Here is a 57,243-nt window from a genome sequence, read left to right on the forward strand (position 1 = left end):
CGCACCGACGCGGAGGACGGCATGGTCCTGCTGAAGAACAGCGGCGTGCTGCCGTTGAAGGCCGGCGCGAAGAAGATCGTCGTCATCGGCGCGCATGCGGATGTGGGCGTGCTGGCCGGCGGCGGTTCGTCGCTGGTGTATCCGGTGGGCGGCAGCGCCGTCACCGGCATCGGGCCGGCCACCTGGCCCGGTCCTGTGGTCTACCATCCGTCGTCGCCGTTGAAGGCGATCCAGGCGCGCGCGCCTGGCGCCAGCGTGGTCTATCACGACGGCGTGGACGCTGCCGCCGCTGCGCGTGCGGCGGCCGATGCGGACGTGGTGCTGCTGTTCGCGCAGCAGTGGGTGGGCGAATCGGTGGATGCCGTCTCGCTGTCGCTGCCGGACAATCAGGACGCGCTGATCGCCGCCGTGGCCAAGGCCAACCCGAAGACGGTGGTGGTGCTGGAGACCGGCGGCCCCGTGCTGATGCCGTGGCTGGGGCAGACCTCCGCCGTGCTGCAGGCGTGGTACGCCGGCACCAGCGGCGGCGAGGCCATCGCCCGCGTGCTGTTCGGCGAGGTCAATCCGTCGGGCCGCCTGCCGGTGACCTTCCCGCTATCGGCAAGCCAGCTGCCACGGCCGGTGCTCGATGGCGATCCGAAGGACGAGAGCAAGCGCTTCGACGTGAACTATCACGAAGGCGCGGCGGTCGGCTACAAGTGGTTCGACCTGAAAGGACTGAAGCCGCTGTTCCCGTTCGGCCACGGCCTGTCGTACACGCAGTTCGCCTACTCCGGCCTGACCGCGAGCCAGAAGGACGGCAAGCTGCAACTGCGCTTCAAGGTGACCAACACCGGCGCGGTGAAGGGCAAGGACGTGCCGCAGCTGTACGTGGCGCCGCAAGGCGCGAAGTGGGAGGCGCCAAAGCGCCTGGCCGGCTGGGACAAGGTCGAACTGGCGCCGGGTGAAACCAAGGAAGTCAGCGTGAGCGTCGATCCGCGTCTGCTGGCGATGTTCGACAGCCGCTCCAAGACCTGGCGTATCGCCAAGGGCGGCTACAAGGTGCTGCTGGCGCATGACGCAGCGGATACCGGAGCGGCCAGCATTACCGTGCAACTGCCGCAACGCGTACTGGATATCGCCGGCAAGGCCGGCAAATAAACCAACCATAAAAAGAGCGAAATGATGAGACAACTATATAAATTCTGCGCGGCCGCCCTGATGTTAAGCGCCTGCGGTATTGTTAGCGCTAACGACGTTCACGGAGGCGGCGGCAAGGCCGATTTCGTTAGCGTCAAGAAGACGCACTTCAGCCGAAAGGGCCAGGCGTACTACATCGTCGGCGCGAACTTCTGGTACGGCGGCTACCTCGGCGCGGCGAGCGGCGTCGGCGAACGCGCGCGCCTGCTGAAGGAGTTGGACAATATGCGCGCGCTGGGCATCAACAACCTGCGCGTGCTGGCGGTATCCGAAAAGACCGAGATGAAGAGCGCCGTTCGCCCCGCCACGACAGCGGCGCCGGGCCAGTACGACGAGGAGCTGCTGGCCGGACTGGACTTCCTGCTGGCCGAAGTAGCCAAGCGCGATATGACGGTGGTGCTCTACCTGAACAACTTCTGGCAATGGTCCGGCGGCATGACACAGTACCTGAACTGGTTCGAGGGCACGCCGGCGCTGGACCCGAACGTCACCCATGAATACGACGATTTCATGAAGAAGACCGCCGGCTTCTATCGCAACGCCGCCGCGCAGGCCGAGTACCGCAACGTGATCGCGAAGATCGTCAAGCGCGTCAACACCATCACCGGGAAGCCGTACTCCGAGGATGCCAGCATCATGTCGTGGCAGCTGGCCAACGAGCCGCGTCCGGGCGACGGCGCCGCCACGCCTGAGGAAAAGGCGGTCTACGTCAAGTGGGTGGACGAGGTGGCGGGCTACATCCATAGCCTGGATGGGAACCACATGGTCAGCAGCGGCAGCGAGGGCCTGGCCGGCTCCGCGCAGGATGCGCAGCTCTACCAGGACGCCCACCGCACCCACAACATCGACTACCTGACCTATCACCTGTGGCCGAAGAACTGGGGCTGGTTCGATTCGAACAACCCGACCGGCAGCTGGGACGGCGCCATCGCCAAGAGCCGCGACTATCTGAACTCGCACATTGAGCTGGCGAAGAAGTTGAACAAACCTATCGTGTTGGAGGAGTTTGGCCTGGACCGCGACGGACCATCGTTCAGCGTCAAGGCCACCACCAAGATCCGCGACCGCTTCTACCGCGAGGTGTTCGACATCATCTACCGGCGCGCCAGCAAGGGTGACCCGATCGCCGGCTTCAACTTCTGGGCCTGGGGCGGCGCCGGCCGCGCCGCCAATGCGGACTACTGGTGGAAACCGGGGAATGACTTCGTCGGCGATCCGCCGCAGGAAGAGCAGGGCCTGTACTCGGTGTTCGATTCCGACGTCAGCTCGCTGTTGCTGATCAAGGAATACGCCGACCGCCTGCACACCATCAAACACTGAGGAGTGGCCCCATGAAGCGCTTGTTGATCTTGTTGGCGATGGTTGTCTGCGCAAACGCCAGCGCACAGAAGTTCGAAGGGTTGGGCGCCACGCCGCAAATGGGCTGGAATAGCTGGAACACCTTCGCCTGCAATATCAACGAGCAGCTGATACGCGACACCGCCGACGCGATGGTCAAGCTGGGCCTGAAGGATGCGGGCTACGAGTATGTCAACATCGACGATTGCTGGCACGGCACGCGCGACAAGGACGGCGTGATTCGTCCCAACGCAGAGCGCTTCCCGTCGGGGATCAAGGCGCTGGCGGATTATGTTCACAGCAAGGGGCTCAAGCTGGGCATCTATTCGGACGTGGGCGCGACCACCTGCGGCGGCCATCCCGGCAGCCGTGGTCACGAATACCAGGACGCGATCACCTACGCATCGTGGGGCATAGACTACGTCAAATACGACTGGTGCGACAGCAAGGGCCTGAGCGCCATCGGCGCCTACACCACCATGCGCGACGCGATCCGCAGCGCTGGCCGGCCGATGTTGTTCAGCATGTGCGAATGGGGCGAAAGCAAACCGTGGGAATGGGCGGCGGACGTCGGCCACTCCTGGCGCACCACCGGCGATATCTATCCGTGCTGGGATTGCGAGTTCAATCACGGCTCGTGGTCGCAGTTCGGCGTGCTGCGGATACTCGACAAGCAGGCCGGCCTGCGCAAGTTCGCGGGACCGGGACACTGGAACGACATGGACATGCTCGAAGTGGGCAACGGCATGAGCGAGGACGAGGACCGCGCGCACTTCGCCATCTGGGCCATGATGGCGTCGCCGCTGATCATGGGGAACGATCTGCGCAGCATGCCGGAGGCAACGCGCCGCATTCTGGTCAACAAGGATGCGATCGCGATCAGCCAGGATAAGCTGGGCGTGCAGGCATTGAAGTTCATGGACGGCGCCCAGCTGGAATACTGGGCCAAGCCGTTGGCCGGCGGCGACTGGGCGGTGATGGTGCTGAATCGCGGCGAGCAGGCTGCCGTGATCAGCTACGACTGGAAGAAGCACGTCGTCGGCGATGACCTGAGTAAGCGCGAGGCGGACTTCAAGAAGACCGTCTACAACTGGACCGAAGTCTGGAGCGGGAAATCCGGCGACACAAGCAGGAAGCTCGAAAGCAAACTCGCGCCGCACAGCGTGCTGCTTTTGCGCCTGAAGGTGCGAGGGTAAGCTGTCATTGACGCCGCTGGCATGGCCCGGCGCGCAGACGGATGGCGACGCGGAGTTCCCGTCCGCCAGTTCCGCTAGTGCGTGCCCTCATGCGGCGGCCAGCACGGTCCCCAGCCAGGGCGCCAGCAATGCCATCAGGATGCCGCTGAAGATCATGGTCAGGCTGGCGACTGCGCCTTCCTGCGGGCCGATCTGGCGCGCGGTGGTCAGCCCGAAGCCATGCGCCGCCGCCCCGAATGGCGCTCCGCGCGCGATGCGCATCCGCAGCGGCATCAGGCCAAGCAGCGCCTGTCCCAGCAAAATGCCGAACAAGCCGGTGATGATGACGAATATCCCCGTCAGCTGGGCGGAGCCGCCCAAGTGCCGCGTCGCCTCCAGCGCGAACGGCGTGGACACAGACCGCGCCAGCAGGCTTTGCGCCATGCTGCCGTGCAGGCCAAGCAGGCGGTCCAGCAGCAGCGTGCTGCCCACCGAAGCGGCGATGCCCGCGCAGCTGCCCAGGCCCAGCGCCAGCCAGTGCTGCTTGACCAGATCGCGATACTGGTAGATCGGCAGCGCGAAGGCCACCGTCGCAGGGCCCAGCAGCCAAGGCAGCCAGCGCGTATCGCCGAAGTATTGCGAGAATGGTGTGGACGACAGCTCCACCACGGCGATCAGGATGGCGGATGTGGTGATGGCCGGTGTGAGCCAGAAGTAGCGGTAGCGCCGGTACAAGGCCTGGTTAGCGTAGAACAGGCCGAGCGTCAGCAGCAGGAACAGCAGGGGCTTCATGCCGGTGCCCCTTTGCGCTGTACGCGTAAACGCCGCAGGCGGCGGCCTCGATCCAGCCGGCACACCCATTCGACCGTGAACGCGGTAGCCAGCAGCACGGCGATGAAACCCAGGCCGATCGCTGCGAACAGGCGCAGGCCTTCGCTCTTCAGCAGGCCGGTGAACTGCACCACCGACACCACCAGCGGAATAAAGAACAGCAGCATATTCGACAGCAGCCAGTCCGCGCCGTGTTCGACGGCGGCCGGGCGCACAACGCCGCTCAGCAGCAGCGCGACCATCGCCAGCAGGCCGACGATGCCTCCGGAGAAGGGCAGCCCTAGCCAGGATGCCGCGCGGTCGGCGCCATACCAGGCAGCGATCAGCAGCAGCACTTGCGCGACGGTGGAAAAGAGACGTTTCATGAGTCCATTCTAGGCGCGGCCGATGAAAAGATAAAATGAATTAAGATTATGAAAATCATTCGAATATGGAATAGTTGATGGATATCCGTTCGCTGCGCTATTTTGTCGCCGTGGTCGAGCAGCAGAGCTTCAGCCGCGCCGCCGAGCTGCTGCACGTGACCCAGCCCACCGTCAGCAAGATGGTGCAGCAGCTGGAGCAGTCGCTGAACCTGGTGCTGCTGGAGCGCGTCGGCAAGCGCTTCACGCTGACCGATGCCGGCGGCGTGGTGCTGCAGCGCGGCCGCGCGCTGCTGGCGATGCACGAGGAGATGGGCGTCGAGCTGGCGGACCTGCAGCAGCTGCGGCGCGGCGATTTGCGGCTGGGCGTCACGCAGCACGCGCACGCGCTGCTGGCGCCACTGCTGGCGGCCTACCACCGGCGCCACCCGGACATCGAACTCAAACTGTTCGAAGGCGGCTCGCAGTCGATCGAACGGGATCTGCGCAACTGCACGCTGGAGATGGGCACCATGCTCGATTACCCGGCCAACGCCGGCATCTGGCAGGAGTTCGAAGGCTCGCAGCTGGTCTGTTCGCCCTTATGCCTGCTGGCGCCCGCCGATTCGGCCTGGCATGGCCGGCGCCGCGTGGCGCTGCGCGAACTGGCCGACAGCGCCTTTATCTTCTACGGCGAATCGTTCGCGCTGAACGACATCGTGGAAGACGCCTGCCGCGGAGCAGGATTCAAGCCGCGCATCAGCGGGCGTAGCGGAGAGTGGGAGTTCGTGGCGTCGCTGGTGCGGCTGGGCGTGGGGATTGCGCTGCTGCCCAAGGTGTTCTGCGACACGCTGCCGCGCGCGCAGTTCACGGTGGTGAGGCTGGAGGAACCAGCGCTCGACTGGAAGCTGATGCTGGCCTGGCGGCGCGGCGGACATCTTTCGTTCGCCGCGCGCGCCTGGCTGGATCTGGTCCGAAGTAAGGCTTAGAAGTTCCCGCCGACGCGGACACCGAACATGCGCGGCTCGACGAAGGTGGCCCTCATGAAGCCGCCGTAGGTCGAATCGCCGCTGGTCTTCGCGTGGCTGTCCGAGATATTGCGGACATAGAGCTCCGCGTGCCATTTGTCGTCCGGCGCCTCCAGCCGCACCGACGCATCGCCCATCGCATAGGCCTTCTGGTTGCGGCCGATGTGCGCGAAGTCCGAATTGAGCAGGTCGAAGTAAGCCTTGTCGCGCCAGTTCACCTTCACGTATGGGATCACCTTGTAGCCATTCTCCAGGCCGAACTCCTGCGAGAAGTTGACGTTGAACTGATACTTCGGCGTGTTTGGCAGGTGGTTGCCCTCGATGTTGGCGAGGCGGCGGCCCAGCAGCGTCTTGTCGGAACCGTTGTAGACGGCGGGGCAGGCCGGCAGGCCGAGTTCCGTCCTCACGTCGCACTGGTAGTCGTCGCTGTACGAGTTGAAGTTGTGAACCGAGGTGTTGATGTACGCGAAACCGCCGCCGATACGGCCGCCGCGCCATGGCTTGTAATCCCACTCCAGTTCCAGGCCGGGGATGTTCACCTTGCCGACGTTGATGGTGCGCCAGGTTTCATACACATCGCACTTCGGCTGGTCGGCCGGGCAGGGCAGGCCGTTGTCCGGAATGATCTGGTTGACGAAGTAGGTGCCGGTCAGCTGCATGCCCTTGTACTTCATGAAGAAGGCGGTGGCCGAAAGGCTCAGCGTATTGTCCAGGAACTTGCCCTTGAAGCCCAGCTCATAGTTGGTCACGGTCTCGGGATCGTAAGGCAGGAAGGTGACCACGCCCGGCTTGCCGTCCGCGCACTTGTGGTAGTTGCAGCTGTCGGTCTTGTCGGCGAAGCCGCCGGCCTTGTAGCCGGTCGATACCGAGGCGTAGACCATCTTGTTGTTGTCCAGCTGTTTCTGCAGGCCGAGGCGCCATGTGACTTTTTTCCAGTCCTGCTTATGGTCGTTGGAGGTCGGCGCGCCGTACAGGTGATAGGCCGCCACGCTGCCGCCCATGCCCGGCGTGAGGTCGGTGCCGTCGTGGACGTGGAAGCCCGGCGTGCCTGGCGTGCCTTGGGAATACAGGCCGTTGTAATAGGCGGGATCGCCGATCCAGTTGGCGCCATAGACTTCGCCGCCCTTATCCTGTTTGCTGTCAAGGCTATAGCGGGCGCCGACGGTGGCGGTCCAGGTGGGGATGAACTTCCAGTCAGCCTGCGCGAATGCGGCCTTCGCATCGACCTGGCGGTTGGGCTGGTGATACAACACGCTGCCTACGTCGCCGTACGGCTTCTGGATGGTGTTGGTGATCTCGTAGTCGATGTTGTTCCGCTCATGCATCCAGAACAAGCCGCCCACGTATTGCAGGTTGCCCAGCTGCTGCTTCAGCTGCGCCTCGTGCACGGTCGACAGGTAGCGCGAATCGAGCGTGCGATGGAAGGAGTCGGTCAACGGCCAGGTGCCCCAGTTACCGCCGGCCATATTCGGATACTGGCCGTTGATCTGGAACGGCGCGGCGTTCTGCAGGCCCTTGTCGTCGTCGGTGATTTCGTTGCGGCGCTGGTCGGCCACCTGGAAGGTGTAGTCGAAGTTGGTGTGGTCGTTGATGTTCCAGTTGACGCCCGTGCGCAGCGTGCGGATCTTCATATCGACGTGGCCCGGCACGTTGACGTTGATGTCCCACTTGCCCTGGCTAGTGCAGGCGTAGCGCGTGCCGGCGCCGGCATCGCAGTCGCGGAAGGCGGCGCCGCCGGCGCTGGAGTCCTGGAACTCCTCATACGATGCCTTAGCGGTGACGTCCTTGTTCACTTTCAGCAGAGCGGAGAGGCGGCCGGCCCACTCGTTCTGGTTGGTGTAGTACTCGCTCGGGCCGACCGGGTGGTTGAAGCGCTGGTCCACGTCCGGCTTGCCGTTCGGGACCCAGCCCAGCGCCGGGGCGTTGGCTTCGCTCACGTCGCGGGACTGGTTGGCGTAGCCGCCGCGCTTAACCTTCATGAACGTGGCGCGCAGTGCCAGCGCGTCGTTGACGACGACGTTCTGCACCAGCGACAGCTGCTTCTTGTTGTAGTTGCCGAGGTCCAGATCGGCCTTGCCGTAGTTGCCGGTCCAATCGGGTTTGGCGGGGATGACGTTGATGCTGCCACCGGTGGAGTTACGGCCGAACAGCGTGCCTTGCGGGCCGCGCAGCACTTCAACCTGATCGAGGTCGAACATCAGCGCCTGCGCGCCCTGCGGCCGTGGCGAGTACATGCCGTCGACGTGGAAGCCGACCGCCGGGTCGCCGGTCTCAGTGAAGTTGGTCGAGGTGATGCCGCGGATGGTGATCTGCACCGCCGAATCGAGGCCGGTGTTTTCGATGACGACGTTGGGCATTTCGCCGCTCAAGTCGCGCAGGCTGGTGGCGCCTTTGCGGGTCAGCTGGTCCTGGCTCAGCGCAGTGACGGCGAGCGGGGTGCGCAGCAGCGAAGTCGAGTACCGGGTCGCGGTCACTTTGACTTCGGGTATCTGGTCGGGGTTGGTGATCACCGGCGCCGTGGCTGCGGCGGTGGAAGCCGCGTCGCCGGCGGCGCCGTTGTTAGCGCTATCATTTTGCGCATTTGCTACGATGGTCATGAAGCCGCAAGCGCTGGCCACGGCCAGACTCATGAGAGTCCTTCTCGTTGGTTCAAGCATTTCATCTCCTTGTTGTCATTCATTATGGGCGCTGGTAGCCGCGCCTTATGGTCAGTGGATCGCCATGGCCCGAGGCGGCCGCGCTCGGAATGTGGCAATCTGACAATTCAGTATTGCACTCCAAAAAGTTGACGGTCAAACGAAACGAAAATAGGCGCGGCAGTTTATTTACCTTTACTAAACATGCGGTGCGGCGCGCGATCTGCCGTCTCGCAACAACAACAATCCGGCCTTTTTGTTAAGTTTTGTAAGTTTTCCTTGCGAATCCTTGCAGAACGCTGCCGCCGCTCTCCCTCATTTCCCCCGTCGCGTCCCTTTGGCGGTAAGGAAACGTAACGCCGTGTTCCCGTTGCGGAAATTAATGCCAATGAATTCAATGGCTTAGGTTATTCGTTCCCTCCAGCAACTCACTCGTCTGTCACAGAAAAGCCGATGCTAGAATAAATTCATCGTTGTAAATAAAGCCATGCAAAGGATTCAAATATGCAAGTACGCCGGATTGTTCGCCACGCTCTGTTGATCGCCATGTTTTCCGCCCAGGCCGCGCAGGCCGGCACCTTGGTGATCGAAAGTTGGCGCGTCGACGACAAGACGTTGTGGGAAAAAGTGCTGCTGCCGGCCTTCGAAAAAAACAATCCGGGCATCGAGGTCAAGTTCGCGCCGACCGCGCCGACCGAATACGACTCCAGCCTGGCCGCGCGCCTGGCCGGCGGCACTGCGGGCGACCTGATAGCGTGCCGGCCGTTCGATGTGTCGCTGTCACTGTACAAGAAGGGCCACCTGGATAAGCTGGACGGCAAGCCGGGTATGCAGAACTTTCCGGCCACGTCCACCGTGGCCTGGCAGACCGACGACGGCAAGGACACCTTCTGCATGCCGGTGGCCTCGGTGATCCACGGCTTTTTGTACAACAAGAAGATATTCAAGAAGCTGAACCTGCAGCCGCCCAAGACGGTGGATGAATTCTTCGCCGTGCTGGAGGCGCTGAAAAAGGGCGGCGTGTCGCCGCTGGCGCTGGGCACCGCCGACCAGTGGGAATCGAGCCAAATGGTTTATACCAATATCGGCCCCAATTTCTGGCGTGGCGAGGAAGGGCGCAAGGCGCTCATCGCCGGCAAAGCCAAGCTGACCGACGCGCCGTTCGTCGAAGCGCTGCAGTTCGAGCAGCGGATGGGCACTTATCTGGGCAAGGGCGCCAGCGCACAAACCTATGGCGACAGCCAGAACCAGTTCGCGCTGGGGCGCGCGGCGATCTACCCGACCGGCTCGTGGGACATCTCGTACTTCGGCCAGACGCCCGGCCTGGAGCTGGGCGCGTTCGCGCCGCCGGTGCGCAAGGCGGGCGACCCGTGCTTCATCTCCGACCACATGGACATCGGCATCGGCATCAACAAGAAGTCCCGCAACAAGGAGGACGCCTACAAGTTCCTTGCCTGGGTGGGCTCGCAGGAATTCGCGGATATCTACACCAACCGCGTGACCGGCTTCTTCTCGCTGTCGAACCATCTGATCTCGGTGCGCGATCCGGTGGCCAAGCAGATGGCGGAGTGGCGCGGCAGCTGCGCCTCCACCATCCGCTTCAACGCGCAGGTGCTCAATCGCGGACAGCCCAGCATGGAGAGCGAGCTTTGGAACGTCAACGCCCAGGTATTGAACGGCAAGCTGGCGCCCAAGGACGCGGCGGTCAAGCTTCAAAACGGTTTTGCAAAGTGGTACAAGCCACAGCAAAAGTAGTATCACACCAATCCCTCCCCCTGATTGTGTGATTCCTTTGGCCGGCGCCGGGCGCGGCGCCGGCTCTTTTTTTGCCCGAATTCTGGAGGCTTACTTGAAACATGCGGTTAATACGGTGCGGCCCTGGCAGTTGCTGATGTTCCTGGCGCCGGCGGTGATCGTCTACTCCCTGTTTAGCGCGCTGCCGCTGGTGCAGACGCTGGCGCAGGGCTTCTTCAGCGCCGACGACAGCGGCAAGGCCACCTTCGCCGGCCTGGAGAACTTCCGCACCATCCTGCTCGATCCCGACTGGTCGGCGGGCTTCTGGAATGCGATGGCCAACAACGCCAAATTCTTCTGCATTCACATGCTGCTGCAGAACCCCATCGGCCTGCTGCTGGCGACGCTGTTTAGTTTGAAGGGCCTGCGCGGCGCCCGAACCTACCGCACGCTGATCTTTTTGCCGACGTTGCTGTCGGTGGTGATCATCGGCTTTATCTGGCAGCTGATCCTGTCGCCGCTGTGGGGCGTGGGCGAAAAGCTGATGGGCTTTGCCGGCCTGGCCGAGTGGTTCGCGCCGTGGATGGGGCAGGAGGAAACCGCCCTGGCCACGCTGTCGATGATCTCCGTGTGGCAGTACATCGGCATGCCGATGATGCTGATCTACGCCGCGCTGCTGGCGGTGCCGGAGGAAATCGTGGAGGCGGCCCATGTGGAAGGCGCCAGCGCGCTGCGCATCTTCTGGCAGATCAAGCTGCCGTTGATCTATCCGACGCTGGGCCTCGTGACGATACTGACCTTCGTCGCCAACTTCAACGCCTTTGACCTGATCTACTCGATCAAGGGCGCGCTGGCCGGGCCGAATTATTCGACCGATATTCTGGGCACGCTGTTCTACCGCACCTTCTTCGGCTATCAGGCGCAGGTGGGCAACGCCTATCTCGGTTCCGCCGTCGCCACGCTGATGTTCCTGGTGATACTGGCCGGCGTGGGTATTTATTTTGTCGGTGTCCAGCGCAGGCTGACCCGCTTTGCACTGTGAGGGCCGCGCCATGACCGCTATCGCCATGAACCCGACCGCGCCGCTGGCCAGCCGCTTCGACCTGGGGCGCCTGATGGTGCACGCCACGCTGATCGCTTACACCGTGCTGGCGCTGTTCCCGATCGCGCTGATTCTGATTAACTCGGTCAAGACCCGCGCCGCCATCTTCGACGATCCGCTGGCGCTGCCGACGATGGAATCGCTGACCTTCATCGGCTTCCAGAAGGTCCTGGCCAGTACCAACTTCCTGCTCTATTTCGGCAACAGCCTTTACGTGACGCTGGCGGCGCTGCTGTGCATCGTGCTGTTCGGCGCCATGGCCGCGTGGGCGCTGTCGGAGTACAGCTTCATGGGCAACCGGGTGCTGACGCTGTTCCTGGCCCTCGGCATCATGATCCCGATCCGTCTCGGCACGGTGTCGATACTTGAGCTGATGGTCAAGCTGGACCTGGTCAACACGCTGTCGGCGCTGATCCTGGTGTACACGGCGCAGGGCCTGCCGCTGGCGATCATGATCCTGTCCGAGTTCATGCGCCAGGTGCCGTCGGAGCTGAAGGACGCGGCGCGCTGCGACGGCGTCGGCGAGGTGCGCATCTTCTTCCAGGTGATCCTGCCGCTGATACGGCCGGCGATTGCGACGGTGGCGGTGTTCACCATGATCCCGGCCTGGAACGACCTGTGGTTCCCGTTGATCCTGGCGCCGTCCGACCGCACCAAGACCGTCACGCTGGGCGTGCAGCAGTTCATCGGCCAGTACGTCACCGACTGGAATTCCGTGCTGGCGGCGCTGTCGCTGGCGGTGATCCCGATGCTGATTTTGTACGCGGTCTTTTCGCGTCAATTGATCCGTGGCCTGACGGCCGGCGCGGTCAAGTAATCCAACAACAGAAAGAGGAATGTAATGGCAAGTGTCAGCCTGAAGCAGCTGCGTAAATCCTACGACGGCAAGACCGATGTCCTGGCCGGCATCGACCTGGATATCGCACACGGCGAGTTCGTGGTGCTGGTCGGCCCTTCCGGCTGCGGCAAATCGACGCTGCTGCGGATGTTGTGCGGCCTGGAGAGCATCACCGGCGGCAGCATGTCCATCGGCGACGAGGTGGTCAACCACCTGCCGCCGGCGGAACGCGGCATCGCCATGGTGTTCCAGAGCTACGCGCTGTATCCGCACATGACGGTGTACCAGAACATGGCCTTCGGCCTGAAGGTGGCGGGGCAGGGCAAGGCGGCGATCAAGGAACGCATCACCCGCGCCGCCGCCACGCTGAAGATCGAACACCTGCTGGAGCGCCTGCCGCGCGAGCTGTCCGGCGGCCAGCGGCAGCGGGTGGCCATCGGCCGCGCCATCGTGCGCGAACCGCGCCTGTTCCTGTTCGACGAGCCGCTGTCCAATCTGGACGCCGCGCTGCGCGTGCAGACTCGCCTGGAGATCGCCAAGTTGCACCGGCAGCTGGACGCCACCATCGTCTACGTCACGCACGACCAGGTCGAGGCGATGACGCTGGGCGACAAGATCGTCGTCATGCACGAAGGGCAGATCCAGCAGGCCGGCACGCCGCTGGACCTGTACCAGCAGCCGCGCAACCTGTTCGTGGCCAGCTTTATCGGTTCGCCGAAGATGAATCTGATGGCCGGCACCGTCGCCGAGGCGGGAACCGGCGGCGTGCTGGTGCTGCTGCCAAGCGGCGAGGCGGTTCGCGCCTACGTCGACGGCAGCGGCCTGCGCACCGGCATGAAGGTCACGCTCGGCCTGCGCGCCGAGCATATCAACGAATCGCGCGCCGGTTCGGAAGTTTTCAAAGGCGAGGTCAGTGTGGTCGAACACCTGGGTGAAGCCAATTACATCTACGTCAGTCGTGAAGGTGCAGAAGACGTGGTGATACGCGGAGACGGCGAACGTCACGTCGAGATCGGACAGCCCATCGTCTTCTCGGCCGACAGCACCGCCTTCCACGTGTTTGACGAAGGGGGACAGGCGCTGCGGCGGCTGCGTCCGGGGAATATGGTGTCGGCGGCGCGCAGCATCATGCGCAGCGTTTGATATCGATGCGGTTCACATTTTTCAAACAAGGAGAATTGAATGACTAAGCCGGTATTTAAGAAAAAACTACTACCTAACCTGATCGCGCTGGCGCTGAGCGGCGGCCTCGCGCCGCATCTGTACGCGGCAGATCCGGCTACGGCCGAAGCGGCACAGTCCAGCGACGTTGTACCGGCTGGCGAAACCGCAACCGTCGAGGTGCGCGGCATCCGCGAACGTCTCAAGCGCAACCTGGCCGAGAAGCGCGACTCGGGCAACGTGATCGACACCGTCACCGCCGAGGAAGTGGGCAAGTTCCCGGACAAGAACGTGGCTGATTCGCTGCAGCGCGTGCCGGGCATCTCCGTGGACCGCACGTGGGGCGAGGGCCGCGACATCTTCGTGCGCGGCACCGATAAGAACCTGAACCTGACGCAGTTGAACGGCCAGGCCGTGGCCTCCGGCTACTGGTGGAAGAACGATTCGCAGAGCCGTGGCTTCAACTACGACATCCTCGCGTCGGAACTTGTGGGCAGCATCGACGTGTACAAAAGCCCGTCGGCGGACCTGGACGAGGGCAGCATCGGCGGCCTGGTGATCGTCAAGACCCGCAAGCCGTTCCAACTGAAGCCGCTGGTGGCGCAGGTGTCGGTCGAGGAGACCCACAGCAAGCTGCCGAAGAAAACCGATCCGCAGGTTTCCGGCCTTCTGAGCTGGACCAACGAGCAGAAGACCTTCGGAGCGCTGGTCGCCATCAGCCGCCAGCAGCGCACCATGCGCCGCGACGGCCTGGAAAACTTCACCGACTCCACAAAGTACAACATCGTCGACCAGAACGGCGTCGTCACGCCGGGCGCGTATGCGTCGTGGGGCGGCGGCTCGGCCATCTTCCGCCAGGACCGCAAGCGCACCACCGGCGACATCACACTGCAGGCCCGCCCGAACGCCAACACCGACCTCTCGCTGAACTACATGAACTCGGATATGAGCATGGACAACAGCAACCAGAACTACCTGTGGGAAGCGGGCGGCCTGGCGGATGCGAAGGGCAATATCGCCGTCACCAATCCGAAATTCATCACCACCTCCGACGGCACCAAGGCGCTGGTGGGCGGCACGGTCGGCCCGACGGGCGGCGTGTCGTTCGAGCCTATCTTCCGCCAGTCCTACGTCAAATCGGAAGTGCTGGACCTGGAAGGCACCTACGACGCCGACAACTGGAAATTCCACGGCCAGGCCGGCACCACCAAGGGTTCGGGTGGCAGCGACCATGACCGCAACTTCTGGTTCGTCGGGAACACGCGCACCACCTTCAACATCGCGCCGGACACCTATGAGGTCAAGTACCAGGACATCAACCCGCTCGACCCGAGCAAGTTGACGCTGCAAAGTTCGCGCGACTGGATCCGTCGCATGGAGACCAAGGAGAACTACGCGCAGGGCGACCTGACGCTGGACCTGAACAACGGCTTCCTTAAGTCGGTCAAGGTCGGCGCCAAGTTCCGCGACACCACAGTGCAGAACCACCGCATCATCGGCACCGACGGTCCTGGCAATCCTGGCTGGCAGTCGTTCTCGCTGGCCGACCTGTCGACCGGCGCGTCGCCGCTGTTGAGCCAAAAGGCCGCCAATCCCGGCTCGCTGACGCAGTATGCATGGGTGGACGACGGCCTGGCCTACTCCAAGGGCTTCCCGATGTACGACAAGGGCATGGTCTACGCGGAGGCGAAGGGCGAGTACTACAAGATCAAGGAAAAGATCTACGCCACCTACGCTCGGGCGGACTTCGCCACGGGCGCATGGCGCGGCGACTTCGGCGCCCGCATCGTCAAGACCGACCAGACCTCCGAGGCCTACCAGGACTTGACCGGCTCGGGCAACTACACGCTGGCCAACGTCAGCCGCAGCTACACCGATGTGCTGCCCAACCTGAATGCGGTCTACACCGTCAACAAGGACTTGCTGGTGCGCGGCGCCGTGGCGCGTGTGATGGCGCGTAACACCTACAGCGATTTGAGCGCCAGCACGGAAGTCAGCGGCACCACCAACGCCGCCACCTCCGGCAATCCGCTGCTCAAGCCTTACCACGCGAACCAGGCGGAGATCGGCGCGGAGTGGTACTACGCCGACGCGTCGCTGCTGTCGGCCACGCTGTTTGCGAAGAAGCTCGACACCTTCATCTACACGCAGACGACGCAGGAAAACGTGGCGGGCGTGATGCGTCCGGTCAGCCGTCCGTACAACGCCAACAACGGCGAAACGGTCAACGGCCTGGAACTGCAATGGCAGCAGGCGTTCAGCAGCGGCTTCGGCGCCATCGTCAACTACACCTACACGGACGCCAAGACCGGCGCCAACGCGGGCGGCGTGAAGCTCAACGTGGTGGGCAACTCGCGCAACCAGGCCAACATCACCGGCTTCTTCGAGAAGAACGGCTACAGCGCGCGGCTGTCGTACAACTACCGTTCCAAGGCCTATGGCGCGCTGGATGAAGGCGGCCAGGATGTGACCAGCGCCTACGGCCAGTGGGATGCGTCGGCCAGCTGGGATATCACGCCGAAGATCAGCCTTTACCTCACGGCGGTGAACATCACCAATGAAGTCATCCGCACCAACACCACTGATGGTTTGCCGGTGGGCGTGTATGAAAACGGCGCGCGCTACAGCGTTGGCTTGAAAGCCAAGTTCTGAAAAAGCTGGGCGTAGTGCCGTGCAGATGGCGGGACCAATAACGATTTGATCGGGAGAGCAATGATGTCGCATCACAGTACCAAGAAAAAGTTAATGAGTCTCGCCATCGGCAGCGCTTGCGCTGTCATGGCCGGCGCGGTCTGCGCCCAGCAGCAGGAAGCCGATGCTTCGGCCATCGCCACCAAGGACCAGGTGGCGGAGGTCAAGGTGACGGCGACGCGCCACTCCACGTCGCTGCTCAAGACGCCGGTGGCGGTGACGGCGGTAACGCAGGAGGCCTTGAGCCGCGACGGCATCACCGACGTGCGCGGCCTCAGTGGCCAGATACCCAACCTGCAACTGGGTACCTCGAATGATGGCAGCGGCGGCGTGCAGATCGCCATCCGTGGCGTGAGCAGTTCCGACTTCACGGAGATCGGCAACCCGGCCGTCGGCCTGCACGTGGCGGGCCTGTATCAGCCGCGCCCACAGGCCGCGCTGGCGCTGATGTTCGATCTGGACCAGGTCGAGGTGCTGCGCGGTCCACAGGGTACGCTGTTCGGTCGTAATTCGACCGGCGGCAGCATCAACATCATTCCGGCCAAGCCGGAATTCGGCAGCAGCTACGGCACCGTCGAAGCGGACGTCGGCAATTACCGTGGACGCCAGATATCGGCGGTGCAGAACATCCCGGTCAGCGACAATTTCGCGATGCGCGTCACGGCCATGAAGATCAAGCGCGACGGCTACATCAACCAGCAGCAGGACTTCTATGCCGCGAACTTCCCGGCGCTGGGCATCATGCCCTCGCGCGACGCGGCGGGCAACATCATTCCCGACGTCGACCAACGCTTCAACAAGAAGGTCGGCGCCGACAAGTACTACACCAACAAGGACGAATACGCCGCGCGTTTGCAGGCTCGCTGGAAGATCCGGCCGGACCTGGACTGGCGCCTGACCTACGAGAAGTACCAGAACAACGGCGCCGGCGATTTGCCGATCAAGGATTGCGAACAGGCGGCCGGCACGCCGTACGCCTGCACCGGCGGCCAGTGGGATGTGAAGGTCAACGTGCCGGGCGTGATGGACATGACCATCGATACCGTGCGCAGCGGCCTGGTTTGGGATCTGAATCCATCCACCACCATTGAATACAACGCCTCCTGGTCGAGCCAGAAGCGGCGCGAGCTCCAGGACAGCGACAGCGGCTACCAGCCTATCGAAAGCGAACTGGCCACGCGCCCCGGCACGTCGCCGTTCAACGACTACGCCACCTACACGACGGCGTCGAAATATGTCTCCACGGTCCACGAGCTGCAACTGCGCGGCAAGTACGACCGCCTGCGTTACGTGGCGGGCCTGTTCTGGATGCACGAGAAGAACAGCATCGACTACGCGCAGGACTACCTGGGCGCGTCGTGGGGCACTTACGGCTTCCCGGCCGAATCCTACTTCTATCACCAGGCCGACCGCCAGTCCGATTCCAAGGCCATCTTCGCGCAGGCCGACTGGGAGTTCGCGCCGACCTGGAACCTGACCGTGGGCGGCCGCATGACGCGCGACACCCGCAAGGATGTCGGCGGCCAGTATTGGGACACCGCGTTCTCGGACGATCCGGCGATCTACTTCAAGGGGCTGTTCAACCCAGGCACGCCGGGTACGCCGGGATTCACGCCGTTCAACAGCTCGCATCTGAAGCCCGGCATGGGCGGCTACTACGGTGCGGGAGGCTTCGATTCGTCTATCCATCCGGTGATCAGCGACGATTCGGACGCATGGAAGAAGTTCACCTGGCGCCTGGGCCTGAGCCGCCAGTTGACGCCGCGCGACCTGGTCTACACTTCTCTGTCGACCGGCTACAAGGCAGGTGGCTTCAGCGACAAGGAAGACATCTGCCGCACCGGCTTGAACGGCAACTGCGCCGGCTTGACGCCGGGGCCGCACTACACCAACATGCCGTGGAATCCTGAGACGCTGACCAACTTCGAGGTGGGCTACAAGGGCCGGCTGCTGAACAACAAGCTGACTTTCTCGGCCACCGCGTTCTACAGCCGCTACAAGGATATGCAGCTGACCGGCGGCGTCACCGTCGGCAAGATCATTCCGAAGATACCGTGCACCGCCACCAATCCGTACTGCGACAGCGTGGTCATTTACGGCACGCAGAATGCGGCGCAGGCGAATATCTCCGGCCTGGAGATCGAGGGCGAATACAAGCCGTGGCCAGGTTCGCACATCGGCTACTCGTACTCGCACCTGAAGGCGGTCATCAAATCCTACCCGACCTACAGCGAGGACAGCTCGATCAGCTGTAACATCCGCGACAAGTACGGCGCACCGCCATGCGTGGCGTATGCAGGCACCGACCCTCTGTTCGCCGGCAAATTCCCGCTGAATATCGCGGGCAACCGCCTGCCTTACGCGCCGGCCAACACGCTGAACCTGAACGCCTCGCAGGACTTCGAAATCGGCGAGTACACGCTCACGCCGTGGATCTCGGCGCGCTGGCAGGACAAGATGTACTTCTCGCTGCGGAATCTGGATAATCCACACATCTCCGACGCGCAGAAGGCTTACACGACGGTCGATGCGGCGCTCAAGCTGGTTTCGCCGAGCGGCAAATGGCATCTGGAGGCGTATGTGAAAAACTGGGGACAGACCCTGGCCAAGAACTACGCAAGCGTGGTCGATCCCGGCTACGTGACGGCGTCATACAATGATCCGCGCGTCTACGGCATCCGCTTCGGCGCCACCTGGTAAATAAAAAGGAATCGAATGCGTAAGCAGATCAAGTTCAGTGGTTTCGTTTTGGCCTCGTGGTTGATGGCGTCGATGGCCGGCGGCGCGGTCGCGCAGGGGGCGCCCGAAGCCAAGCCGGTGGCCGGGCAGGGCGCGTTGACTGGAGTCGTCAACGGCGCGCAGATACGCCTGCGCTGGGAGTTGGTGCGCAATGTGTTCACGCCCGAAGCGCCGGGCGGCGGCACGCATGCGCGCCTGATCCTCACCAATCTTGGCCAGCAACCCTTGCCGCCCAAGGGCTGGACGCTGTACTTCAACGTCATGGACGGCGTTGCGACGGGACCGCTGGACGGCAACCTGCTGCTGGAGCAGGTCGCCGGCAATCTGTTCCGCATTCGACCTGCGCCCGGCTTTGCCGGCGTGCCGGCAGGGCAGACGCTGAATATCGCCTACTATCATCCGGACCTCGTGATCAAACTGGCCAAGGCGCCGATCGGGCTTTACCTTGTGTATGACGCCGCGCCGGACGTCGGCCAGGCCATCGCGGACTACGAACTCCTTCCGGTCACGCGCCCGGAGCAGCTGGACAAGGGAAGCAGTGGCGCCAAGCCGGTCGTCACGGTGCAGGACACGTATCGTCGCAACGCCAACGCCGACTGGATGCCGGCAACCGCGCTGCCGCCGGTGTTCCCGACGCCGCAGCATCTACAGGCGGGCAGCGGCAGGCTGCGACTGGCCGCGCTGCCGTCCATCGTTGCTCCCGCCACGCTGAAAACCGAAGCCGCGTTTGCACGTTCGCTGTTCCCGGCCAACTTGCCAGCGGGCGGCGCCGGCGCGGCCGCGCTGCGCCTGAGCGTGGCCCCGGTGCCCGGTTCCACCTCGCCGGAAGCCTACACGCTGACGATCAAGGCCGGCAGCGGCATCGACATCGTCGGCAACAGCGCCGCCGGCGTGGCGTATGGCCTGCAATCGCTGCGCGACCTGCTGCCGCTGCCGGGCGCCGCCAGCATCGACCTGCCGGAGCTGACCATCACCGACGCACCGCGCTTCGAGTATCGCGGCTTCCAGCTGGACGTGGGCCGCAACTTTCACACCAAGCAGACCGTGTTCAAGCTGCTGGACCTGATGGCGCGCTACAAGCTCAATAAATTCCACTTCCACCTGACCGAAGACGAGGGCTGGCGCCTGGAGATCGCCGGCCTGCCTGAACTGACCAGCATCGGCGCGGTGCGCGGCCACAGCGCCAAGCCTGGCGTGCGCCTGCAACCTGCCTACGGCTCCGGCCCCGATCCGGCCGACGCCAGCGGCAGCGGCTACTACACCCGCGCCGACTACATCGAGATCCTGCGCTACGCCGCCGCACGCCACATCGAAGTGATCCCCGAGATCGAGATGCCGGGCCACGCCCGCGCCGCCGTCAAGGCGATGGAAGCGCACTACTTCCGCCTGAAGGCCGCGGGCAAGGCGGATGCCGCCAAATACCTGCTCAACGACCTGGCCGACAAATCGGTCTACAAGTCCGCGCAGCTGTACACCGACCATGTGATCAACCCTGGCCTGGAGTCCAGCTTCACCTTTATCGACCACGTCATCGGCGAGGTCGCGGCGATGTACAAGGAGGCCGGCGTCGCGCTGCACACCATCCATGTCGGCGGCGATGAGCTGCCCGCTGGCGCATGGGAACAATCGCCAGCCAGCCGCGCGGTCATGCAGAAGAAAAAGCTGGAGAGCACCGCTGAACTGTGGGACTACTTCTATGACCGCGTCGACGCCATCCTGCGCAAGCGCGGGCTGTACGCCTCCGGCTGGGAAGAGCTGGCGGCGCGCGGCACCAAGCTGAATGGGGAACACAAGCTGATACCGAATCCGCACTTCACGCAGCGCGGCTTCAGCGCCTACGTCTGGAACAACACCGAGGGCGCCGAGGACTTCGCCTACCGCCTGGCCAACGCCGGCTACGACATCGTGCTGGCCCCGGTGACCAAGATGTACATGGACATGGCCTACAACGCCAATCCCGACGAACCGGGCGTGAACTGGGGCGACTACGTGGAACTCGACACGGTCTACGACTTCATCCCGCTGGACTACCTGAAGAACGCCAATCCGCCGCTGGTCGGCAAGGACCGGCTGACCGACTACGGCAAGCGCCGCATACGCGGTCTGGAGGCGACGCTGTTCACCGAAACCGTGCGCACGCCCGAGCGCATCGACTACCTCGTCATGCCACGCCTGCTGGCGATGGCCGAGCGCTCCTGGGCGCCGGATCCCGCCTGGGCCACCGAGACCGACGCCGCCAAGGCCGCCGCGCTGCACCGCGCCGCGTGGTCCGGCTTCGTCAACACGTTGAGCCAGCGCGTGCTGCCGCGCCTCGACCTGGAACACGCCGGCGTCGACTACCGCATCGCGCCGCCGGGATTGATGCTGGACGGTGGCAAGGTGCTGGTCAACCACGTCCTGCCGGGCATCGCCATGCGCTACACCAGCGACGGCAGCGAGCCGAATACCAATAGCAAACCAGTGGGCGGGCCGATATCGGACAAGGGCCAGATCAAAGTGGCGGCTTTCGACCGCAACGGCAGGATGGGCAAGGTGTCGCGCATCGACAACCCTTGAACGGACGGCGCGCACGCCGGGCATACCAATTAGTCCCGGCGGCTATCTTCTCCGTTATAATCGTGGCACTGTTAAGTTCGGGATAACGAGTGATAGCGTCGATAGAAAAAGTGGCCTTGCCGAGGTTCGACTGGTTACGCTTTCGTTCGACCGCCCGCCGCGTGCCGCCGGCGCGGGCTTGGTCCTTCGGCCTGCTGGCCGCGGCTTGCGCCTTCAACTGCGGCGCGCTGAGCATCGCCCATGCCGCGCAACAGCAGCCTGGTCCCGCCAGCGCCAGCGCGCCCGCCGCCTCCCTCAACACGCTGCAGGTGCTGCACTGGTGGACGTCCAGCAGCGAGCGCAAGGCCGCCAACGCGCTGGCCGCGCGCATGGCCGACGAAGGCCTCGAATGGAAGGACGCCGCCATCCCCGGCGGCGCCGGCCTGGGCGCCGGCAAGGTGCTCAAGAGCCGCGTGCTGGCCGGCGATGCGCCGGAAGTCACGCAGATCATCGGCGTCTCCGTCGCCGAATGGGCGGAACTGGGCCTGCTGCTGGAGATCGACAACGTCGCCAGCGCCGGCAACTGGAACGGCTTCCTGTTCCCCACCATCCAGACGCTGATCCAGCGCCGCAAGCACGTCGTGGCCGCGCCGCTGGGCATCCACCGCGTCAACACCCTGTACTACAACCGCGCGCTGTTCGCCCAACTCAAACTGTCGCCGCCGCAGACCTGGGACGAGTTCCAGAGCACTGCGCTCAAGTTCAAGGCCGCCGGCATCATGCCGCTGGCGCAGAGCAGCGAATCGTGGCAGGTGGCCGCGCTGTTCGAAAACCTGGTGCTGGCCGAGAGCGGCCCGGAGTTCTACCGCGACCTGTTCGTGCGCCGCAATCCCGCCGCCGCCGCCGACCGCCGCACCGCCGAGGCGCTGGAGCGGCTGCGCGTCGTCAAGGGCTGGATCAGCGGCCAGCTGGACGAACGTCCGTGGCCGGAAGTGGTGCGCCAGTTCGCGCGGCGCGAGGCGGCCATGATGATCATGGGCGACTGGGCCAAGCCGGAGCTGGCCGAACGCGGCATGGCACTGGACGAGGACTACGCCTGCGGCACCGCGCCCGGCACCGCCAAGTACCACCTGTACAGCGTCGACACGCTGACCATGTTCGCCGGCGACTACCGCCACATGCAATCGCAGGAGAAGATGGCGCGGCTGCTGGTGTCGCCGCAGGTGCAGGCGGAATACAACACGCTCAAGGGTGCGGTGCCGGTGCGGCGCGACGCCGACCTGTCGAAAATGGACAGCTGCGCGCGCGCCTCGTGGTCCACCTTCGCGCAGGGTGCGGCGGTGCAGGCTCCCAGCCTGGTCCACCGCATGGCCACCGATGAAGCAAGCCGCGACGCCATCATCGCCGAAATCCACCGTTATTTTCTAGACGACAGGGCCACGCCCGCCGAGGCGCAACGCCGCCTGGGCGCGTTGTTCCGACTGTTTAACCTCAGAAGCCAAGGAGCACCCGGTGCGCAAGATACTGATCGTAGACGATGACCAAAAGACCCGCGTCCTGCTCAAGACCTACCTGGAGAAAAACCAGTACGAGGTGATCCTGTCGCACAACGGCGAGAGCTTCCTGGCCGAGCTGCACGCGCACTCCGAGCAGCTGTCGCTGGTGATCCTGGACGTGATGCTGCCCGATACCGACGGCTTCGCGCTGTGCAAGCAGGTGCGCCAGCGCTCGAACGTCCCCATCATCATGCTCACGGCCAGCTCCGACGAGACCGACCGCATCGTCGGCCTGGAACTGGGCGCGGACGACTACATCGCCAAGCCATACAGCCCGCGCGAGCTGCTGGCCCGCATCAAGGCCATCCTGCGCCGCACCGCGCTGGAGACGCCGTCGGCGCGCTATTACCGCTTCGTCGGATTCACGCTGGACCTGATGGAGCGCAAAGTGCTCGACAACGCCGGCGCCGTGGTCGCGCTGACGGGGCTGGACTTCCAGCTGCTGAAATATTTTGTCGAACATCCGGGCGTGATCCTGGACCGCAGCGTACTGTGCGAGGAAACCCGCGGCCGCGACGCCGGCCCGCTGGACCGCTCGCTGGACGTGCAGATCAGCCGCCTGCGCCTGCGCCTCAACGACGATGGCAAGCAGCCCGCCTTGATCAAGACCGTGCGCGGCGCCGGCTATGTGTTCTCGGCGGATGTCAGCGTCTCGCATGCGTAAGTCTGCGCTGGAGCGACTGCGCAGGATCTGGCCGCAGTCGCTGCTTGGACGCCTGATGCTGGTGATGGCGGCCGGCCTGCTGGTGACGCAGCTGGCGGCCAGCGTGATCTGGGCCAGCCAGCTGCGCGCCAAGGCGCAGGTGGAGGCGCAGTCGGCGTCGCAGTACATGGCGCATGGCGCGTCCGGCGCGATCCGCTTCTTTCGCAGCCTGCCGCCGAACTACCGCCTGCTGCTGATCCAGCAGTTGCGCGAGATGGGCGGCACGCGCTTCTTCGTCAACCTCAATCACGCCTACGTGCCGGTCCAGCAGATCGCCGAGCATCCGCTGGCCAGCAGCGTACTGGCGACGGTGGGCGCCACCTTGAAGTCCGACCTGCCGCATTCGCCCAGCTTCCACCTGGCCTTCGCCTGGCCGGACCAGCTGGTGGTGTCGGAGGACGGCGTCCACCTGGGCGACCTGCCGGACGCCTGGGTCCAGCACATCCTGCTGCTGCAGCCGGACCCCGCGCCGATACTGGTGATCCAGACCGAGATCGAACCGGGCAACTGGCTGTACATGGCGGCGCTGATGCCCAACCCGTACTTCTTGAGCAGTAACGATCCGCTGGCGTGGGACCGGCTGTCGCTGCAAGGGCTGTCGCTGGCCGTGGTGCTGCTGCTTTGCCTGTTGGTGGTGCGCTGGATCACGCGCCCGCTGGCCGCCTTGTCTGACGCCGCCGCTGCATTCGGCCAGGGACAGGACGACCGCGCGCCGCCGCTGCCGGAGACGGGCAGCCGTGAATTCATCAACACCGCGCGCGCCTTCAGCGCCATGCGCGAGCGCATCCAGCGCTACATCGAGGACCGCGAGCGCCTGTTCATCTCCATCTCGCACGACCTGCGTACGCCGATCACGAGGCTCAAGCTGCGCTCCGAACTGCTGGACGACGAAGCGCTGCGCAACGAGTTCGAGGAAGACCTCGATGAACTGGACATGATGGTTAAAGGCGCGCTGCAATGCGTGAAGGACAGCGACATCCACGAGAACCCGGCCGAGGTCAAGCTCGACGCGCTGCTCGGGCGGCTGGTGCGCAGCGCGCGGCTGGGCGGGCACGAGGTGGGGTATCGCGACAGCGGCATCACGGTGCGCGCCAAGCCGCTGGCCTTGAAGCGCGCCATCGGCAACCTGCTGGACAACGCCCTGTACTACGGCGACCGCGCCGAGATCAGCGTCACCAGCGAACCGGGCGCGGTGGCGATCGCCGTGCGCGACCACGGCCCCGGCGTGCCGGACGACGCTTTCGCCAGCCTGTTCGATCCCTACGTGCGGCTGGCCCACGGCCGCGAGCAGAACGACGCCGGCATGGGCCTGGGGCTGGGCATCGCCCGCAGCGTGATCGAGGCGCACGGCGGCCAGCTGGTGCTGGAGAACCATCCCGAGGGCGGCCTCAATGCCACCATCCGTTTGCCGGCCTGAGCGGAAATGCGACAGCCGCGCAATACATTTTGTAAGCCTCTGTGAAGTTTTGTTGCAGCGGCGATGCCGGCGCCGGGCAGGGCGCATCCGCGAGCGTAAGGAACTGTAAGCGGCGGCCACGCTTAACCAATGAAATCAAAGGCTTATCCCTGTTCGCCTGTGGCTGGCGAAGATGATAACGTTTGCAACAGCTAAACAAACACCGAAAGTCCACGATCAATGAAAACACAGCATCAACGTTCGCAAGCCATCGACGTGCTGCGCGGCCTGACGGTCGCGCTGATGATCATGGTGAACATGCCGGGCACGCCGGCCACCACCTACGCGCCTTTCCTGCACGCCGAATGGCACGGGCTGACGCTGACCGACCTGGTGTTCCCGACCTTTATGTTCGTGGTCGGCACGGCGCTCAGCTTCACGTTGGAGAAGTACGAGGGCATGGGCGAAGCGGCAGTGCTGAAGAAGATATTCACCCGTACCGCGCTGATCTTCCTGTGCGGCTTCCTGATGTACTGGTATCCGTTCTTCAGTACCGAGGGTGGATCGCTGACTGTATTGCCGCTGTCCGGCACCCGTATCTTTGGTGTACTGCAACGGATCGCGCTGGGCTATTGCGCCGGATCGCTGATCCTGCATTACTGGAAGGAGAAGGGCGCCATCGTGTTCGCCGTGGTGGCGCTGTTCGGCTACTGGGCCCTGATGTACTGGTTCGGCGACTACACGCTGGCCGGCAACGCGCAGCGCAAGCTGGATCTGCTGGTGTTGGGCGAGGCGCATATGTACCACGGCGAGGGCATCGCCTTCGACCCGGAAGGGATATTGAGCACGCTGCCGTCCATCGTCAACGTGCTGGCCGGGTACTTTGCCGGCCGCCTGGTGCGCCGCCTGGGCGCAAGCTACGAGACCATCGCCAAGCTGACCATGTCGGCCGCCGTGCTGGCTGTACTGGCACTGTGCTGGAGCAGTGTATTCCCGCTGAATAAAAAACTGTGGACCAGTTCCTACACGCTGATCACCATCGCCATCGACCTGTTCACGCTGTCGCTGCTGCTGTACGTGATCGACATGCTGGGCAGGCGTGGTTGGACCTACTTCTTCGAAGTCTTCGGCCGCAACACGCTGTTCATCTACTTGTTCAGCGAAGTGGTGGCGAGCACCTTCTTCCTGTTCAAGATCGGCGACCTCAATGTATTCGATTGGGTCTACCTCAACCTGTTCCGGCCGTGGGCCGGCGCCTACAACGGCACGCTGCTGTGGGCGCTGGTCTACATGCTGGGCTGCTGGTCGGTCGGCTATGTGCTGGACCGGAAAAAGATTTATATCAAACTCTGATTGGAGAAATACGCAATGAAAAAACTGTTGATAGCCACTTGTGTCGCCGCGACTCTGGCGGGCTGCGGCGGCTCCGCCCCCGCCGACCAGGAATCGTCACGCGCCATGGCGCGCATGGCCAACCTGACGGCGGCGCGCAGCGGCACGTCGTCCGGCACCTCGGTCGATGCCGGCAGCGAGCGCGTAGTGCAGGGCGGCGCTCCCGCCAGCAAGGCGCTGGCCAACGGCAAGATGGTGCTGGCCTACTATTCGGGCTACAGCAACAACTACAACTCGCTGACCAAGTTCTACGCCAACGTCAACGCGGTGTCCATCGACTTCTGGAACATGGCCAGCGACGGCACGGTGATCGGCAACGGCGACCCGACCCCGACCAACGCCATCACCTTCCTCAAGTCCAAGGGCATCGCGATCTACGGCTGCATCTCCAACGTCTCGCCCACCGCGCCCGATGGCTGGGACCCTGAGCTGTCGCACGCCGTCACCGGCGCCAAGCGCGCGGCCTCGGTGGCCAACTTGGTTGGCTTCGCCAAGGCCAACGGCTTCGCCGGCATCAATATCGACTTCGAAGAGGTGGACCAGGCCGACCGCAAGAACATGAGCGACTTCGCCGCCGCACTGGCGACCGCCCTGCACGCGCAGGGCATGAAGCTGATCATGACCGTGCCGGCCTTCTCCTTCACCGATGAAAACAACAGCCACAACCTGGCCTTCGACCTGCAGGCGCTGGGGCAGGCGGCCGACTACGTCCAGGTGATGACCTACGACGAAACCATCCCGTCGTGGGCGTCCGGCCCGGTGGCGGGCTCCGACTGGATGGAGAACGCGCTCGACTACGCCACCAGCAAGGTGCCGGCGTCCAAGGTGTTGAACGGCATCCCGGCCTACGGCTACGACTGGATCGCCGATGGCGACGGCAGCCAGCTGTTCTGGCGCAACGTGCCTGCGTTGTTGAGCAAGTACCACGTCACGCCCAAGTACGACAACAACGCCAACGCCATCAGCTTCAACTACACGGCCGGCGGCAGGAAGCACACGGTGTGGAACGAGAACGCCAGGAGCGTGACCCTGAAGACCAGCCTGGTGGGCGCCTACGGCCTGGCCGGCACCTCGATCTACGCCTTCGGCATGGAGGATGCCAGCTTCTGGAGCGCCGTCAACGCCGGCCTGAACCAGTAATCCTCCCCCGCGCGCAGCGGCGCCCGCCGCTGCGCCTTCCGGGCCTGTTCCCGGTTTTCTGTCGCCCAGTCCCCCATTTGTGCAGTTCGTCGCAATCCGCATGAGCGTTTGATAAGTGATGGCTATAGTGATCACATACCGAAACGCATTCAAGGAGAGCAAAAATGAACATCGCCAAAAACATGGAAGCCATCTTCGTCACCGCCGCCGTGCTGCTGGGCGCATCCGCCTACGCCAGCGCCGCCGCTGAAGCGAGCGTGGCCCTGCAACCGGCCCTCCAGGTGGCCGCCGCCCAGGCTCCGATGCAAGTTGTAGTGATCAAGGCCAAGCGCCTGACCGCAGTGGAAAAAGCCAGCCTGTCGTAATTTGACAATTGGTCGTACTGCAAAGATTGCTAGAAAGCTCAGTGCGCTGCTACATTAGCCGTTCGCGCACCCGGCCCAACAACAGAGGAACCCCACAATGAACAAGCTTTTCCAATTTGGCCTGCTGTTTGCCGCCTTCTGTGCGCTGTTTGGCCGCGCCATGGCGGCCGACGACAGTACCGAGAAGCGCGTCGTGACGCTTGACGCCCGCGTGGTGCGCGTCAAGCTCGACGGCGTGATCGACCTGAAGCTGCGGCAAGGCCCGACGCCGTCGCTGACGATCTACGCGGACAAGCGCACCATGGACAAGCTGATGACCTCGACCGCCGGCGACACGCTGCACCTGGAGACGGAAGGGCGCTCTATCAAGCTGGGCCGCTCGACCGCGCGCGCCGAGCTGGTGCTGCCGATGTTGCGCGAGGTGGTGTCCGAGGGCGTCGGCTCGACCGAGATCAGCGGCTTCAGCGGCGACGAGCTGGAGTTGACGATGGACGGCGCCGGCAGCATGAAAGTGGTCTGTGACTACAAAAGCCTGAAGGCCAACCTGGGCGGCGTCGGCAGCATGCATCTGTGGGTCAGCGAAAACGAGAGCGTGGAACTGGATCTGCGCGGCGCCGGCTACATCACGCTGGGCGGCCACAGCAAATCGCTGAAGGCGACCCTGGGTGGGCTGGGCGGACTGAACGCGCAGCAGTTCCAGGCGGACTCCGTCACCGTTGATTTGAGCGGCCTGGGCAACGCCACCGTCAACGCCAAGACCAACGCGACACTGAACTTGAGCGGCCTGGGATCGGTCACTGTCTATGGCAAGCCCCTGAACCGCAACGTCAGCGTTGACGGCCTGGGCAAGGTAAGTTGGAAGTAAAACAAACACACCTACGAGACATGAAAAAATTCATACTAGCGATCGGACTCGCACTGGCCCTGCAGCAGGCCGCGTATGCCGGATTCGCCGAAGGCGCCACCGCCTACAACAACAAGAACTACGCGGCCGCCTTGAAGGAGATCGCGCCGCTGGCCAGGGCCGGCAACGCGGACGCCCAGCACCTGCTGGGCTTGATGTATTACATGGGCCGCGGCGTCACGCAGGATTACAAGCAGGCGCTGGAGTGGCACCGCAAGGCCGCGCTGCAGGGCAAGGCCGACGCGCAGTACGTGGTCGGCGCCATGTACTACACCGGCAACGCGGTGATCCAGGACCACAAGCAGGCGGTCAGCTGGTTCCGCAAGGCGGCAGAGCAGGGCCATCCGGACGCGCAGCAGGCGCTGGGGCTGATGTACCGCTATCACATGGCCGGCATGCCGCAGGATAATGTGATCGCCTACATGCTGTGGAACCTGGCGGCGGCCAACGGCTCGATGAACGCGGCCGAGCAGCGCTCGGCCGTGGTCAAGAACATGACGCCGGAGCAGATCGAGGAAGGCCAGGCCTTGTCGGCCGCCTGGAAACCGAACACGCCGCTGCCCAGGCAGTCGCGCACCGGCGGCGGCTAAAGCGCGGCTGTCGTACAATCGCCCTTTCTTCACGAGAGGGCGAGCCATGCGCGCGATTGAAATCACCCATCCCGGCCCCGCCGATGTCCTGAAACTGTGCGAACGGCCGATGCCGGTCGTCAAGGGCGGCGAGGTGCTGATCAAAGTCCACGCGGCCGGCGTCAACCGTCCGGACGTGTTCCAGCGCATGGGCAACTATGCGCCGCCGCCGGGCGCCTCCGACCTGCCGGGCCTGGAAGTGGCCGGCGAGATCGTCGACGGCGACCTCGACTACACCACCTTCGATATCGGCGACAAGGTCTGCGCGCTGGTGCAGGGCGGCGGCTACGCCGAATACGTGGTGGCGCCGCTGGAGCAGGTGCTGCCCGTCCCCAAGGGCTGGAGCATGCTGGAGGCGGCCACCATCCCCGAGAACTACTTCACCGTCTGGAGCAATGTGTTCGACCGCGCCCACCTGGCCGCCGGCGAGACGCTGCTGGTGCAGGGCGGCAGCTCGGGCATCGGGGTGACGGCGATCCAGCTGGCCAGCGCGCTGGGCCACCGGGTGTTCGCCACCGCCGGCAGCGACGACAAGGTGGCGGCCTGCGTGCAGCTGGGCGCCGAGCGCGGCATCAACTACAAGACCGAGGATTTCGCCGTCGTCGTCAAATCGCTGACCAACGACCGCGGCGCCGACGTCATCCTCGACATGGTGGGCGGCGACTACCTGCCGCGCGAAATCGCTTGCCTGGCCGATGACGGCCGCATCGCGCTGATCGCCACGCTGGGCGGCGGCAAGGCCACGGTCGACCTGGGGCAGGTGCTGCGCCGCCGGCTGACCATCACCGGTTCCACGCTGCGGCCCCGTTCGGCCGCCTTCAAGGGCGCGATCGCCAAGCAGCTGCTCGACAAGGTCTGGCCGCTGATGGCGGCCAAGAAGCTGAAACCGGTGATCTACGAGGTATTCCCGCTGGAGCAGGCCGCCGCCGCGCATGCGCTGATGGAAAGCAGCAATCATGTCGGTAAGATCATGCTGCAAGTTATCTAGGTCAAAAAAAGGGAGGTGGGGCGTTGCGCGGGCGTAGCATTTTCGTCTTTTTCGGGACTATGCGGCCGACCGCTGGTTTGACCGGGCTTCCAGCCTCGCGTTAAAATAGCGGGTTATTGAATTTTAGGCTACTATGCGTCGCAAACTCGTCATCGGCAACTGGAAAATGAACGGCAATCGCGCCGGCAACACGGCTCTGTTGTCGGGCATCTTGTCCGGCTTGAACGACTTCGGCGCCGACTGCGCCGTCTGCGTGCCGGCTCCCTACCTGGCCCAATGCCAGGCTGAACTGCAAGGCAGCCCGCTCGCCTGGGGCGGGCAGGATCTGTCGGTCCACGCCAGCGGCGCCTACACGGGCGAAGTCTCGGCCGGCATGCTGGTCGATTTCGGCTCCCGCTACGTGTTGTGCGGCCACTCCGAGCGCCGCGCCTACCACAAGGAAAGCAGCGAGCTGGTGGCGCAGAAGACCGTCGCGGCGCTGGCCGCCGGCCTGACGCCGGTGGTGTGCGTGGGCGAAACGCTGGCCCAGCGCGAGGCAGGGGAGACCGAGGCGGTCATCTGCGGCCAGTTGCAGGCGGTGCTCGATGCGATCGGCGCCGACGACCTGGCCAGGATCGTCGTGGCCTACGAGCCGGTCTGGGCTATCGGCACCGGCAAGACCGCCACGCCGCAGATCGCCCAGGAGGCGCATGCCTTGCTGCGCGCGCGCATGGCGCAGAAAAACGCGCCGGTCGCGGCCGGCGTGCAGATTTTGTACGGCGGCAGCATGAAGCCGGACAATGCAAAAGAATTGATGGCGCAGCCGGATATCGACGGCGGCCTGATAGGCGGCGCCGCATTAAAGGCGACGGATTTCCTCGGAATTATCCAGGCCGTTTAAAGCTGTAGAAACAAAACGATACAAATCTCTTATTTTTGAAATGGAATAACATGAACTCCTTGTTCAACCTGGTTATCGTAGTGCAAGTCGTTTCCGCAATCGCCATTATCGGCCTGGTGTTGCTGCAGCATGGCAAGGGCGCCGACATGGGCGCGGCCTTCGGTTCGGGCGCTTCGGGCAGCCTGTTCGGCGCCACCGGCTCGTCGAACTTCATGTCCAAGTCGACCGGCGTTGCCGCCGCGATCTTCTTCAGCGCCACGCTGGCCCTGTCCTACATCTCCACCCAGCACGGCAGCGGCGCTGTCAGCGGCGGCGTGATGGACAAGGCTGTGCCTGCGGCGCCGGCCCCGGCACCAGCCACCGGCGCGGCAGCGATCCCGACCGCACCGGCCGCCGCGCCCGCGTCCGCTCCGGCCGCTCCAGCCGCGACGGGTCCTGCAGCATCGATCCCAAAGTAATATAATAATGAACTAGTTGTGAAGTTCAGCAGTTCCCTTAGCAAGTTTTTAAGTTGTTTGCTCATTGTTTTGGCAGTACATTAGCGTTGCAAGCTAGAAAAACAATTCAGAGTAAAAAGAAGCAAAGATTTATCGTTTTTCTTCTTGTTTTAGCGCAATACGGATTAACAACGGCGTGAAAACACAGTAGAATAGCGGCCTTACGCCGACGTGGTGAAATTGGTAGACACGCTATCTTGAGGGGGTAGTGGCGCAAGCTGTACGAGTTCGAGTCTCGTCGTCGGCACCAGAAATCTAAGGCCAGCAAGGGAGCACCGAAGTGTACCTGAGCTGGCTTTTTTACGAGGATGTGTCGTTCGATCCTGGTCTAAGCAGTTTTACGATTGGGTCGAACGTTAAGAGCACCGCAGAGCATCGCAGTGTGTCCTTTTAACCGACCGTTCAATATAAGCTCATCAATCGTGAACCTCGAAAATTATCTCCCCGTCCTGTTGTTCATCCTCGTCGGTCTCGGCGTAGGCATCGCTCCCCAAGTCCTGGGCCACCTTCTCGGGCCAAACAAGCCCGACGCGGCCAAGCTCTCCCCGTATGAATGCGGCTTCGAAGCGTTCGAAGACGCGCGCATGAAATTCGACGTGCGTTACTACCTCGTCGCAATCCTCTTTATTTTGTTCGATCTGGAAACGGCATTCTTCTTCCCGTGGGGCGTATCCATGCGCGAACTGGGCTGGAACGGGTTCCTGGTGATGATGAGCTTCATCGCCGAATTCGTCGTCGGTTTTTGGTATATCTGGAAGAAAGGTGCCCTTGATTGGGAATAAGCCATGGCTATTGAAGGCGTATTAAACGAAGGTTTCATCACCACCTCGGCCGACAAGCTGATCAACTGGGCGCGCACGGGTTCGATGTTCCCGATGACGTTCGGTCTGGCATGCTGCGCGGTTGAAATGATGCACGTGGGCGCGGCCCGTTACGACATGGACCGCTTCGGCGTGGTGTTCCGTCCATCGCCGCGTCAGTCCGACGTGATGATCGTGGCCGGCACGCTGTGCAACAAGATGGCCCCCGCGCTGCGCAAGGTCTACGACCAGATGCCGGAACCGCGCTGGGTCATCTCGATGGGCTCCTGCGCCAACGGCGGCGGCTACTATCACTACTCCTACTCCGTGGTGCGCGGTTGCGACCGCATCGTGCCAGTGGACGTCTACGTGCCGGGCTGCCCGCCCACGGCTGAGGCTCTGCTGTACGGCATCATGCAGCTGCAAAACAAGATCAAGCGCACCAATACGATCGCACGCTAACGGGGTCGCTTCAAGAATATGACTACACATCTGGAACAACTGCAAACCGCCCTCGGCACCGCCCTGGGCGATCGCGTTACTACGACCGTTGCGTTGGGCGAAATCACGCTGGTCGTGAAAGCCGCCGACTACTACGGCGTGATGCAAACGCTGCGCGACGACAAGTCGCTGGGCTTCGATCAGCTGATCGACCTGGCCGGCGTCGACTACCTGAACTACGGCGATGGCGCCTGGGACGGCCTGCGATTCGCAGTGGTCGTCCATTTGCTGTCGGTGAAGCACAACTGGCGTGTGCGCGTGCGCGCGTTCTGCGCCGACGACGACATGCCGCTGCTGCCGTCGCTGGTGCCGCTGTGGCGCGCCGTCAACTGGTACGAGCGCGAAGCGTTCGACATGTTCGGCATCCTGTTCGAAGGCCACAACGACCTGCGCCGCATCCTGACCGACTACGGTTTCATCGGCCATCCGTTCCGCAAGGACTTCCCGGTATCGGGCTATGTCGAAATGCGTTACGACCCCGAGCAGAAGCGCGTGATCTACCAGCCGGTCACCATCGAGCCGCGTGAAAACGTGCCGCGCGTGATCCGCGAAGAAAACTACGGGAAGTAAAACATGGCTGAAATTAAGAACTACACCCTGAACTTCGGCCCGCAACACCCGGCCGCGCACGGCGTGCTGCGCCTGGTGCTGGAGCTGGACGGCGAAGTGATCCAGCGTGCCGACCCGCACATCGGCCTGCTGCACCGCGGCACCGAGAAGCTGGCCGAGCAGAAGACCTACCTGCAGTCCGTGCCTTATATGGACCGCCTCGACTACGTCTCGATGATGTGCAACGAGCACGCCTACGTGATGGCCATCGAGAAGCTGCTGGGCCTGGAAGTGCCGCTGCGCGCGCAATACATCCGCGTGATGTTCGACGAGATCACCCGCATCCTGAACCACCTGATGTGGCTGGGCGCGCACGCGCTCGACGTCGGCGCCATGGGCCCGTTCCTGTACTGCTTCCGCGACCGCGAAGACCTGTTCGACTGCTACGAAGCGGTGTCGGGCGCGCGCATGCACGCGGCCTACTACCGTCCGGGCGGCGTCTACCGCGACCTGCCGGATGCGATGCCGCAGCACCGTCCGTCGATCATCCGTTCGGCCAAGGCCATCGACAACCTGAACAAGGACCGTCAGGGCTCGCTGCTGGACTTCATCGAAGCGTTCACCGCCCGTTTCCCGACCTATGTCGACGAATACGAAACCCTGCTGACCGACAACCGTATCTGGAAACAGCGTACCGTCGGCATCGGCGTGGTGGCGCCTGAGGACGCGCTGGCCATGGGCTTCACCGGCGCCATGCTGCGCGGCTCGGGCATCCAGTGGGACTTGCGCAAGCACCAGCCGTACGAGGTGTACGACCTGATGGACTTCGACGTGCCGATCGGCACCAACGGCGACTGCTACGACCGCTATCTGGTGCGCGTGGAAGAACTGCGCCAGTCGAACAAGATCATCAAGCAATGCGTGGAATGGCTGCGCAACAATCCGGGTCCTGTGATCACCAGCAACCACAAGGTCGCGCCTCCGGGCCGCGTCGACATGAAGACCAACATGGAATCGCTGATCCACCACTTCAAGCTGTTCACCGAGGGCATGCACGTGCCGCCGGGCGAAGCGTACGCGGCGGTGGAGCATCCGAAGGGCGAGTTCGGCATCTACCTGTTGTCCGACGGCGCCAACAAGCCATACCGCATGAAGCTGCGCGCTCCCGACTACGCGCACTTGCAATCGCTCGATGAAATGGCGCGCGGCCACATGATCGCCGACGCCGTCACCATCATCGGCACGCAAGATATCGTGTTCGGCAGTATCGACCGCTAAGGAAAAAGTATGTTGTTATCAGAGCAGTGCTACAAAAAAATCGACCGTGAGTTGGCCAAGTATCCGGCCGACCAGCGCCAGTCGGCCGTGATGGCCGCGCTGGCCCACGCCCAGGTTGAACTGGGCTGGATCTCGCCCGAAACCATGCAGGAACTGGCCGACTACATCCAGATGCCGGCCATCGCCGTGCAGGAAGTCGCCACTTTCTACAATATGTACAACCTCAAGCCGGTCGGCAAGCACAAGATTTCCGTGTGCACCAACCTGCCATGCGCCTTGTCGGGCGGCGTGCGCGCGGCCAATCACCTGAAGGAAAAGCTGGGCATCGACTTCCGTGACACCACGGCCGACGGCGCCTTCACGCTGGTGGAAGGCGAGTGCATGGGCGCCTGCGGCGACGCGCCGGTGATGCTGGTGAACGACCAGCGCATGTGCAGCTTCATGTCCAACGATAAGATCGACACCCTCGTGGAGGAACTGAAGAAATGACGTCACTCCACAACCGTCACATCGACCCTGTCATTCTCGCCGGCCTGGACGGCAAGAACTGGCACCTGGAAGACTACGTCAAACGCGGCGGCTACAGCGCACTGCGCCGCATCCTGGAAGAGAAGATCACCCCGGAACAAATCATCGCCGACCTGAAAGCGTCGTCGTTGCGCGGCCGTGGCGGCGCCGGTTTCCCAACCGGCCTGAAGTGGAGCTTCATGCCACGTCAGTTCCCTGGCCAGAAGTACCTGGTATGCAACTCAGATGAGGGCGAGCCAGGCACTTTCAAGGACCGCGACATCATGCGCTTCAACCCGCATGCGCTGATCGAAGGCATGGCCATCGGCGCTTACGCCATGGGCATCACGGTCGGCTACAACTACATCCACGGCGAAATCTTCGAGGTGTACTCGCAGTTTGAGGATGCGCTGGAAGAGGCGCGCGCCGCCGGCTTCCTGGGCGACAAGATCATGGGCAGCGAGTTCAGCTTCCAGCTGCACGCGCACCACGGCTACGGCGCCTACATCTGCGGCGAAGAAACCGCGCTGCTCGAATCGCTGGAAGGCAAGAAGGGCCAGCCGCGCTTCAAGCCGCCTTTCCCTGCGTCGTTCGGCCTGTACGGCAAGCCTACCACCATCAACAACACCGAGACCTTCGCGGCTGTTCCGTTCATCCTGAACATGGGTCCTGAAAAGTACCTGGGCATGGGACGTCCGAACAACGGCGGTTCGAAGATCTTCTCGATCTCGGGCGACGTTGAAATGCCGGGCAACTACGAGGTGCCGCTGGGCACCCCGTTCGCCAAGCTGCTGGAACTGGCAGGCGGCATGCGCGGCGGCAAAAAGATCAAGGCTGTGATCCCTGGCGGCTCGTCCGCTCCGGTGATCCGCGGCGAACTGATGATGAACACCGACCTGGACTACGACTCGATCGCCAAGGCTGGCTCGATGCTCGGTTCGGGCGCCGTCATCGTCATGGACGAAACGCGCTGCATGGTCAAGGCCATGGAACGCCTGGCCTACTTCTACTTTGAAGAGTCGTGCGGCCAGTGCACCCCATGCCGCGAAGGCACGGGCTGGATGTACCGCATGATCCACCGCATCGAAAACGGCCAAGGTCGTCCTTCGGACCTGGACGTGCTGAACTCGATCTGCGACAACATCCAGGGCCGCACCATTTGCGCGCTGGGCGACGCGGCGGCCATGCCGATGCGCGCGTTCATCAAGCAATTCCGCGAAGAATTTGAATATCACGTCGAGCACAAGCATTGCTTAGTGCCCGCTTACATCTAAGCTGCGTCAGGTAACGATCACCATGGTTGAAATCGAAATAGACGGCAAAAAAGTCGAAGTCCCTGCTGGTAGCATGGTGATGGACGCCGCCAACAAATTGGGAACCTACATTCCGCACTTCTGCTATCACAAGAAATTGTCGATCGCTGCGAACTGCCGTATGTGCCTCGTCGAAGTGGAGAAGGCCCCCAAGCCTTTGCCAGCATGCGCAACGCCGGTTTCGGCAGGCATGATTGTGCGCTCCGCTTCGGACAAGGCCGTACAGGCACAGAAGTCCGTGATGGAATTCCTGCTGATTAACCACCCGCTGGACTGCCCGATCTGCGATCAGGGCGGCGAGTGCCAGTTGCAAGACTTGGCAGTCGGCTACGGCAAGGGCGAATCGCGCTACGAGGAAGACAAGCGCGTCGTCGTGCCTAAGGACGCCGGCCCGCTGGTCTCCATGCAGGAGATGGCGCGCTGCATCCAGTGCACCCGTTGCGTACGTTTCGGCCAGGAAGTGGCCGGCGTGATGGAGCTGGGCATGATCGGCCGCGGCGAACACTCGGAAATTACCGCCTTCGTCGGCCAGACCGTCAACTCGGAAATGTCCGGCAACATGATCGACCTGTGCCCGGTGGGCGCACTGACGTCGAAGCCGTTCCGCTACAGCGCCCGTACCTGGGAACTGTCGCGCCGCAAATCGGTCTCGCCGCACGACGGCCTGGGCGCCAACCTGATCGTTCAGGTCAAGGGCGGCAAGGTCAAGCGCGTGCTGCCGCTGGAAAACGACGCCGTCAACGAGTGCTGGATTTCCGACAAGGACCGCTTCTCGTACGAAGGCCTGGAAGCCGCCGACCGCCTGACCCAGCCTATGCTGAAGCAGGGCGGCGAGTGGAAGGAAGTCGACTGGCAGACCGCGCTGGAATACGTGGCGCACGGCCTGAAGAACATCAAGCACGAACACGGCGCCAACGCGCTGGCCGCAGTGGCCACGCCGCACTCGACGCTGGAAGAACTGCACCTGCTGCAAAAGCTGACCCGCGCCATGGGCTCGGACAGCGTGGACACCCGCCTGCGCCATAGCGACTTCTCGCTGGCCGGCGTAACTCCTTGGCTGGGCATGTCGATCACCGAGTTCGGCCAGCTGAACCGCGCCTTCGTCATCGGCTCGTTCCTGCGCAAGGATCACCCGCTGCTGGCGACCCGTCTGCGCACGGCAGTGAAGGGCGGCGCCAAGCTGTCCGTCCTGCACGCCACCGACGACGACCTGCTGATGAACGTTGCCAACAAGATGATCGTTGCTCCGTCGGAGTGGTTGTCGGCGCTGTCGCAAGTTGTTGTGGCCGTGGCTAAAGTTAAAGAAGTCGCCGCACCGGCCGGCTTCGAAGGCGTACAAGCCTCCGACGCCGCCAACGCGATCGCCGCCTCGCTGATCTCCGGCGAGAACAAGGGCGTCTTCCTGGGTAACGCGGCAACGCAGCACCCGCAGGCCGCCGCGCTGCACGCCGCCGCGCAATGGATCGCCGAACAGACCGGCGCCAAGCTGGGCTACCTGACCGAAGCCGCCAACACCGTTGGCGCCTACCTGGCCAACGCCAACAGCGGCACGGCTCCAGTGTTCACCGAACAGAAGCAGGCTTACCTGCTGCTGAACGCCGAACCTGAGCTGGACGCACACAACCCGCAACAAGCCGCCGCCGCGCTGAAGCACGCCGAGATGGTGGTTGTCATGTCCGCCTACAAGCACGGCATGGAATACGCCGACGTGCTGCTGCCGGTCTCGCCATTCAGCGAAACCTCGGGCACCTTCGTCAACTGCGAAGGCCGCGCACAGAGCTTCAACGGCACCGTCAAGCCGCTGCTGGAAACCCGCCCTGCGTGGAAAGTCCTGCGCGTGCTGGGCAACATCCTCGGCCTGTCCGGTTTCGAATATGAAACCTCGGAAGCGATCCGCGACGAAGTGCTGGGCGCCGGCGTGACCGACCTGTCGGCCAAGCTGAACAACGTATCCAAGCAAGCCGTCGTCGCAGCCTCCGCTGCTTCCACCGGTACCGAACGTATCGCCGACGTGCCTATCTACTTCGCCGACGCCGTGGTGCGCCGCGCCGAGTCGCTGCAAAAGATGGCCGACGCGGCTGCGCCTCAAGCGCACCTGTCGACCGCCCTGGCGCAGCAGCTGGGCGTCGCCGCCGGCGACAAGGTAAAAGTTACGCAAGGTTCCGGCAGCGCGATCCTGGTCGCCGCTGTCGATGCCAAACTGCCAGCCAACGCAGTTCGTGTCGCCGCCGCTCACGCGTCGACCGCTGCACTGGGCGGCATGTTCGGTTCGATCACCGTTGAAAAAGCAGGGGAGGGTAAATAATGGCTCTGCCTGAATTCGTCACTACTATTAACGCCATGGGCGCCAACAGCGTGCTGGCTCCGGCCTGGCCGCTGATCTGGGCGCTGATCCGCATCATCGTCGTGCTGCTGCCTCTGATGGGCCTGGTTGCCTACCTGACGCTGTGGGAACGTAAGTTCATCGGCTGGATCCAGATCCGCGTCGGCCCGAACCGCGTGGGTCCGATGGGCCTGCTGCAGCCGATCGCCGATGCGCTCAAGCTGCTGTTCAAGGAAATCATCACCCCGGCCAAGGCCAATGCCGGCCTGTTCGTGATCGGTCCTATCATGACCATCATGCCGGCGCTGGCCGCCTGGGCGGTGGTGCCGTTCGGCGCCGAAGCCGTGCTGGCCAACGTCAACGCCGGCCTGCTGCTGCTGATGGCGATCACCTCGATGGAAGTCTACGGCATCATCATCGCCGGCTGGGCCTCGAACTCGAAGTACTCGTTCATGGGCGCGATGCGCGCCTCGGCCCAGATGATCTCCTACGAAATCCCGATGGGCTTCGTGCTGGTGGTCGTGCTGATGGTGTCCGGTTCGCTGAACTTCGGCGACATCGTCGCCGGCCAGCAAAAGGGCATGATGGTCGAACACGGCCTGAACTTCCTGTCGTGGAACTGGCTGCCGCTGCTGCCGCTGTTCGTGGTCTACCTGACCTCCGGCCTGGCCGAGTGCAACCGCCATCCGTTCGACGTGGTCGAGGGCGAGTCCGAGATCGTTGCCGGCCACATGGTCGAATACTCGGGCATGGCCTACGCCATGTTCATGCTGGCCGAATACGCCAACATGATCCTGATCGCGACCCTGGGTTCGATCATGTTCCTGGGCGGCTGGGCTGCGCCATTCAAGTTCCTGGAATTCTGGGGCGGTTTCGGCGGCTTCTTCTGGTTGTTCGCCAAGGCGTTCTTCCTGGTGTCCGTCTTCATCTGGGTGCGCGGTACTTTCCCACGCTACCGTTATGACCAGATCATGCGTCTGGGCTGGAAAGTGTTTATCCCTCTGACGCTGGTGTACCTGGTGTTCGTGGCCGGCTGGATGCAGACATCCTGGAATATCTGGAAGTAAGGACTGGAAAAAATGGAACGTTTAAAAGACTTCATCGGCAGCTTCATGCTGACCGAACTGATCAAAGGGATGGCGCTGACGGGCAAGTACATGTTCTCGCGCAAGATCACCGTGCAGTACCCGGAAGAGAAGACGCCGATGTCGCCTCGCTTCCGCGGCTTGCACGCGCTGCGCCGCTATCCGAATGGTGAAGAGCGCTGCATCGCCTGCAAACTGTGCGAAGCAGTGTGCCCGGCGATGGCGATCACCATCGAATCCGAGCAGCGCGACGACGGTTCGCGCCGCACCACGCGTTACGACATCGACCTGACCAAGTGCATCTTCTGCGGTTTCTGCGAAGAGTCGTGCCCGGTCGATTCGATCGTTGAAACGCACGTGCTGGAATACCACGGCGAGAAACGCGGCGATCTGTACTACACGAAAGAGATGCTGCTGGCCGTTGGCGATCGTTACGAAAACGACATCGCCGCAGCCCGCGCAGCGGACGCTCCTTACCGCTGATCGATGCCGGCTTCGGCCGGTGTCGCCAGCGTGTCGATCAATAATGTACGTCTCTTGGGTTAGTTATGGAATTTAAAACTGCTTTGTTCTACGCCTTCTCAGCCATCATGATATTGGCTGCGACGCGCGTTATCACGGCCCGCAATCCGGTCCACGCCGCACTGTTCCTGGTGCTGGCGTTCTTCTCGGCCGCCGGCATCTGGATGCTGCTGGAGGCTGAGTTCCTCGCCATCGTGCTGGTGCTGGTCTACGTGGGTGCCGTCATGGTGCTGTTCCTGTTCGTGGTCATGATGCTCGACATCGACACCGACAAGATGCGCGAAGGCTTCTGGGGCTACCTGCCGCTGGCGTCCTTCGTCGGCGTCATCATCGTGCTGGAAATGGCCGCCGTGCTGTGGCGCTCCTTCCTGTCGTTCGACCAGCAGGCGGTCAACGCCGGCAACATCGGCGGCACCAAGGAACTGGGCCTGCTGATCTACACCAAATACATCTACGGCTTTGAGATCGCCGGCGTCATCCTGCTGGTCGCGATCATCGCCGCCGTGGCGCTGACCCTGCGCAAGCGCAAGGACACCAAACATTTCGACCCTGCGGACGCTGTGCGCGTCAAGCGTAACGACCGTCTGAAGATCGTCAAGATCGCCCCGGTCACCACACGTGGCCAGGATGCTGCCGGGTCGGCAGAAGTTAAGGAGGCACCATGACTTTATCGCTCGCTCACTACCTCGTTCTAGGCGCGATATTGTTCGCGATCTCGATCGTCGGTATTTTCCTGAACCGCAAGAACATCATCGTTCTGCTGATGGCCATCGAATTGATGCTGCTGGCCGTGAACATGAACTTCATCGCGTTCTCGCACTACCTGGGCGATGCGGCCGGGCAGATCTTTGTGTTCTTCATCCTGACCGTGGCGGCCGCCGAATCGGCAATCGGCCTCGCGATCCTGGTGGTGATGTTCCGTAACCTGGACACCATCAACGTTGAAGACCTGGATAGCCTGAAGGGTTGATCCCGTGGCTAAAGTTCAAACCTCGAAAAATAACGATTAAGGTTCATCATGGCGGTTACTCTTAACCCTAATCTCCTGCTAGCCATACCCTTGGCGCCGCTGGCCGGCGCCGCGATTGCGGGCTTGTTAGGAACTAAATTCTTCGGCAACGTCGTAGGTCGCAAGACCTCGCACACCGCGACCATCCTGGGCGTGCTGGTTGCCTTTATCCTGTCGGCGATGACGTTGAACGACGTCGTCAACGGCTCGCACTACAACGGCACCGTCTACAACTGGATGACCGTGGCCGGCCTGAAGCTGCAAGTGGGCTTCCAGATCGACGCGCTGTCGGCCATGATGATGTGCGTGGTGACCTTCGTGTCGCTGATGGTGCACATCTACACCATCGGCTACATGGCCGAGGATGAAGGCTACAACCGCTTCTTCGCCTACATCTCGCTGTTCACGTTCTCGATGCTGATGCTGGTCATGGCGAACAACTTCCTGCAGCTGTTCTTCGGCTGGGAAGCTGTGGGCCTGGTTTCCTACCTGCTGATCGGCTTCTGGTACACCCGCCCAACGGCGATCGTGGCCAACATGAAGGCCTTCCTGGTCAACCGCGTCGGCGACTTCGGCTTCATCCTGGGTATCGGCCTGCTGCTGGCCTACGCCGGTTCGATGGACTACCAGGAAGTCTTCGCCAAGAAGGAACAGCTGATGGCGCTGACCCTGCCGGGCACCGACTGGGCGCTGCTGACCGTTGCCTGCATCTGCCTGTTCATCGGCGCGATGGGCAAGTCGGCGCAGTTCCCGCTGCACGTCTGGCTGCCTGACTCGATGGAAGGCCCGACTCCGATCTCGGCACTGATCCACGCCGCGACCATGGTTACCGCCGGTATCTTCATGGTGACCCGCATGTCGCCGCTGTTCGAACTGTCGGACACCGCGCTGTCCTTCATCCTGGTCATCGGCTCGATCACCGCGCTGTTCATGGGCTTCCTGGGCATCATCCAGAACGACATCAAGCGCGTGGTCGCTTACTCGACCTTGTCGCAGCTGGGCTACATGACCGTGGCGCTGGGTTCCTCCGCCTACTCGGTGGCCGTGTTCCACCTGATGACCCACGCGTTCTTCAAGGCGCTGCTGTTCCTTGGCGCCGGTTCGGTCATCATCGGCATGCACCACGACCAGGACATCCGCAACATGGGCGGCCTGCGCAAGTACATGCCTATCACCTGGATCACTTCCTTGCTCGGCTCCCTGGCGCTGATCGGCACCCCGTTCTTCTCGGGCTTCTACTCGAAGGATTCGATCATCGAAGCCGTCGCCGCGACCCATATCTGGGGCGCAGGCTTCGCCAACTTCGCCGTGCTGGCAGGCGTGTTCGTGACCGCGTTCTACTCGTTCCGTATGTACTTCCTGGTGTTCCATGGCGAAGAGCGTTTCGGCAAGGCCCACGCGCATGACGATCACCACGCTGCGGCCCACGATGATCACGCCCACGATTCGGACGCCCATCACGAAGAAGAAGAGGACGACCACGGCCACCATGGCCTGGAGCCAGGTCAGAAGCCGCATGAATCGCCATTCGTGGTCTGGTTCCCGCTGGCGATGCTGGCCATCCCTTCGGTCATCATCGGCTACCTGACCATCGGCCCTATGCTGTTCGGTGACTTCTTCAATGGCGTGATCGCTTTCGGCGAAAGCCACAAGGCGATGGAACTGCTGAAAGAGGAATACCATGGCCCAATGGCAATGGCGATCCATTCGCTGACTTCGCTTCCACTGTGGCTGGCCATTTCCGGCGTCGCCACCGCGTACTACTGCTACATGATCAATCCACGCGTACCGGCCTGGTTCTATGCCAAGTTCAAGTTCCTGCACACGCTGCTGGACAACAAGTACTACATGGACAAGTTCAACGAGGTCGTATTCGCCGGCGGCGCGCGCCTGCTGGGCAATGGCCTGTGGAACGTGGGCGACAAGACCCTGATCGACGGCCTGCTGGTCAACGGCAGCGCCAAAGTGGTGGGTTGGTTCGCTTCGCTGACCCGCCTGGCGCAGACTGGTTACATCTACCACTATGCGTTCGTCATGATCCTCGGCATTCTGGGGTTCCTGGTCTACTTCCTGCCGTTTTGGCACGCTTAATTAGCTGATACGCAAAGAGATAACGATAACCATGATGCAGTCAACCATAACTACACTACCTCCGTACCTGAGCCTCGCGATCTGGCTCCCGATTATCTTCGGCCTGATCGTGCTGGCCGTGGGCCGTGACACCAACGCCGCGCTGGTGCGCGTCGGTTCGCTGATCGGCGCGATCGTCAGCTTCGTCGCGACCATCCCGCTGATCACCAATTTCAGCAACGCCGCGCATGGCATGCAGTTCGTCGAGAAGTCGCCGTGGATCGAGCGCTTCAACATCTACTACTCGCTGGGCATCGACGGCCTGTCGCTGTGGTTCGTGCCGCTGACCGCCTTCATCACCGTGATCGTCGTGATCTCGGCCTGGCAGGTGATCCAGAAGCGCGTGGCCCAGTACATGGGCGCCTTCCTGATCCTGTCCGGCCTGATGATCGGCGTGTTCTGCGCCATGGACGGCCTGCTGTTCTACTTCTTCTTCGAAGCCACGCTGATCCCGATGTACATCATCATCGGTATCTGGGGCGGCGAGAACCGCGTGTACGCGTCGTTCAAGTTCTTCCTGTACACCTTCTTCGGCTCGCTGCTGACGCTGGTCGCCATCATCTACCTGTACAAGGTATCGGGCGGCAGCTTCGACATCCTGATGTGGCACAAGATCGCCCTGACGATGAAAGAGCAGATCTTCATCTTCATCGCCTTCTTCATGGCCTTCGCCGTCAAGGTGCCAATGTTCCCGGTCCACACCTGGCTGCCGGACGTCCACGTGGAAGCGCCGACCGGCGGTTCCGCCGTGCTGGCCGCGATCATGCTGAAGCTGGGCGCCTACGGTTTCCTGCGTTTCTCGCTGCCTATCGTGCCGGACGCATCGCACTACATGGCGCCGTTCGTCATCACCCTGTCGCTGATCGCCGTGATCTACGTCGGCCTGGTCGCGCTCGTGCAGAAGGACATGAAAAAACTGGTTGCCTACTCGTCGATCGCGCACATGGGCTTCGTCACCCTGGGCTTCTTCATCTTCAATAACATCGGCGTGCAGGGCGCGATCGCGCAAATGATCTCGCACGGCTTCATCTCCGGCGCGATGTTCCTGTGCATCGGCGTACTGTACGACCAGGCGCACTCGCGCCAGATCGCCGACTACGGTGGTGTCGTCAACAAGATGCCGAAGTTCGCCGCGCTGTTCATCTTCTTCTCGATGGCCAACTGCGGTCTGCCAGCGACTTCCGGCTTCGTCGGCGAGTTCATGGTGATCCTGGGCGCCACCCAGTACAACTTCTGGATCGGCCTGCTGGCCGCGACCGCGCTGATCTTCGGCGCCGCCTACTCGCTGTGGATGGCCAAGCGCGTCATCTTCGGCAAGGTCGCCAACCACCATGTGGCTGAACTGGTCGACATCAACGGCCGCGAATTCCTGATGCTGGGCATTCTGGCTGTCGCCGTGCTGTACATGGGCCTGTACCCAGCGCCATTCACCGACACGATGCAAACCTCGGTTGCAGACCTGCTGGCCCACGTTGCGCACAGCAAGCTGCCTTACTGAAAACGGAAACACATAAATGACTACTCCACTTCCACAAGCAGTTATCGACATGGCGCCGCTGTACGCAGAGACGGTTCTGCTGATCGGCACCTGCGCGGTCCTGTTGATCGATATGTTCCTGTCGCAGGGTAAGCGCTCGGTGACCTACGTGCTGTCGCTGCTGACGCTGCTGATCTGCGGCGCCCTGAGCTACCACGACTACGCGGCCGGCACCACGGTCTACACCTTCAACGGCATGTTCGTCTCGGATCCGATGTCGAACCTGCTCAAGATGTTCACCTACCTGGCGGTCGGCCTGACGCTGGTCTACTCGCGCCAATACGCGGACGACCGCGGCATGTTGAGCGGTAACCTGGGCGGCGAGTTCTACGTGCTGGCGCTGTTCGCCACGCTGGGCCAGATGGTGATGATCTCCGGTTCCAACTTCCTGTCCGTGTACCTGGGCGTGGAACTGATGTCGCTGTCGCTGTACGCGCTGGTGGCGATCCGCCGCGACAACCACAAGGCCACCGAAGCCGCGATGAAGTATTTCATCCTGGGCGCGCTGGCGTCGGGCTTCCTGCTGTATGGCATCTCGATGCTGTACGGCGCCACCGGCACGCTGGACATCGCCCACGTGGCGACCGCTGTTGCCGCCGGCACCATCAAGCCGACCATCCTGGTGTTCGGCCTGGTGTTCCTGGTCGCCGGCCTGGCGTTCAAGCTGGGCGCAGTACCGTTCCACATGTGGGTGCCGGACGTCTACGAAGGCTCGCCAACCGCGGTGACCCTGCTGCTGGGCGGCGCGCCGAAGATCGCCACCTTCGCGATCTGCATCCGCCTGCTGGTGGAAGGCCTGCTGCCGATGGCCTTCGATTGGCAGCAGATGCTGATGGTGCTGGCGGTTCTGTCCCTGGCCATCGGTAACCTGACCGCGATCGCCCAGACCAACCTGAAACGCATGCTGGCTTACTCCACCATCGCGCAGATGGGCTTCGTGCTGCTTGGCCTGCTGGCCGGCGTCGCCGGCACCACCGACCGCACCGGCGCCGCCGCTGCCTACAGCGCCGCGATGTACTACACCATCACCTACGTGCTGACCACCATCGGCAGCTTCGGCGTGCTGATGCTGTTGTCGCGCGCCGGTTTCGAAGCCGAGACCCTGAACGACTTCAAGGGCCTGAGCAAGCGCAGCGGCTGGTTCGCCGCCGTCATGTCGATCCTGCTGTTCTCGCTGGCCGGCGTGCCGCCGATGATGGGCTTTGCCGCCAAGTTCTCGGTGCTGACCGCCGTGCTGGGCACCGGCCAGATCTGGCTGACCGTGCTGGCGGTGATGTTCTCGCTGATCGGCGCGTTCTACTACCTGCGCGTCGTCAAGATGATGTGGTTCGATGAGCCGACCGACAACTCGCCGATCGTGGTCAAGGGCGACATGAGCTTCGCACTGAGCCTGAACGGCCTGGCCATCCTGGCACTGGGTCTGCTGCCAGGCCCGCTGTTGGCGGCCTGCCTGAAAGCCATCACCCTGACGCTGAACACCTGATGGATGTTTCCGTCGCCAGCTGGTTGGTGATCGCCGCTGCATTGGTGGCCGCCAACCTGCCGTTTTTCAACGACAGAGTATTCGCGCTGGTGGCCGCCAAGTGGCCCCGCAAGCCGCTGCTGGTGCGGCTTGCGGAAATGACGGTGCTGTACTTTGTCGTCGGCGCGATCGGCTTCGCCCTCGAAGCGCAGATCGGCAACCGCTTCCCGCAGACGTGGGAGTTCTACGCCATCGCCGCCTGCATCTTCATCGTGCTGGGCTTCCCCGGATTCATCGTCTGCTACCTGCGCAAGCGCCACGGCTGATACACTATCGTTCTTCAACGACGTGGAGCAGGCATGGACAAGCATTTGACAGAAACCCGTATCGACGGTGAATTGGTCTACAACGGCCACTTCCTCAAAGTCCAACGCGACACAATCGAACTCCCCGACGGCAAACACACGGCACGTGAATACGTGCTGCATCCGGGCGCCGTCGTCATCCTGCCGCTGCTGGACGACGGCACGGTGCTGATGGAGCGCCAGTACCGCTATCCGCTGCATCAGGTGTTCATTGAATTCCCGGCCGGGAAAATCGATCACAACGAAGATCCGCTGGCCAGCGCCAAGCGCGAACTGGAAGAGGAAACGGGCTATACCGCCAGCGACTGGCAGTTCGTCAGCACCATCCACAACGCCATCGCCTATTCGGACGAGCATCTGGACCTGTACCTGGCGCGCGGCCTCAAGGCCGGCCCGCAGAAGCTGGACGACGGCGAGTTCCTCGAAACCTTCACCGCCACCATCGACGAGCTGCTGCAGTGGGTGCGCGAAGGGAAAATCACCGACGTCAAAACCGTCATCGGCATCTTCTGGCTGGACAAGCTGCGATCGGGCGACTGGACGCTATGAGGTTCGTCGTCCTCGTTGGACTGGGCCTGCTGGCCAGCGGCAGCGCAAGCGCCGCCGCGCAGCGCACGCCGTTCCAGATCCGCTGCGAGGATACGATTGCGAAGACGGTCTCGGTGTTGTCGGCGAAGCAGAACGGTTACACCATCAACAACCAGCTGCCGTACCGCGCACTGACCGCGAAATTCGGCAGCATCGACGGCAAGATGGTGACGCTGGGCCTGACCGTGACCAACGGCCAGTATTCGGCGGAGCTGGGCGGCACGGTATTGCAGGACGCGGCCAGCGGCTACGAGTGCATCGCGCCGAAGGTGGAGTTGAAGTTGAATTATTCGCCGGTGCTGATCTATGTCGGCAACGAGTTCGCGCCGGGCAGCTGCGCGTACAAGACGATCCTCGAACATGAGCAGCGGCACCTGCAGGCGTATATGGAAAACCTGGCGCGCGTGGAACAGGTGGTGCGCACGGCGCTGAACAAGCGCTTCGAGGCCAAGCCGCTGTATGCGCCGTCCGGCACCGCGATGTCGGCGCTGGAGCACGAGATCAATGGCACCTGGTTCCCGTTCATCCGGGATGAATTCGAGAAGGGCAAGGCGAAGCAGGCGGCGATCGATACGCCCGAAGAATACGCCCGCTTGAGCAAGGCTTGCGATGGCGAGATCGCGGCGATCCTGCTGCGCCGCCGGAAAAATAACTGAGAATTATGACTGCATCCAATCACACACCGCGCTACTTTGCATTGTTGCCCGCCGCCGGCGTCGGCGCGCGCATGGCGGCGGACGGACCCAAACAATATCTGACGGTCGGCGGCAAGCCGATGCTGCGCCACGCGGTGGACGCGTTCCGCGCCAGCGCTCTGGTGTCGCACACCTACGTGGTGGTCAGCGCGGCCGACGGCCAGATCGACGGCGTGCTGCCTTCTGATCTGGACGGCGTGACGGTGCTGCGCTGCGGTGGCGCCACGCGCATGGACACGGTGCTCAACGCTTTGCGCGAGCTGCAGGGCGTGGTCGCTGGTGGCGACATGATCATGGTGCACGACGCAGCGCGTCCCGGTTTGACGCCGGGCTTGATCGCCAAATTGATCGCCGGCGTGGGCGACGACGCGGCGGGCGGCCTGCTGGCGCTGCCGGTGGTGGACACCGTCAAGCGCGCAACGGGCGTGGTGCCAGTGGCGGCGACGACGGTGTCGCGCAACGGCCTGTGGCTGGCGCAGACGCCGCAGATGTTCAGCTACGAGCTGCTGCTGCGCGCCCTGGGCAGCGCGCCGGACGCCAACGCCATCACCGACGACGCCAGCGCCGTCGAGATGTTGGGCCTGTCGCCGCGGCTGATCGAAGGCCATCCACGAAATTTGAAAGTCACGCTGCCGTCCGACATCCGCATCGCGGAAATGTACCTGGCCGCCGGCGAATAACACAGGATAGAAAAATGACCAAACTCCCATTCCGCATCGGCCAGGGCTACGATTGCCACGCACTGGTGGAAGGCCGCAAGCTGATTATCGGCGGCGTCGACATCCCGCATCACGTCGGCCTGCTGGGGCACTCTGACGCCGACGTGCTGCTGCACGCGATCACGGATTCGATTCTGGGCGCGGCGGCTCTGGGCGACATCGGCAAGCATTTTCCGGATACCGATCCGCAGTTCAAGGGCGCCGATTCGCGCACCTTGTTGAAGGAAGCGGCGCGGCGCGTGGTCGCCACCGGCTACAGCATCGGCAACATCGACGCCACCATCATCGCGCAGCGGCCGAAGATGGCGCCGCACATCGCCAGCATGTGCGCCAACATCGCGGAGGATTTGGGCGTGGCCGTAGGCCAGGTCAACATCAAGGCCAAGACCAACGAGAAGCTGGGTTACCTGGGCAGGGAAGAGGGCATCGCGGCGGAGTCGATTGCCTTGCTGATCGCTTCGTAAAACAAGGTCGCATCGTTTTCCAGCACGCCGGTGGCCATGTCGCGGCTGACTGATGGATAGTCCGCCAAGAAGTCGTCCATTGGTTTGCCCGCCAACAGATAGTCGAACATGCGCTTGATCGGTACCCTTGTTCCTTTGAACACCGGCATGCCGCCCATGATCCCCGGCTCCATCTGCACCAGCGGCGTAATGGACTTCATAAACGCCAGCACTTCCGGGTCGATCGGATCGTTCGGAGATTTTCGCGGCGGCACTACGCGCCCATGGATGCGATGAACAGCATCACTGAAATATCGGGGATCAAGTTCTGGACAGTCCTCGTCAAATTCTATCTCGTCGTCATGGTTGGGCATGGCGTTTATCCAGCTATCGGGCCTCTCCAAGTAGTCGAGTCCGTTCGCGCCTGCTTGCTCTTCTAAACGAAATAATTCGGATGACATCTGCTTCCTCCGTGTAGGTTATAACCACAAATTTCCCGTGAAGATATCCCAGTGTGTTGAAGCGGCGCTCCGAATAGTTGAAGCGCGTATCTTCCTTCGTCGCGGAATCGCCTTCAAGCACAACTGACGCGTCGGCGAAATCGAGGCCATGTTTGCGCAGGTTGCTTAGGCGCTTGGCTTCGTCCCAGGTGTACCTTGTCATCTCAGTGTAGTGGCTTGAAGACATCCTTCAAGCGGCACTGAGAAATGCCAGGCCGCCAGGACATCGTTTCGATATCCTGTGCCCGGCATTCTCAACCGTCCTTCGATTGGATCAATAGTGCGTCGCGGTCGAGGCGGCGGAAGGGCGATCTGCTACCATGGCGCTTTTGACGGCAAAGGATGGACGATGGCGCGCGATATCTACGCTTATCGGCAAGTGGCGGTGCATTCGGTGGAACGCGCGGGCAGGGTGGAGATTCATCCCGTGCCGGGACAGGCTTTCTCGCCGGAGCTGCATGTGCAATGCTCGCGCCGCATGAGCGACGATTATCCGACCGGCACCTGCTTCCTGCTCGACGCCAAGCTGACCGACCGCCTGGGCGGCACGCCCTACCTGTACGCGTGGCACGGCGACGACATCAAGGTGCTGTCAGCCAGCGAGACCAAGGCCTTCCTGGCTGAGTTCAAGCGCGGCCGGATCTGATCAATGAACCGCGTGCAGCTTGCCCAAGGGCTTGCCATCGTCGCGCGCCCAGGACGCGATGACGGCGGCCATCGCCAGCGCGAACACGCCGCCCACCACCATCGCGCTCGACACGCCCAGATGGTCGACCGACACACCACCCACCAGCGCGCCGCTGGCCAATGAAATCTGCGCCGTGGCGACGAACACCGCGCCACCGCTTTCCATCGCATCCGGCGCGGCCTTGAACATCCACGTCTGCACCGAGATCGGCATCATGCCGAAGGCCAGGCCCCAGATCACGATTAACACCGTCGCGCCAACGGCGCCGGTGCCGAACAGCGGCATCGCCACCGCCGACAGGCCCATGACCACGCCGGTGGCGATCAGCGAACTCTTGACGCTCTTCGCCACAGCCCAGCCGCCGATCAGGTTGCCGACGAAACCAGCCGCGCCATAAATCAGCAGCAGGACGCTGATGGCCTTGGTGCTCAGGCCGGCCGTTTGGCTCAGGAACGGCGTCACGTAAGTGTAGGCGGCGAACTGGCCGATGAAGATCAGCAGCGTCGCCAGCATGCCGAGCCGCGCCTTCTGCACGCGCAGCAGCGCCGGCAGCTGGCCGAAGGTGAGGGCTTGCGTGGTCGGCAGGCTCGGCATCAGCCACATCTGCGCCGCCAGCACCAGCACCGACAGCGAACCAGCCGCGAAGAAGGCCATGCGCCAGCCCACCAGTTCACCGATCATGGCCCCGGCTGGCACGCCGGCCACCGTGCCCAGCGAGATGCCGGCAAAGATGATCGACGTGGCGCGCGCGGCCTTGGCCGGCGGCACCAACCGGTTGCCCAGCGCGCCGCCGATGGCCCAGAAGCCGCCCACGCCTATGCCCAGCAACGCGCGCCCAGCCAGCACCAGCGGGAAGGTCGGCGACAGGAAGACGATCAGGTTGGAGACGATCAGCGTGGCGGTCAGGCCCCAGATGACGTAGCGGCGGTCGGTCTTGCCGACGCCGATGGTGACCAGGATGGCGGCCAGCGCGGCCACCAGGCCGGGAACAGTCACCAGCATGCCGGCCACGCCCTCGGTCACGCCCAGCTCGGCGGCTATGGACGGCAGCAGGCCGACCGGCAGGAATTCGGTGGTCACCAACGCGAACGAGCCGACGGCCACCGACAGCACGGCCAGCCATGGGGAGCGCGCCGGCGCCGCAGCGGGCAAGGGGAGGTCGTCGCTTAGGACGGCCTGGGAGGTGTTGTGGTTTTTCATGTGAGTTTTTTCCTATGAGCGGTAAAAATACTTGAGTTTTTTACTGATCGGTTCATAATGAACACCGCAAGGAACTTTGTCAATGAATTTTTAACCGAACGGTATGAAAGATACTTCCGCTTCCGCACGCAAGAGCGGCCGCCCGCGCACGTTTGACGCGGAGACGGCGCTCGACAAGGCCATGAAAGTGTTCTGGGAAAAGGGCTACGAAGGCAGCTCGCTGCCGGAGCTGACCGAAGCGATGGGCATGAACCGCCCCAGCCTGTACGCTGTGTTCGGCAACAAGGAGAACCTGTTCCGCATGGCGCTCGAGCGCTACGGCGCCACCCACGATCCGTTGTTCAACGCGGCGCTGGCGCAGCCGACCGCACGCGCCGTGGTCGAGCATTTCTTGCGCGGCAATGCCGATGCCCAGACCGAAGCCGAAAACCCGCACGGCTGTCTGGTGATCAACGGCGCGCTGGCCTGCAGCGACGATGCGTTGCCTATCCGCGACTCGCTGATCGAGCGCCGCGCAGCCAGCGAGGCCAAGCTGCGCGCCCGGCTGGAACGCGCCAAGGTGGACGGCGACCTGCCGGTCGAAAGCTGCTCGGGCCAGCTGGCGCGCTACGTGATGACGGTCTCGAATGGCATGGCGGTGCAGGCGGCGGCCGGCGCCACCCGCAAACAGTTGCAGGAAGTGGTGGACCAGGTGCTGCGCGGCTGGCCATCTTAAATGCGCAGAAATGTTGCTATAAAAATATATCCAGTAACAAAATGAAATTTTAGTTGTGCTTTTGAAATTAATCGGTAAAATGGCTTCATTCCGTCGCCGTCCCACCTTTTTGAAAGCCACATGATGAAAATTTCCAAACTGATCCTGGCAGCAGCCATCGCCGCAGCGGGCGTTTCGGGCGCAGCATCGGCAGCCAACCTGATCCAGAACGGCGACTTTGAAAACGCCGCTGGCGTCAATCTGAACAACTACGTCATGGTGGGCGCGGGTTCGGGCGCGATCGCCAACTGGACCGTCGGCGGTGTCTCCGTCGACGTCATCAACAATAGCTACAATTCGATCTCGGGCAACAGCATCGACATGCTGGGCTCTCCTGGTCCGGGCGTGCTGTCGCAATCGTTCAACGCCGTCGCCGGCGTCACCTACACGCTGTCGTTCGACCTGACCCACAACCCGTATTCGCACGGCGCCGGCCTGGACGTGTTCGTTGGTGGCAACCACTACTCGTTCGAAGGCAGCACCCCCGTCACCAACTACAGCTTCAACTTCACCACCACCGGCGGCTCGCAGGCGCTGGTGTTCAGCAGCGTCGGTGGCGACGGCTACTCGGGCGCCGTGCTGGACAATGTGTCCGTCACCGCCGCCGTGCCAGAGCCGGAAACCTACGCCATGATGCTGGCCGGCCTGGGTCTGGTCGGCGCCATCGCCCGCCGCCGCAAAGCAGTCAAGTAAAAGATAACACGTAAAAAAAAGCCCGCCGGCACTGAGCGCGATGTTGAATGCGTTCAGGTCGGCGGGCTTTTATACGTCGGGCGATCTATTTGTATTTCAGATTTGATTTTTGTGGATGGCCTTAAATGGTCGGCTGCTTCCGCCCCGTTGCGGACCTTCATCGAATATCTATTTTTTGACGCAATCGTAGGCCAACTTATAAAGATGAAATATCTTGAGTAACGTTTCATCGTGAATCGTCTTTGCGAAGCTCAAAATATTTAAATTCTCATATATATTCGATTGTGCCATACCATTAGCGTAAGTTAGGTATTCGAATGATTCTATTGACAAATAATACTTATTTTTCGAAACATCTAAGTTGCACTTAATTCGAGGAAAATACTTATGCTTGGCTTGGTTGACCAATGAGGCAAGCATTAAAAAGTTAACATCATTTGAAAAATCTTTCAGCGCCTCATGCAGCTCGATCGCATGCGGGAATTTTTTAACAACATCGCTTATTAATTTCTTGTTCCATTTGAAGTGCTCGTTATTAGAATTAGCTTCAGCTTTCGAAAGACCGCCAAGAAGGATATGCAAAGCAAACGGAAAAGCATCACAAGCTGCATGAATATTTTGAAGATAAGCGAGGCTTGCAGCCTCAAAGCGAATGCGAGCCGTACAATCAAACATCAATAGTGATGCTTCAAGATTCTTTGAGGTCGTACTTCTCTTTAGCTGCTGATAGTAATGAAAAGAATAATCCAATCGCTTGCCAAGCCAATTGAGCGCCTCTTTCAGATGGTTAACGAATTCAGGATTTTTCGTTGAGTCAATTTTTTCTAAGAATTTTTTAACATCAATACTGAGATTCACTCTATCTCCTAGCATTTATTTTTTTGGATCAATCATCATAAAATTCGCCTAAAATCTTTACTACTATCATGTGCCATTTATTCCCAAAGTCCGGGTATGACTGCGCCAGTTAGATTAAAGAATTAATTTTTCTGCTACCTTTGCCTTCTATTTTTCGTCTTCTTGGAATGCATATTTTTGGGCCACATAGCGTGCAGAGTTTTCGATATATGGAAATACCGTCCGCTCATTGATGTTCAGCAGGTCGAGTTGCCTGAGAATTTCGGCCTTATTCTTTACCGCGATTCTCCGAACACCAAAGTCGGACGACCCCGTTTCATCAAGAATTGCGTTCAATCCAAAGACCAAGAAAGCTCCGGATTGAGACGATATGCGATTATTACTGCGCTTTCCCTTAACGCAGGTAATTCCGCCAATATGGTCCGCTAGAATTCGCGGCTCGAAAAATGCCTTTTCTTCGCGAATGAAGTGCAATAGGCGCTTGAGCGCGGGCTGAGCATTGAACTCGTCGGTTGTCTGGAGCTGCAGGTCGATTTCGTCCTTTTCTGCTTTTGTTAGCCGGGCCAAATTTGCAAGGCAACTAATCGTATCAGAATCATAATATTTTATTTGTTTTGGTTCTATCTCGAAAGTGATAACTTCGCCTTCATCCTCCCCCACGTATTTTCCGTTCTCAAGTTTTCCCAAATTCGACTTACAAGCAAAGTATAGAGCTATAAGCGGATTGGAAGTAATATCGAGCAATCTAGTCGGTAGTGAAAAATGCTGCATCCGTACCAGTCGGTCTAATGTGCAAGTATCAACAGAAAATTCGGCCGAATCTGAGATGATTAATTCGCGGTACATCAGATGTTCATGCTGAAGATATAGATAATTTCCCTTGACATCCTTCCTTAGCAAGGATGGCTCAAGCTTGTATTTCTTCCTATTTGAATGCCCCCGGAAGAAAGTCTCTTTTCCGGTGCCACGAAGCTCCATAATCTTGCCGATAAAGCCGTTGACGGATGTCACCGAACTCGTCGCCTTCCGGTCACTTTTGACCGATCTTGGAATTCCGCCCGTGTTGGGCGTTCTTGGGATGACAGGCTCCTTAATAATCTTGGCTTTGGACAGGCGAGTAATGAGGTCTTCATCTTTGACCGCCCAATGGGTTCTGCTTAGTTCCCATTCGCGAATATCAAGCAGCGGAGCAATTTCAACAATCTTCTCGAACTCAAGAGGGTCATAGTTCTCATCGAATTCGAACTCTAAGAGCACGGTATTCTTACTCTCTTTGATTCTAGTAATTTGGCCGATCCGCGCTATACCCTCGGTTCCTTCGTATGCAAATAGGCAAGGCCAGTCCATGATGACATCTTTTTGATCGCCGGTGAGGTCTTTAAGCGCATCAGCAATTTCGTCATTTGTATATTCGAGAAAACGACTACGGTCATACTCATAGAATCCACGGTCCCAAGCCCCAGGCCTACTCGTGATCAGAAAGTTAAACACAAAGAACTCCTCCTCGCCCTCTGAACTTGTGGTCCGAATTTAGGTACGCTGTTAGCTCCACAGCATCTATTTGAGATATAGAGTCGTCAATCATTTCAAGCGCCAAAAAACCTTCATGACTACGCACGAAGCTTGTTTCGACATCAGTTAGTTGCCGTTGCAAAATGCGCTCGCAATCGATCAGAATTTCTGCCTGCCAAGCTTCGGCTGTTTTCTCGTTGTTCTTCCGGCTCGTCTCGCGATGGTCTGTTCTTTGGCCGATTTCGGCAATTATCCGATACGTTTGAAGATTGTTACGTCACTACTCGTCGCGTACGCAAAGGAGTTGCCGCACCACGAAAATCCGTATGCAAGCAAATAGTCCGAAGCAACCGACACGCATCCCGCTTGATGGCCTTCGATAAGAGCTGATTTGTATGGGGCGCAGAAAATCAAAGTAGACTTGGGCCAGTCGGGAGAAACAACTTCGAGCCGCTCACCGAGGCGAGTCGATGTAGGTAGCCCCCCACCGCTTAGCCCCGAAATCGAAATTTCTTCGCCTTGGAGTGGGCCGATGCCTTGGCACAAAAGTCGGGCAGGCTCGTACCATTCTCCATCGACCTCATCATCGCGTGAGATTGTCTCACCCCGCGTGCAGTCAATCACGCCTCTACCGCTGCTGGAGATGACCAGCAGAAGTTCCGTGTTCTTGGAAAAGCCGATTTCTGTTAATCCCCCCACCGCAAATTTCCCCATGCTTTTCCAACCATCTGGAGATGCACACGATGGGAGATTGGATAGCAAAGTAATAAGCCTCTGGCGGTTCTTTTTTTCGTAATCAGTCATGGGGAAATAATAAGTGAAAAAATCGTGACCGGCCGGTCCTGGCCGAAGCCGGACAAGATATTTGATGCCAAAATTTATACAACTCCCATTTCATCCGGCCACGATTCAAATCCTAGCTCTTTCGCAACACGTATGAGACAATTTTTTTCATCCATTGAACATCTTTGCAATTCATCCGAAATGCTCTCGAGAACCGTAACATCGTCGTCCAACGTGTCGTCAGAGACACGACTGTCCAAATATTTTGTGGCTAAAATTAATGCACGTGCTAGCGTTTCCATTTCCCAGTCCTAAATAAATGCTCGCCTCTGTGCGGCTGCTTTTGGCTGATTGCCGTCTTGTTATTTCTTATCCTCTGCGGATAAATTTGAGCTTGCATCAACCCAACCTGGGCGGAGCCCTTTAGCACACTCTTCTCTGACCTTGGCTAACGAATACTCGTCGCCCATGTCTGCTTCAATTTCACCAATACATCCCCAACAGTCTCCACCACAGTCAAGTGATAGTGGGTCATCTTTTTGGTCCAGTTTTCGACTGCATATACCGCATGCATTTGGCATCTTCAAATTTCTTTCCAACTAACTGTCCGTTCTTGGCCGAACACAGTCATCCGATAGCTGCGTTAATTTC

The 57,243-nt window shown here is 61.8% G+C and carries 53 protein-coding genes and 1 tRNA gene; 45 read left to right on the plus strand and 9 right to left on the minus strand.

What is annotated here, in order from left to right; all coding sequences use genetic code 11:
* From AC07WS_RS23380 to AC07WS_RS23390, 3 genes are all read left to right on the plus strand, one after another.
* Positions 1–1,140 (plus strand): glycoside hydrolase family 3 C-terminal domain-containing protein (locus tag AC07WS_RS23380; RefSeq protein WP_494731385.1); only part of this gene is annotated, 1,140 nt, incomplete at its 5' end.
* A gap of 21 nt (positions 1,141–1,161) precedes the next feature.
* Positions 1,162–2,499: a glycoside hydrolase 5 family protein gene (locus tag AC07WS_RS23385; RefSeq protein ID WP_494731386.1), complete on the plus strand. Its 1,338-nt coding sequence runs from the start codon at positions 1,162–1,164 to the stop codon at positions 2,497–2,499.
* 11 nt (positions 2,500–2,510) lie between these two features.
* Positions 2,511–3,713, plus strand: a complete 1,203-nt coding sequence (locus tag AC07WS_RS23390) for a glycoside hydrolase family 27 protein (RefSeq protein ID WP_494731387.1) — start codon at positions 2,511–2,513, stop codon at positions 3,711–3,713.
* A gap of 87 nt (positions 3,714–3,800) precedes the next feature.
* Here AC07WS_RS23390 and AC07WS_RS23395 read toward each other — a convergent pair whose 3' ends face one another.
* Positions 3,801–4,484 (minus strand): LrgB family protein, encoded by a 684-nt coding sequence (locus AC07WS_RS23395; protein WP_494731388.1) that lies wholly within the window; start codon positions 4,482–4,484, stop codon positions 3,801–3,803.
* Positions 4,481–4,888 (minus strand): CidA/LrgA family protein, encoded by a 408-nt coding sequence (locus AC07WS_RS23400; protein WP_494731389.1) that lies wholly within the window; start codon positions 4,886–4,888, stop codon positions 4,481–4,483. The genes AC07WS_RS23395 and AC07WS_RS23400 overlap by 4 nt, the downstream gene beginning before the upstream one ends.
* A gap of 77 nt (positions 4,889–4,965) precedes the next feature.
* Between AC07WS_RS23400 and AC07WS_RS23405 the strand changes: the two genes are divergently transcribed.
* Positions 4,966–5,853 (plus strand): LysR family transcriptional regulator, encoded by an 888-nt coding sequence (locus AC07WS_RS23405; RefSeq protein ID WP_494731390.1) that lies wholly within the window; start codon positions 4,966–4,968, stop codon positions 5,851–5,853.
* Here the strand turns inward: AC07WS_RS23405 and AC07WS_RS23410 are convergent.
* Entirely contained in the window at positions 5,850–8,522 is a 2,673-nt protein-coding gene (locus AC07WS_RS23410) for a TonB-dependent receptor (protein ID WP_494731391.1), read from the minus strand. The genes AC07WS_RS23405 and AC07WS_RS23410 overlap by 4 nt on opposite strands.
* A gap of 510 nt (positions 8,523–9,032) precedes the next feature.
* On the opposite strand from AC07WS_RS23410, the gene AC07WS_RS23415 reads away from it, so the two are divergent.
* From AC07WS_RS23415 to ispF, 38 genes are all read left to right on the plus strand, one after another.
* Complete coding sequence (locus AC07WS_RS23415) at positions 9,033–10,283, plus strand: ABC transporter substrate-binding protein (protein ID WP_494731392.1); 1,251 nt, start codon at positions 9,033–9,035, stop codon at positions 10,281–10,283.
* A gap of 136 nt (positions 10,284–10,419) precedes the next feature.
* Positions 10,420–11,304 (plus strand): carbohydrate ABC transporter permease, encoded by an 885-nt coding sequence (locus AC07WS_RS23420; protein ID WP_494731565.1) that lies wholly within the window; start codon positions 10,420–10,422, stop codon positions 11,302–11,304.
* Positions 11,305–11,314: 10 nt separating this feature from the next.
* Positions 11,315–12,181 carry a carbohydrate ABC transporter permease gene (locus AC07WS_RS23425; RefSeq protein ID WP_117013486.1) on the plus strand — a complete coding sequence of 289 codons (867 nt, stop codon included), beginning with the start codon at positions 11,315–11,317 and terminating at the stop codon, positions 12,179–12,181.
* Between the two features lie 24 nt (positions 12,182–12,205).
* Positions 12,206–13,345 (plus strand): ABC transporter ATP-binding protein, encoded by a 1,140-nt coding sequence (locus AC07WS_RS23430; RefSeq protein ID WP_494731393.1) that lies wholly within the window; start codon positions 12,206–12,208, stop codon positions 13,343–13,345.
* 39 nt (positions 13,346–13,384) lie between these two features.
* Positions 13,385–16,015, plus strand: coding sequence for a TonB-dependent receptor (locus tag AC07WS_RS23435; RefSeq protein ID WP_494731394.1), 2,631 nt, complete (start codon positions 13,385–13,387; stop codon positions 16,013–16,015).
* 93 nt (positions 16,016–16,108) lie between these two features.
* Entirely contained in the window at positions 16,109–18,754 is a 2,646-nt protein-coding gene (locus tag AC07WS_RS23440) for a TonB-dependent receptor (protein ID WP_494731395.1), read from the plus strand.
* A gap of 15 nt (positions 18,755–18,769) precedes the next feature.
* Positions 18,770–21,349 carry a family 20 glycosylhydrolase gene (locus AC07WS_RS23445; RefSeq protein WP_494731396.1) on the plus strand — a complete coding sequence of 860 codons (2,580 nt, stop codon included), beginning with the start codon at positions 18,770–18,772 and terminating at the stop codon, positions 21,347–21,349.
* Positions 21,350–21,438: 89 nt separating this feature from the next.
* The gene (locus AC07WS_RS23450; protein WP_494731397.1) at positions 21,439–22,869 is read left to right on the plus strand and encodes an ABC transporter substrate-binding protein; all 1,431 of its coding nucleotides are present in this window, start codon (positions 21,439–21,441) and stop codon (positions 22,867–22,869) included.
* Complete coding sequence (locus tag AC07WS_RS23455) at positions 22,841–23,548, plus strand: response regulator (protein WP_161088373.1); 708 nt, start codon at positions 22,841–22,843, stop codon at positions 23,546–23,548. Before AC07WS_RS23450 ends, AC07WS_RS23455 begins: the two co-directional genes overlap by 29 nt.
* On the plus strand, positions 23,541–25,004 hold the full coding sequence (locus AC07WS_RS23460; RefSeq protein ID WP_117013492.1) for an ATP-binding protein: 1,464 nt from the start codon (positions 23,541–23,543) through the stop codon (positions 25,002–25,004). The genes AC07WS_RS23455 and AC07WS_RS23460 overlap by 8 nt, the downstream gene beginning before the upstream one ends.
* Positions 25,005–25,223: 219 nt before the next feature.
* Positions 25,224–26,336: an acyltransferase family protein gene (locus tag AC07WS_RS23465; protein ID WP_494731398.1), complete on the plus strand. Its 1,113-nt coding sequence runs from the start codon at positions 25,224–25,226 to the stop codon at positions 26,334–26,336.
* A 15-nt stretch (positions 26,337–26,351) separates the two neighbouring features.
* Entirely contained in the window at positions 26,352–27,515 is a 1,164-nt protein-coding gene (locus AC07WS_RS23470; protein WP_494731399.1) for a glycosyl hydrolase family 18 protein, read from the plus strand.
* Positions 27,516–27,679: 164 nt separating this feature from the next.
* Positions 27,680–27,880, plus strand: a complete 201-nt coding sequence (locus AC07WS_RS23475; RefSeq protein ID WP_117013494.1) for a hypothetical protein — start codon at positions 27,680–27,682, stop codon at positions 27,878–27,880.
* A gap of 97 nt (positions 27,881–27,977) precedes the next feature.
* Positions 27,978–28,745, plus strand: a complete 768-nt coding sequence (locus AC07WS_RS23480; protein WP_494731400.1) for a GIN domain-containing protein — start codon at positions 27,978–27,980, stop codon at positions 28,743–28,745.
* Between the two features lie 20 nt (positions 28,746–28,765).
* Positions 28,766–29,374 carry a tetratricopeptide repeat protein gene (locus AC07WS_RS23485; protein WP_494731401.1) on the plus strand — a complete coding sequence of 203 codons (609 nt, stop codon included), beginning with the start codon at positions 28,766–28,768 and terminating at the stop codon, positions 29,372–29,374.
* A 46-nt stretch (positions 29,375–29,420) separates the two neighbouring features.
* Complete coding sequence (locus AC07WS_RS23490) at positions 29,421–30,401, plus strand: NAD(P)H-quinone oxidoreductase (protein WP_494731402.1); 981 nt, start codon at positions 29,421–29,423, stop codon at positions 30,399–30,401.
* 133 nt (positions 30,402–30,534) lie between these two features.
* Positions 30,535–31,281 carry a triose-phosphate isomerase gene (gene tpiA, locus AC07WS_RS23495; protein WP_494731403.1) on the plus strand — a complete coding sequence of 249 codons (747 nt, stop codon included), beginning with the start codon at positions 30,535–30,537 and terminating at the stop codon, positions 31,279–31,281.
* Positions 31,282–31,331: 50 nt separating this feature from the next.
* Positions 31,332–31,739 carry a preprotein translocase subunit SecG gene (gene secG / locus AC07WS_RS23500; RefSeq protein WP_494731404.1) on the plus strand — a complete coding sequence of 136 codons (408 nt, stop codon included), beginning with the start codon at positions 31,332–31,334 and terminating at the stop codon, positions 31,737–31,739.
* A 204-nt stretch (positions 31,740–31,943) separates the two neighbouring features.
* Positions 31,944–32,028: transfer RNA gene (locus AC07WS_RS23505), tRNA-Leu, on the plus strand.
* 172 nt (positions 32,029–32,200) lie between these two features.
* A complete protein-coding gene (locus AC07WS_RS23510) occupies positions 32,201–32,560 on the plus strand; it encodes an NADH-quinone oxidoreductase subunit A (protein WP_028819535.1) in 360 nt (119 codons plus the stop codon).
* A gap of 3 nt (positions 32,561–32,563) precedes the next feature.
* A complete protein-coding gene (locus AC07WS_RS23515) occupies positions 32,564–33,040 on the plus strand; it encodes a NuoB/complex I 20 kDa subunit family protein (protein WP_008450353.1) in 477 nt (158 codons plus the stop codon).
* Between the two features lie 18 nt (positions 33,041–33,058).
* The gene (locus AC07WS_RS23520) at positions 33,059–33,649 is read left to right on the plus strand and encodes an NADH-quinone oxidoreductase subunit C (protein WP_008450352.1); all 591 of its coding nucleotides are present in this window, start codon (positions 33,059–33,061) and stop codon (positions 33,647–33,649) included.
* Positions 33,650–33,652: 3 nt separating this feature from the next.
* Positions 33,653–34,906 (plus strand): NADH-quinone oxidoreductase subunit D, encoded by a 1,254-nt coding sequence (locus tag AC07WS_RS23525; protein ID WP_028819534.1) that lies wholly within the window; start codon positions 33,653–33,655, stop codon positions 34,904–34,906.
* Positions 34,907–34,915: 9 nt separating this feature from the next.
* Entirely contained in the window at positions 34,916–35,395 is a 480-nt protein-coding gene (gene nuoE, locus AC07WS_RS23530; RefSeq protein WP_117013501.1) for an NADH-quinone oxidoreductase subunit NuoE, read from the plus strand.
* A complete protein-coding gene (nuoF, locus tag AC07WS_RS23535) occupies positions 35,392–36,687 on the plus strand; it encodes an NADH-quinone oxidoreductase subunit NuoF (protein ID WP_028819532.1) in 1,296 nt (431 codons plus the stop codon). The genes nuoE and nuoF overlap by 4 nt, the downstream gene beginning before the upstream one ends.
* Positions 36,688–36,709: 22 nt before the next feature.
* Complete coding sequence (gene nuoG / locus AC07WS_RS23540) at positions 36,710–39,031, plus strand: NADH-quinone oxidoreductase subunit NuoG (protein WP_494731405.1); 2,322 nt, start codon at positions 36,710–36,712, stop codon at positions 39,029–39,031.
* Positions 39,031–40,116: an NADH-quinone oxidoreductase subunit NuoH gene (gene nuoH / locus AC07WS_RS23545; RefSeq protein WP_161088383.1), complete on the plus strand. Its 1,086-nt coding sequence runs from the start codon at positions 39,031–39,033 to the stop codon at positions 40,114–40,116. Before nuoG ends, nuoH begins: the two co-directional genes overlap by 1 nt.
* Positions 40,117–40,128: 12 nt before the next feature.
* Entirely contained in the window at positions 40,129–40,617 is a 489-nt protein-coding gene (gene nuoI, locus AC07WS_RS23550) for an NADH-quinone oxidoreductase subunit NuoI (RefSeq protein WP_028819529.1), read from the plus strand.
* A 65-nt stretch (positions 40,618–40,682) separates the two neighbouring features.
* On the plus strand, positions 40,683–41,321 hold the full coding sequence (locus AC07WS_RS23555; RefSeq protein ID WP_494731406.1) for an NADH-quinone oxidoreductase subunit J: 639 nt from the start codon (positions 40,683–40,685) through the stop codon (positions 41,319–41,321).
* Complete coding sequence (gene nuoK, locus AC07WS_RS23560) at positions 41,318–41,626, plus strand: NADH-quinone oxidoreductase subunit NuoK (RefSeq protein ID WP_008450334.1); 309 nt, start codon at positions 41,318–41,320, stop codon at positions 41,624–41,626. The genes AC07WS_RS23555 and nuoK overlap by 4 nt, the downstream gene beginning before the upstream one ends.
* A 48-nt stretch (positions 41,627–41,674) precedes the next feature.
* Positions 41,675–43,756 (plus strand): NADH-quinone oxidoreductase subunit L, encoded by a 2,082-nt coding sequence (gene nuoL / locus AC07WS_RS23565; RefSeq protein ID WP_494731407.1) that lies wholly within the window; start codon positions 41,675–41,677, stop codon positions 43,754–43,756.
* 31 nt (positions 43,757–43,787) lie between these two features.
* The gene (locus tag AC07WS_RS23570; RefSeq protein WP_494731408.1) at positions 43,788–45,293 is read left to right on the plus strand and encodes an NADH-quinone oxidoreductase subunit M; all 1,506 of its coding nucleotides are present in this window, start codon (positions 43,788–43,790) and stop codon (positions 45,291–45,293) included.
* A 16-nt stretch (positions 45,294–45,309) separates the two neighbouring features.
* Positions 45,310–46,815 carry an NADH-quinone oxidoreductase subunit NuoN gene (nuoN, locus tag AC07WS_RS23575; RefSeq protein ID WP_494731409.1) on the plus strand — a complete coding sequence of 502 codons (1,506 nt, stop codon included), beginning with the start codon at positions 45,310–45,312 and terminating at the stop codon, positions 46,813–46,815.
* A complete protein-coding gene (locus AC07WS_RS23580; RefSeq protein WP_494731410.1) occupies positions 46,815–47,120 on the plus strand; it encodes a DUF2818 family protein in 306 nt (101 codons plus the stop codon). Before nuoN ends, AC07WS_RS23580 begins: the two co-directional genes overlap by 1 nt.
* 33 nt (positions 47,121–47,153) lie before the next feature.
* Positions 47,154–47,708, plus strand: coding sequence for an NUDIX domain-containing protein (locus AC07WS_RS23585; RefSeq protein WP_494731411.1), 555 nt, complete (start codon positions 47,154–47,156; stop codon positions 47,706–47,708).
* Positions 47,705–48,403: a hypothetical protein gene (locus tag AC07WS_RS23590; protein ID WP_494731412.1), complete on the plus strand. Its 699-nt coding sequence runs from the start codon at positions 47,705–47,707 to the stop codon at positions 48,401–48,403. The genes AC07WS_RS23585 and AC07WS_RS23590 overlap by 4 nt, the downstream gene beginning before the upstream one ends.
* A gap of 5 nt (positions 48,404–48,408) precedes the next feature.
* Positions 48,409–49,122, plus strand: a complete 714-nt coding sequence (ispD, locus tag AC07WS_RS23595) for a 2-C-methyl-D-erythritol 4-phosphate cytidylyltransferase (protein ID WP_494731413.1) — start codon at positions 48,409–48,411, stop codon at positions 49,120–49,122.
* Between the two features lie 14 nt (positions 49,123–49,136).
* A complete protein-coding gene (gene ispF / locus AC07WS_RS23600) occupies positions 49,137–49,625 on the plus strand; it encodes a 2-C-methyl-D-erythritol 2,4-cyclodiphosphate synthase (protein ID WP_070268912.1) in 489 nt (162 codons plus the stop codon).
* On the opposite strand, the gene AC07WS_RS23605 is transcribed toward ispF, so the two are convergent.
* Both AC07WS_RS23605 and AC07WS_RS23610 read right to left on the minus strand, forming a co-directional pair.
* Positions 49,565–50,065: a DUF433 domain-containing protein gene (locus AC07WS_RS23605; RefSeq protein ID WP_494731414.1), complete on the minus strand. Its 501-nt coding sequence runs from the start codon at positions 50,063–50,065 to the stop codon at positions 49,565–49,567. The genes ispF and AC07WS_RS23605 overlap by 61 nt on opposite strands.
* The gene (locus AC07WS_RS23610) at positions 49,992–50,291 is read right to left on the minus strand and encodes a BrnT family toxin (RefSeq protein WP_494731415.1); all 300 of its coding nucleotides are present in this window, start codon (positions 50,289–50,291) and stop codon (positions 49,992–49,994) included. Before AC07WS_RS23610 ends, AC07WS_RS23605 begins: the two co-directional genes overlap by 74 nt.
* Before the next feature lie 162 nt (positions 50,292–50,453).
* On the opposite strand from AC07WS_RS23610, the gene AC07WS_RS23615 reads away from it, so the two are divergent.
* Positions 50,454–50,750, plus strand: a complete 297-nt coding sequence (locus AC07WS_RS23615; RefSeq protein WP_494731416.1) for a hypothetical protein — start codon at positions 50,454–50,456, stop codon at positions 50,748–50,750.
* Here AC07WS_RS23615 and AC07WS_RS23620 read toward each other — a convergent pair whose 3' ends face one another.
* Positions 50,751–51,992, minus strand: coding sequence for an MFS transporter (locus AC07WS_RS23620; RefSeq protein ID WP_494731417.1), 1,242 nt, complete (start codon positions 51,990–51,992; stop codon positions 50,751–50,753).
* Between the two features lie 103 nt (positions 51,993–52,095).
* On the opposite strand from AC07WS_RS23620, the gene AC07WS_RS23625 reads away from it, so the two are divergent.
* Both AC07WS_RS23625 and AC07WS_RS23630 read left to right on the plus strand, forming a co-directional pair.
* Positions 52,096–52,707 (plus strand): TetR/AcrR family transcriptional regulator, encoded by a 612-nt coding sequence (locus AC07WS_RS23625; protein ID WP_494731418.1) that lies wholly within the window; start codon positions 52,096–52,098, stop codon positions 52,705–52,707.
* A gap of 123 nt (positions 52,708–52,830) precedes the next feature.
* The gene (locus tag AC07WS_RS23630; RefSeq protein ID WP_494731566.1) at positions 52,831–53,439 is read left to right on the plus strand and encodes a choice-of-anchor C family protein; all 609 of its coding nucleotides are present in this window, start codon (positions 52,831–52,833) and stop codon (positions 53,437–53,439) included.
* Between the two features lie 168 nt (positions 53,440–53,607).
* Here AC07WS_RS23630 and AC07WS_RS23635 read toward each other — a convergent pair whose 3' ends face one another.
* The 3 genes from AC07WS_RS23635 to AC07WS_RS23645 all read right to left on the minus strand — a co-directional run bounded on the left by AC07WS_RS23635 (position 53,608) and on the right by AC07WS_RS23645 (position 56,613).
* Complete coding sequence (locus AC07WS_RS23635) at positions 53,608–54,297, minus strand: hypothetical protein (protein ID WP_494731419.1); 690 nt, start codon at positions 54,295–54,297, stop codon at positions 53,608–53,610.
* Positions 54,298–54,444: 147 nt separating this feature from the next.
* On the minus strand, positions 54,445–55,788 hold the full coding sequence (locus AC07WS_RS23640) for an FRG domain-containing protein (protein ID WP_494731420.1): 1,344 nt from the start codon (positions 55,786–55,788) through the stop codon (positions 54,445–54,447).
* 270 nt (positions 55,789–56,058) lie between these two features.
* Positions 56,059–56,613 carry a hypothetical protein gene (locus AC07WS_RS23645; RefSeq protein WP_494731421.1) on the minus strand — a complete coding sequence of 185 codons (555 nt, stop codon included), beginning with the start codon at positions 56,611–56,613 and terminating at the stop codon, positions 56,059–56,061.
* Positions 56,614–57,243 lie beyond the last annotated feature (630 nt).

This window comes from Duganella sp. GW821-FHT01E12, from assembly GCF_059422325.1.

Excerpts from the sequence above, each read along its gene's own strand:
- AC07WS_RS23385 (WP_494731386.1), top strand. The coding sequence starts at position 1,162 with ATGATGAGACAACTATATAAATTCTGCGCGGCCGCCCTGATGTTAAGC.
- AC07WS_RS23390 (WP_494731387.1), top strand. The coding sequence starts at position 2,511 with ATGAAGCGCTTGTTGATCTTGTTGGCGATGGTTGTCTGCGCAAACGCC.
- AC07WS_RS23395 (WP_494731388.1), bottom strand. The coding sequence starts at position 4,484 with ATGAAGCCCCTGCTGTTCCTGCTGCTGACGCTCGGCCTGTTCTACGCT.
- AC07WS_RS23400 (WP_494731389.1), bottom strand. The coding sequence starts at position 4,888 with ATGAAACGTCTCTTTTCCACCGTCGCGCAAGTGCTGCTGCTGATCGCT.
- AC07WS_RS23405 (WP_494731390.1), top strand. The coding sequence starts at position 4,966 with ATGGATATCCGTTCGCTGCGCTATTTTGTCGCCGTGGTCGAGCAGCAG.
- AC07WS_RS23410 (WP_494731391.1), bottom strand. The coding sequence starts at position 8,522 with ATGAGTCTGGCCGTGGCCAGCGCTTGCGGCTTCATGACCATCGTAGCA.
- AC07WS_RS23415 (WP_494731392.1), top strand. The coding sequence starts at position 9,033 with ATGCAAGTACGCCGGATTGTTCGCCACGCTCTGTTGATCGCCATGTTT.
- AC07WS_RS23420 (WP_494731565.1), top strand. The coding sequence starts at position 10,420 with ATGTTCCTGGCGCCGGCGGTGATCGTCTACTCCCTGTTTAGCGCGCTG.
- AC07WS_RS23425 (WP_117013486.1), top strand. The coding sequence starts at position 11,315 with ATGACCGCTATCGCCATGAACCCGACCGCGCCGCTGGCCAGCCGCTTC.
- AC07WS_RS23430 (WP_494731393.1), top strand. The coding sequence starts at position 12,206 with ATGGCAAGTGTCAGCCTGAAGCAGCTGCGTAAATCCTACGACGGCAAG.
- AC07WS_RS23435 (WP_494731394.1), top strand. The coding sequence starts at position 13,385 with ATGACTAAGCCGGTATTTAAGAAAAAACTACTACCTAACCTGATCGCG.
- AC07WS_RS23440 (WP_494731395.1), top strand. The coding sequence starts at position 16,109 with ATGAGTCTCGCCATCGGCAGCGCTTGCGCTGTCATGGCCGGCGCGGTC.
- AC07WS_RS23445 (WP_494731396.1), top strand. The coding sequence starts at position 18,770 with ATGCGTAAGCAGATCAAGTTCAGTGGTTTCGTTTTGGCCTCGTGGTTG.
- AC07WS_RS23460 (WP_117013492.1), top strand. The coding sequence starts at position 23,541 with ATGCGTAAGTCTGCGCTGGAGCGACTGCGCAGGATCTGGCCGCAGTCG.
- AC07WS_RS23465 (WP_494731398.1), top strand. The coding sequence starts at position 25,224 with ATGAAAACACAGCATCAACGTTCGCAAGCCATCGACGTGCTGCGCGGC.
- AC07WS_RS23470 (WP_494731399.1), top strand. The coding sequence starts at position 26,352 with ATGAAAAAACTGTTGATAGCCACTTGTGTCGCCGCGACTCTGGCGGGC.
- AC07WS_RS23475 (WP_117013494.1), top strand. The coding sequence starts at position 27,680 with ATGAACATCGCCAAAAACATGGAAGCCATCTTCGTCACCGCCGCCGTG.
- AC07WS_RS23480 (WP_494731400.1), top strand. The coding sequence starts at position 27,978 with ATGAACAAGCTTTTCCAATTTGGCCTGCTGTTTGCCGCCTTCTGTGCG.
- AC07WS_RS23485 (WP_494731401.1), top strand. The coding sequence starts at position 28,766 with ATGAAAAAATTCATACTAGCGATCGGACTCGCACTGGCCCTGCAGCAG.
- AC07WS_RS23490 (WP_494731402.1), top strand. The coding sequence starts at position 29,421 with ATGCGCGCGATTGAAATCACCCATCCCGGCCCCGCCGATGTCCTGAAA.
- tpiA (WP_494731403.1), top strand. The coding sequence starts at position 30,535 with ATGCGTCGCAAACTCGTCATCGGCAACTGGAAAATGAACGGCAATCGC.
- secG (WP_494731404.1), top strand. The coding sequence starts at position 31,332 with ATGAACTCCTTGTTCAACCTGGTTATCGTAGTGCAAGTCGTTTCCGCA.
- AC07WS_RS23515 (WP_008450353.1), top strand. The coding sequence starts at position 32,564 with ATGGCTATTGAAGGCGTATTAAACGAAGGTTTCATCACCACCTCGGCC.
- AC07WS_RS23520 (WP_008450352.1), top strand. The coding sequence starts at position 33,059 with ATGACTACACATCTGGAACAACTGCAAACCGCCCTCGGCACCGCCCTG.
- AC07WS_RS23525 (WP_028819534.1), top strand. The coding sequence starts at position 33,653 with ATGGCTGAAATTAAGAACTACACCCTGAACTTCGGCCCGCAACACCCG.
- nuoE (WP_117013501.1), top strand. The coding sequence starts at position 34,916 with ATGTTGTTATCAGAGCAGTGCTACAAAAAAATCGACCGTGAGTTGGCC.
- nuoF (WP_028819532.1), top strand. The coding sequence starts at position 35,392 with ATGACGTCACTCCACAACCGTCACATCGACCCTGTCATTCTCGCCGGC.
- nuoG (WP_494731405.1), top strand. The coding sequence starts at position 36,710 with ATGGTTGAAATCGAAATAGACGGCAAAAAAGTCGAAGTCCCTGCTGGT.
- nuoH (WP_161088383.1), top strand. The coding sequence starts at position 39,031 with ATGGCTCTGCCTGAATTCGTCACTACTATTAACGCCATGGGCGCCAAC.
- nuoI (WP_028819529.1), top strand. The coding sequence starts at position 40,129 with ATGGAACGTTTAAAAGACTTCATCGGCAGCTTCATGCTGACCGAACTG.
- AC07WS_RS23555 (WP_494731406.1), top strand. The coding sequence starts at position 40,683 with ATGGAATTTAAAACTGCTTTGTTCTACGCCTTCTCAGCCATCATGATA.
- nuoK (WP_008450334.1), top strand. The coding sequence starts at position 41,318 with ATGACTTTATCGCTCGCTCACTACCTCGTTCTAGGCGCGATATTGTTC.
- nuoL (WP_494731407.1), top strand. The coding sequence starts at position 41,675 with ATGGCGGTTACTCTTAACCCTAATCTCCTGCTAGCCATACCCTTGGCG.
- AC07WS_RS23570 (WP_494731408.1), top strand. The coding sequence starts at position 43,788 with ATGATGCAGTCAACCATAACTACACTACCTCCGTACCTGAGCCTCGCG.
- nuoN (WP_494731409.1), top strand. The coding sequence starts at position 45,310 with ATGACTACTCCACTTCCACAAGCAGTTATCGACATGGCGCCGCTGTAC.
- AC07WS_RS23580 (WP_494731410.1), top strand. The coding sequence starts at position 46,815 with ATGGATGTTTCCGTCGCCAGCTGGTTGGTGATCGCCGCTGCATTGGTG.
- AC07WS_RS23585 (WP_494731411.1), top strand. The coding sequence starts at position 47,154 with ATGGACAAGCATTTGACAGAAACCCGTATCGACGGTGAATTGGTCTAC.
- AC07WS_RS23590 (WP_494731412.1), top strand. The coding sequence starts at position 47,705 with ATGAGGTTCGTCGTCCTCGTTGGACTGGGCCTGCTGGCCAGCGGCAGC.
- ispD (WP_494731413.1), top strand. The coding sequence starts at position 48,409 with ATGACTGCATCCAATCACACACCGCGCTACTTTGCATTGTTGCCCGCC.
- ispF (WP_070268912.1), top strand. The coding sequence starts at position 49,137 with ATGACCAAACTCCCATTCCGCATCGGCCAGGGCTACGATTGCCACGCA.
- AC07WS_RS23605 (WP_494731414.1), bottom strand. The coding sequence starts at position 50,065 with ATGTCATCCGAATTATTTCGTTTAGAAGAGCAAGCAGGCGCGAACGGA.
- AC07WS_RS23610 (WP_494731415.1), bottom strand. The coding sequence starts at position 50,291 with ATGTCTTCAAGCCACTACACTGAGATGACAAGGTACACCTGGGACGAA.
- AC07WS_RS23615 (WP_494731416.1), top strand. The coding sequence starts at position 50,454 with ATGGCGCGCGATATCTACGCTTATCGGCAAGTGGCGGTGCATTCGGTG.
- AC07WS_RS23620 (WP_494731417.1), bottom strand. The coding sequence starts at position 51,992 with ATGAAAAACCACAACACCTCCCAGGCCGTCCTAAGCGACGACCTCCCC.
- AC07WS_RS23625 (WP_494731418.1), top strand. The coding sequence starts at position 52,096 with ATGAAAGATACTTCCGCTTCCGCACGCAAGAGCGGCCGCCCGCGCACG.
- AC07WS_RS23630 (WP_494731566.1), top strand. The coding sequence starts at position 52,831 with ATGAAAATTTCCAAACTGATCCTGGCAGCAGCCATCGCCGCAGCGGGC.
- AC07WS_RS23645 (WP_494731421.1), bottom strand. The coding sequence starts at position 56,613 with ATGACTGATTACGAAAAAAAGAACCGCCAGAGGCTTATTACTTTGCTA.